The 57,671-nt window shown below is 63.1% G+C and carries 43 protein-coding genes (2 of these 43 cut by a window edge); 26 read left to right on the top strand and 17 right to left on the bottom strand.

All coding sequences use genetic code 11. The features are described 5' to 3' along the window. The 4 genes in view from ACFVVC_RS06330 to ACFVVC_RS06315 are tightly spaced (each overlapping or abutting the next) and all read right to left on the bottom strand, a layout consistent with a single transcriptional unit that may run on beyond the window. Positions 1–832, bottom strand: the 5' portion of a protein-coding gene (locus ACFVVC_RS06330; RefSeq protein ID WP_387450291.1) for an AAA family ATPase. Its footprint begins 182 nt before the window's first position; only the first 832 of its 1,014 coding nucleotides appear in the window; it begins with the start codon at positions 830–832; the stop codon falls past the left edge of the window. Next, complete coding sequence (locus ACFVVC_RS06325) at positions 829–2,043, bottom strand: DUF4350 domain-containing protein (RefSeq protein WP_387450289.1); 1,215 nt, start codon at positions 2,041–2,043, stop codon at positions 829–831. Before ACFVVC_RS06325 ends, ACFVVC_RS06330 begins: the two co-directional genes overlap by 4 nt. Beyond that, the gene (locus ACFVVC_RS06320; protein ID WP_387450287.1) at positions 2,040–2,684 is read right to left on the bottom strand and encodes a DUF4129 domain-containing protein; all 645 of its coding nucleotides are present in this window, start codon (positions 2,682–2,684) and stop codon (positions 2,040–2,042) included. The genes ACFVVC_RS06325 and ACFVVC_RS06320 overlap by 4 nt, the downstream gene beginning before the upstream one ends. Beyond that, positions 2,674–4,119 carry a hypothetical protein gene (locus tag ACFVVC_RS06315; protein ID WP_387450285.1) on the bottom strand — a complete coding sequence of 482 codons (1,446 nt, stop codon included), beginning with the start codon at positions 4,117–4,119 and terminating at the stop codon, positions 2,674–2,676. Before ACFVVC_RS06315 ends, ACFVVC_RS06320 begins: the two co-directional genes overlap by 11 nt. Positions 4,120–4,298: 179 nt before the next feature. Here ACFVVC_RS06315 and mtrA point away from each other — a divergent pair, with 179 nt between their 5' ends. The 7 genes from mtrA to secA all read left to right on the top strand — a co-directional run bounded on the left by mtrA (position 4,299) and on the right by secA (position 14,585). After that, entirely contained in the window at positions 4,299–4,973 is a 675-nt protein-coding gene (gene mtrA / locus ACFVVC_RS06310) for an MtrAB system response regulator MtrA (protein WP_387450283.1), read from the top strand. A 139-nt stretch (positions 4,974–5,112) separates the two neighbouring features. Continuing rightward, the gene (mtrB, locus tag ACFVVC_RS06305; protein WP_387450430.1) at positions 5,113–6,885 is read left to right on the top strand and encodes an MtrAB system histidine kinase MtrB; all 1,773 of its coding nucleotides are present in this window, start codon (positions 5,113–5,115) and stop codon (positions 6,883–6,885) included. Next, positions 6,882–8,597, top strand: coding sequence for an LpqB family beta-propeller domain-containing protein (locus ACFVVC_RS06300; RefSeq protein ID WP_387450281.1), 1,716 nt, complete (start codon positions 6,882–6,884; stop codon positions 8,595–8,597). The genes mtrB and ACFVVC_RS06300 overlap by 4 nt, the downstream gene beginning before the upstream one ends. Positions 8,598–8,982: 385 nt before the next feature. Then, complete coding sequence (locus ACFVVC_RS06295) at positions 8,983–9,600, top strand: ComF family protein (RefSeq protein ID WP_387450279.1); 618 nt, start codon at positions 8,983–8,985, stop codon at positions 9,598–9,600. 178 nt (positions 9,601–9,778) lie between these two features. Further along, positions 9,779–10,504 (top strand): ribosome hibernation-promoting factor, HPF/YfiA family, encoded by a 726-nt coding sequence (gene hpf, locus ACFVVC_RS06290; protein WP_387450277.1) that lies wholly within the window; start codon positions 9,779–9,781, stop codon positions 10,502–10,504. Positions 10,505–10,535: 31 nt separating this feature from the next. Then, a complete protein-coding gene (locus ACFVVC_RS06285; RefSeq protein WP_387450275.1) occupies positions 10,536–11,804 on the top strand; it encodes a winged helix-turn-helix domain-containing protein in 1,269 nt (422 codons plus the stop codon). A gap of 42 nt (positions 11,805–11,846) precedes the next feature. Further along, complete coding sequence (secA, locus tag ACFVVC_RS06280) at positions 11,847–14,585, top strand: preprotein translocase subunit SecA (RefSeq protein ID WP_387450273.1); 2,739 nt, start codon at positions 11,847–11,849, stop codon at positions 14,583–14,585. A gap of 102 nt (positions 14,586–14,687) precedes the next feature. Here the strand turns inward: secA and ACFVVC_RS06275 are convergent, their stop codons facing one another. Both ACFVVC_RS06275 and ACFVVC_RS06270 read right to left on the bottom strand, forming a co-directional pair. Further along, complete coding sequence (locus ACFVVC_RS06275) at positions 14,688–15,185, bottom strand: Rv3235 family protein (RefSeq protein WP_387450271.1); 498 nt, start codon at positions 15,183–15,185, stop codon at positions 14,688–14,690. A 64-nt stretch (positions 15,186–15,249) separates the two neighbouring features. Continuing rightward, positions 15,250–16,092, bottom strand: coding sequence for a LysM peptidoglycan-binding domain-containing protein (locus tag ACFVVC_RS06270; protein ID WP_387450269.1), 843 nt, complete (start codon positions 16,090–16,092; stop codon positions 15,250–15,252). Positions 16,093–16,211: 119 nt separating this feature from the next. Here ACFVVC_RS06270 and ACFVVC_RS06265 point away from each other — a divergent pair, with 119 nt between their 5' ends. Continuing rightward, complete coding sequence (locus ACFVVC_RS06265) at positions 16,212–16,781, top strand: hypothetical protein (RefSeq protein ID WP_387450267.1); 570 nt, start codon at positions 16,212–16,214, stop codon at positions 16,779–16,781. 47 nt (positions 16,782–16,828) lie between these two features. Here ACFVVC_RS06265 and ACFVVC_RS06260 read toward each other — a convergent pair whose 3' ends face one another. Then, positions 16,829–17,044, bottom strand: coding sequence for a helix-turn-helix domain-containing protein (locus tag ACFVVC_RS06260; RefSeq protein WP_018760220.1), 216 nt, complete (start codon positions 17,042–17,044; stop codon positions 16,829–16,831). 153 nt (positions 17,045–17,197) lie between these two features. On the opposite strand from ACFVVC_RS06260, the gene ACFVVC_RS06255 reads away from it, so the two are divergent. From ACFVVC_RS06255 to ACFVVC_RS06240, 4 genes are read left to right on the top strand one after another with little or no spacing between them, the layout of a single operon-like run. Beyond that, the gene (locus ACFVVC_RS06255; RefSeq protein WP_387450265.1) at positions 17,198–17,839 is read left to right on the top strand and encodes a hypothetical protein; all 642 of its coding nucleotides are present in this window, start codon (positions 17,198–17,200) and stop codon (positions 17,837–17,839) included. Then, the gene (locus ACFVVC_RS06250; RefSeq protein ID WP_387450263.1) at positions 17,836–19,140 is read left to right on the top strand and encodes a CpaE family protein; all 1,305 of its coding nucleotides are present in this window, start codon (positions 17,836–17,838) and stop codon (positions 19,138–19,140) included. Before ACFVVC_RS06255 ends, ACFVVC_RS06250 begins: the two co-directional genes overlap by 4 nt. A gap of 55 nt (positions 19,141–19,195) precedes the next feature. Next, on the top strand, positions 19,196–24,049 hold the full coding sequence (locus ACFVVC_RS06245; protein ID WP_387450261.1) for an NAD-glutamate dehydrogenase: 4,854 nt from the start codon (positions 19,196–19,198) through the stop codon (positions 24,047–24,049). 27 nt (positions 24,050–24,076) lie between these two features. Then, complete coding sequence (locus ACFVVC_RS06240; protein WP_018760216.1) at positions 24,077–25,543, top strand: sensor histidine kinase; 1,467 nt, start codon at positions 24,077–24,079, stop codon at positions 25,541–25,543. A 150-nt stretch (positions 25,544–25,693) separates the two neighbouring features. Here ACFVVC_RS06240 and ACFVVC_RS06235 read toward each other — a convergent pair whose 3' ends face one another. Then, positions 25,694–25,942 carry a WhiB family transcriptional regulator gene (locus ACFVVC_RS06235; RefSeq protein ID WP_003804966.1) on the bottom strand — a complete coding sequence of 83 codons (249 nt, stop codon included), beginning with the start codon at positions 25,940–25,942 and terminating at the stop codon, positions 25,694–25,696. Positions 25,943–26,286: 344 nt separating this feature from the next. Between ACFVVC_RS06235 and ACFVVC_RS06230 the strand changes: the two genes are divergently transcribed. Next, a complete protein-coding gene (locus ACFVVC_RS06230; RefSeq protein ID WP_387450428.1) occupies positions 26,287–26,661 on the top strand; it encodes a hypothetical protein in 375 nt (124 codons plus the stop codon). Positions 26,662–26,740: 79 nt separating this feature from the next. On the opposite strand, the gene ACFVVC_RS06225 is transcribed toward ACFVVC_RS06230, so the two are convergent. Continuing rightward, positions 26,741–30,820, bottom strand: coding sequence for an FtsK/SpoIIIE domain-containing protein (locus ACFVVC_RS06225; protein WP_387450258.1), 4,080 nt, complete (start codon positions 30,818–30,820; stop codon positions 26,741–26,743). A gap of 518 nt (positions 30,821–31,338) precedes the next feature. On the opposite strand from ACFVVC_RS06225, the gene glf reads away from it, so the two are divergent. The 5 genes from glf to ACFVVC_RS06200 all read left to right on the top strand — a co-directional run bounded on the left by glf (position 31,339) and on the right by ACFVVC_RS06200 (position 38,326). Next, positions 31,339–32,526 carry a UDP-galactopyranose mutase gene (gene glf / locus ACFVVC_RS06220; RefSeq protein WP_387450256.1) on the top strand — a complete coding sequence of 396 codons (1,188 nt, stop codon included), beginning with the start codon at positions 31,339–31,341 and terminating at the stop codon, positions 32,524–32,526. After that, positions 32,523–34,544 (top strand): glycosyltransferase, encoded by a 2,022-nt coding sequence (locus ACFVVC_RS06215; RefSeq protein WP_387450254.1) that lies wholly within the window; start codon positions 32,523–32,525, stop codon positions 34,542–34,544. The genes glf and ACFVVC_RS06215 overlap by 4 nt, the downstream gene beginning before the upstream one ends. Next, the gene (locus ACFVVC_RS06210; protein ID WP_387450252.1) at positions 34,541–35,422 is read left to right on the top strand and encodes an ABC transporter permease; all 882 of its coding nucleotides are present in this window, start codon (positions 34,541–34,543) and stop codon (positions 35,420–35,422) included. Before ACFVVC_RS06215 ends, ACFVVC_RS06210 begins: the two co-directional genes overlap by 4 nt. Further along, the gene (locus tag ACFVVC_RS06205; protein WP_387450250.1) at positions 35,423–36,148 is read left to right on the top strand and encodes an ABC transporter ATP-binding protein; all 726 of its coding nucleotides are present in this window, start codon (positions 35,423–35,425) and stop codon (positions 36,146–36,148) included. 171 nt (positions 36,149–36,319) lie between these two features. Then, on the top strand, positions 36,320–38,326 hold the full coding sequence (locus ACFVVC_RS06200) for an acyltransferase family protein (RefSeq protein WP_387450248.1): 2,007 nt from the start codon (positions 36,320–36,322) through the stop codon (positions 38,324–38,326). A 93-nt stretch (positions 38,327–38,419) separates the two neighbouring features. Here the strand turns inward: ACFVVC_RS06200 and ACFVVC_RS06195 are convergent, their stop codons facing one another. The 6 genes from ACFVVC_RS06195 to ACFVVC_RS06170 form a co-directional block, all read right to left on the bottom strand. Continuing rightward, positions 38,420–40,396 (bottom strand): DUF6541 family protein, encoded by a 1,977-nt coding sequence (locus tag ACFVVC_RS06195; protein ID WP_387450246.1) that lies wholly within the window; start codon positions 40,394–40,396, stop codon positions 38,420–38,422. 62 nt (positions 40,397–40,458) lie between these two features. Further along, positions 40,459–41,322 (bottom strand): glucose-1-phosphate thymidylyltransferase RfbA, encoded by an 864-nt coding sequence (gene rfbA / locus ACFVVC_RS06190; RefSeq protein ID WP_387450244.1) that lies wholly within the window; start codon positions 41,320–41,322, stop codon positions 40,459–40,461. 55 nt (positions 41,323–41,377) lie between these two features. After that, positions 41,378–42,250 carry a glycosyltransferase gene (locus tag ACFVVC_RS06185; RefSeq protein WP_387450242.1) on the bottom strand — a complete coding sequence of 291 codons (873 nt, stop codon included), beginning with the start codon at positions 42,248–42,250 and terminating at the stop codon, positions 41,378–41,380. A 38-nt stretch (positions 42,251–42,288) separates the two neighbouring features. Continuing rightward, complete coding sequence (locus ACFVVC_RS06180; RefSeq protein ID WP_387450240.1) at positions 42,289–43,185, bottom strand: glycosyltransferase family 2 protein; 897 nt, start codon at positions 43,183–43,185, stop codon at positions 42,289–42,291. Next, positions 43,185–43,574, bottom strand: a complete 390-nt coding sequence (locus ACFVVC_RS06175; protein ID WP_387450238.1) for a DUF2304 domain-containing protein — start codon at positions 43,572–43,574, stop codon at positions 43,185–43,187. Before ACFVVC_RS06175 ends, ACFVVC_RS06180 begins: the two co-directional genes overlap by 1 nt. Then, positions 43,574–44,326, bottom strand: a complete 753-nt coding sequence (locus tag ACFVVC_RS06170; RefSeq protein WP_387450236.1) for a glycosyltransferase family 2 protein — start codon at positions 44,324–44,326, stop codon at positions 43,574–43,576. The genes ACFVVC_RS06175 and ACFVVC_RS06170 overlap by 1 nt, the downstream gene beginning before the upstream one ends. 223 nt (positions 44,327–44,549) lie before the next feature. Here ACFVVC_RS06170 and ACFVVC_RS06165 point away from each other — a divergent pair, with 223 nt between their 5' ends. From ACFVVC_RS06165 to ACFVVC_RS06150, 4 genes are read left to right on the top strand one after another with little or no spacing between them, the layout of a single operon-like run. Further along, a complete protein-coding gene (locus ACFVVC_RS06165; RefSeq protein ID WP_387450234.1) occupies positions 44,550–45,302 on the top strand; it encodes a glycosyltransferase in 753 nt (250 codons plus the stop codon). Positions 45,303–45,332: 30 nt separating this feature from the next. Beyond that, positions 45,333–46,331 (top strand): dTDP-glucose 4,6-dehydratase, encoded by a 999-nt coding sequence (gene rfbB / locus ACFVVC_RS06160; RefSeq protein WP_387450232.1) that lies wholly within the window; start codon positions 45,333–45,335, stop codon positions 46,329–46,331. Between the two features lie 3 nt (positions 46,332–46,334). Beyond that, positions 46,335–47,759 carry a sugar nucleotide-binding protein gene (locus ACFVVC_RS06155; protein WP_387450230.1) on the top strand — a complete coding sequence of 475 codons (1,425 nt, stop codon included), beginning with the start codon at positions 46,335–46,337 and terminating at the stop codon, positions 47,757–47,759. A gap of 9 nt (positions 47,760–47,768) precedes the next feature. Then, positions 47,769–48,764 (top strand): glycosyltransferase, encoded by a 996-nt coding sequence (locus ACFVVC_RS06150; RefSeq protein WP_387450228.1) that lies wholly within the window; start codon positions 47,769–47,771, stop codon positions 48,762–48,764. Between the two features lie 49 nt (positions 48,765–48,813). Here ACFVVC_RS06150 and ACFVVC_RS06145 read toward each other — a convergent pair whose 3' ends face one another. Then, on the bottom strand, positions 48,814–50,118 hold the full coding sequence (locus ACFVVC_RS06145) for a lipopolysaccharide biosynthesis protein (RefSeq protein WP_387450226.1): 1,305 nt from the start codon (positions 50,116–50,118) through the stop codon (positions 48,814–48,816). Positions 50,119–50,225: 107 nt separating this feature from the next. After that, the gene (locus ACFVVC_RS06140; protein WP_387450224.1) at positions 50,226–52,415 is read right to left on the bottom strand and encodes a lysozyme; all 2,190 of its coding nucleotides are present in this window, start codon (positions 52,413–52,415) and stop codon (positions 50,226–50,228) included. Between the two features lie 600 nt (positions 52,416–53,015). Between ACFVVC_RS06140 and ACFVVC_RS06135 the strand changes: the two genes are divergently transcribed. The 4 genes from ACFVVC_RS06135 to ACFVVC_RS06120 form a co-directional block, all read left to right on the top strand. Continuing rightward, positions 53,016–54,317 (top strand): hypothetical protein, encoded by a 1,302-nt coding sequence (locus ACFVVC_RS06135; RefSeq protein ID WP_387450222.1) that lies wholly within the window; start codon positions 53,016–53,018, stop codon positions 54,315–54,317. A 364-nt stretch (positions 54,318–54,681) separates the two neighbouring features. Then, positions 54,682–55,905, top strand: coding sequence for a CpaF family protein (locus ACFVVC_RS06130; protein ID WP_387450426.1), 1,224 nt, complete (start codon positions 54,682–54,684; stop codon positions 55,903–55,905). Beyond that, positions 55,902–56,759 carry a type II secretion system F family protein gene (locus tag ACFVVC_RS06125; RefSeq protein WP_387450220.1) on the top strand — a complete coding sequence of 286 codons (858 nt, stop codon included), beginning with the start codon at positions 55,902–55,904 and terminating at the stop codon, positions 56,757–56,759. Before ACFVVC_RS06130 ends, ACFVVC_RS06125 begins: the two co-directional genes overlap by 4 nt. Further along, a protein-coding gene (locus ACFVVC_RS06120; protein WP_387450218.1) for a type II secretion system F family protein crosses the window boundary here: on the top strand, positions 56,756–57,671 show its 5' portion. The gene runs 26 nt beyond the window's last position; only the first 916 of its 942 coding nucleotides appear in the window; the start codon lies at positions 56,756–56,758; its stop codon lies beyond the right edge, outside the window. The genes ACFVVC_RS06125 and ACFVVC_RS06120 overlap by 4 nt, the downstream gene beginning before the upstream one ends.

Genomic DNA, 57,671 nt, shown 5'->3' with positions numbered 1-57,671 from the left:
TGAGCAGGGCGGTGGCACCGCGCGGGGAGACGCCAAGGTGGAATGACGGGGCGCTCCGCGTGGCCCGGACCAGGTCCACGATATAGCCAATGATTTCAGGTTCGACAGCCACCCGGGTCACTGCCTCGCGCGCCCGTTCCAGGTCCTCCGCACCGGCCACCGCCTGCACTCCCGCGGCCGCCAGGTCGCGGGGATCGAACCCCGCCGCGTGGCGCCGGATAACCTCGATTTCGTCCTGTCGCTGCGGCAGCGGCATGCTGAGCTTGAGCAGGAACCGGTCCAGCTGTGCCTCGGGCAGCGGATAGGTCCCCTCGTATTCCACCGGATTCTGGGTGGCGGCTACGAGGAACGGTGCCGGCAGCCGCCGGGCCCGGCCGTCCACGGACACTTGCCGCTCCTCCATTGCCTCCAGGAGCGAGGCCTGGGTCTTCGGCGGCGTCCGGTTGATCTCGTCCGCGAGCAGGAGATTGGTGAACACCGGGCCCTCCCGGAAGCTGAATTCGGAAGTATGGGCGTCGTAGACCAGCGAGCCGGTGACGTCGCCCGGCATCAGGTCCGGGGTGAACTGCACGCGCTTCGTGTCCAGGCTCAAGGCCGAGGACAACGCCCGGACCAGCAGGGTCTTGGCCACGCCCGGGACGCCTTCCAGCAGCACGTGCCCCTGCGCAAGCAAGGCGATCAGGAGGCCCGTGACAGTTGCGTCCTGGCCCACCACCGCTTTCGCCACTTCCTGCCGGACAGCAAGGAGGGACTGCCTGGCAGCGTCGTCGTCCATTGAATTGCCGCCGCCCACTGAGTTAAGGACCTGCGGGCCGCTGCTGTGTTCGCTCATTGGGTCATGACCTCTTTCTCGAGTTTGTCCATGGCCTGTGACCAGGCCACCAGGCGGGCTTCGGTTGCCGGGCGTTCGTTCACCAGCATGCGCACCGCGGCGGGGTCCCTGCCCAGGAGCCGGGCCGCGGCGGCAATGATGTCCTCGGCTTCTGCGCCGGGGCCAAGCCGGAGCTTCCCGGAAAGCCGTGTCAGCATCCCGGCCCGCAGGTTGTCCCGGGCCTGGTCCACGGCACGCGAGTCCTGGTAGAGCCTGGCGCGTCCTTCCGCGGTCTCAACCGCCTTGACCACCACGGGCAGGGGCTCGAATACCAATGGCCCGTGCCGGCGGCCCCGCCACACGATTACCGTCGCTGCCACCAGCAGCAGCCAGGTCCCCAGGAACCGTGCCCAACCCGGTGCCAGGTCATCGAGCGTCTTCCCATGGCCGGTCACCGTAACGTCCTCCAGCGAGGGCAGGTACCAGACGAGGTCCGGCGAGGCGCCGAGCAGCCTGACCGCCAGCGCGGCGTTTCCCAGGTTGTCGAGTTTGTCGTTCCCCAGGACGGCCGCGCTTCCCAGCACTGCGGTGCGCCGGTCGCCGCTGACGGCGAGCATCCCGGCGGTTCCCGCTGCCCGGTAGCAGGTGGTGCCGCCGTCGTACACGAATCCCCCCTGGCCGGTGACCTGGCCCGCGGCGTTGGCGTCCGCCTGGGCGCACCTTGGGTCAAGGACCGGGAAGGCATCAGGCACGACGCCGGCCTGGTGGATGCCGGCGTCCAAGGCGGCGAGGGTGTCCAGCCTGGGGGAGATAACCACCACACGGTCCGACGCCGCCACCAGGGCCGCAAGCTGGGGTTTGCCGAGGATGCCGTTCCGGTCATAGAGCAGCAGCGTGGGCGAGGAGCCGGCCCGGAGGTCGGCCAGCGCCGCATCGAAGCGGCCGGGCGTGTGGACGTCCACACCATGGCGGCCGAGAATCTGCGCGAGCGCCCGGGCGCCGTTGGGTCCGGCATTGTGGACGGACAGGGGAACGGTGTCGCCCTTGGGCGCCAATTGCGTTCCAATGACCAGTGCCAGCGCGGCGACGGCCACCACAGCCGCCGCCGCCGCCAGGCCGCGGTGGTTTCGGATCCAGGCGAAGGGCCCGCGGCGGTGCGGCGCCTGCACGGCGGACGCCCCGGACCTTGGTGTGTTCGTGTTGCCGGCGCTCGCCGTTGGAAGCCCGGTCATGGCACCGGCACCGTGCCGGCGGAACCGGCGGAGGCGGGCTTCATGGCCTCCAGCCTGGTATCGAGTCCCACCATCTCCCGGTACTGCCCGCTGCCCGCCGGCCTGCTTCCGTAGCGGATCCCGTCAAAGGTGGCCGCCGCCCACTGCAACGGCCCGGCTTCGGCAGCGAACTGGACGGACAGCGCTTGTGCCACTTCGTCCGCCGTCCGGCCGGGCTGAGGGTCCAGTACCGTGCGGTGCTCAGCGTGGCGGACCACGGCACGGAAGCGGTCGACGACGGCTTCCCCCCAGTTTCCCGCCGCGGCCGCAGCGTCCGCGCGGGCGCGGTAGTCCGCGGCCGCAAGGGAGTTTTCCAGCTCGAAGACGTCCTTGGACTGCCGGGTGCGGGCGTTCAGGCGGGGCCGCGCCAGGATGATGGCGGCCGCGATGATCGCGGCAATGACAATGGCGATGGCAATGCCGGGGATGGCCGGCGCGTCCCCCCGCGATCCGTCCAGGGATTGCAGCCAGTCCAGGAAGTTCCGCCACAGGGTGTCAAGCAAGGACGGGGCGGCCTCCCGGTATTCCGGCTTGGCCAGTTCCTCAGCCGCCCAGCGCCGTGCCTCTTCGGCGCCTGGAAGCACCGGCGGCTCAGCGGCCATAAGGCCAGGCTCCCGGCGCCGCTCCCTGCCCGGGGTACGGGGTGTTGGTGCCCGGGCGGGGCTCCCGGCCCGGGATGCCGTCCGGATCCGCCCCGGTCTCTGCCTGGCGCAGCAAGGTGATGTCAAGGCCGTCCTTGCGCATCCGCAAATCCATGTAGAGCAAGGCCATAACGGAGGTCTGGAAGGCGAAGCCCACCCCGCCGACCAAGGCGCCGACAACGGCGGTGACGATGCCCAGGACCACGGCCAGCGTCGCGTCTTGTCCGCTGCCGCCGTGCGGCGAGACGACGCCGGCCAAGACAGCGGGCAGGAAGCTCACCGGGATCAGGACCACCTGGCTGATCACGCCGACCAGGATGGACACCACCAGGGTGATGCCCAGGATCCGCCACCAGTTGGCCCGGGTCAGCTCCCAGGACCGCCGAAGCCCGGCGAAGGCGCCAAGTTCTTCAATAACGACGGCGGCTGGGGCCACCATGACCTTAATGCCCACCCAGGCGAAGAGGGCCACGATGCCCAGGACCAAAGGAAAGGCAAAGAGGGACGCGGCGCCACGAACGTTGGTGAAGAAGAGCGCCAGGATGACAGCCAGCACCGCCATGGCCGCGATTGCCGCCGCGACCAGCAGCGCAGCCAACCCGCACAGTGCTCCGATCCGGGGCCGGGCCAGAGACATCATCCGACGGAACCCGGTGGGGCGGTTCAGGACCGCCCGGGCCACGGGCACCACCATTGCACCTTGGAGGACAGCGGAGAGGAACACGGACAGGATGCTCACCACGGCGGCGCCTGCCATCAGCCCGATGGCCATGGACGCCATATCGCCGCGGGTGGCAGTGCGCGCCCACCCTGCGAGGGATACAGCCGACGACGCACTCACGGCTGTGACCACAGCGGTGATGACCGCTGCCAAGGCCTGGGTCAGGAGGCCGGCGCCCACCATTGCCTTGGCATTGCGGCGCATCGCCTGGAAAGAACCGTCCAGGACCTCGCCGAACATCAGGGGCCGCAAGGGAATGATGCCGGGCTTGGGCGGAGCGACGTAGCGCGGCTGACCGTAGGGTGGGGCGCCATAGGGGGCGCCCGGGTAGGGGGACCCATAATGCGGCTGGCCGCCATATCCGGGCGCCCCATAAGGTTGGCCGGCATAGGGTGGTTGGCCGGGGTAAGGGCTGCCCTGGTCCGGCGAACCCGGCTGCTGCCCGTGCTGTTGCTGCCACTGGGGCGGCGGCGGGGACGGCTGTTGCCACGACGGCCGGTCTCCCCAGGTAGGTGGTTGCTGCCCTGCCGGCGGCTGCCGGCCTGCAGGTGGTTCCCACGGCTGCTGCCAGCCCGGCGGCACGGGGCCGGTCCCGGAGCCTGATCCGGCGTCGTCAGATCCCTCGTCCGGCCGCCCCTGCCGGGGCCCGCCGGGTTCCGACTCCTGTGGTGACACTGATTTCCTCCCCCAATACCAGTACGCCTGATGCCCGCGCGCTGCCTCGTGGAAAGGTGCCCGCCGGCAGCGCGGGGCATGACCCCAAGACTATAGTTCCGGCGTCGGACCGCCTAGTGCCCCGCCATGCCGGAGCCGCTGAACAGGACAAAGCCATCTTGATAAGGGAATATATAACTATGAAGGCACGCATTCTGGTTGTAGATGATGACGAAGCGCTGGCCGAGATGATTGGAATTGTCCTCCGTAATGACGGCTTCGAGCCTGTCTTTTGCGCCGACGGCGCCCAGGCGCTGGACGTCTTCCGGTCTTCGCGGCCGGACCTGGTCCTGCTTGACCTCATGCTTCCCGGCATTGACGGCATTGAAGTTTGCCGCCAGGTCCGTGCCGAATCGGATGTGCCCATCGTCATGCTGACCGCAAAATCAGATACCTCCGACGTCGTCCGCGGGCTTGAGTCCGGCGCTGACGACTATGTGCCGAAGCCCTTCAAACCGGCCGAACTGGTGGCACGCGTGCGCGCCAGGCTTCGCCCCGGGGACCAGAAGGCGCCCGAAACCCTTCGGATCGCGGACATCACCATCGACGTCGCGGGCCACACCGTCAGCAGGGGCAGCGACCGGATCTCGCTGACGCCGCTGGAATTCGACCTCCTGGTGGCCCTGGCCCGCAAGCCCTGGCAGGTCTTCACGCGGGAACTGCTGCTGGAGCAGGTCTGGGGCTACCGGCATGCCGCCGACACCCGCCTGGTCAACGTCCATGTCCAGCGGCTGCGGTCCAAGATCGAGCAGGACCCGGAAGCCCCGGAAGTCGTATTGACGGTGCGTGGTGTCGGCTACAAAGCAGGGGTCTGACCCCGCCGCGCAGGACGGGGGACCTGAGCGGAGCCTCGCGACCTCCGGGGAGGCGCCGGAGCCCGGCGCCGGACAGCACGGCAGCGCCGGGCAGGGCGCCCCCGGGCTTGCCGAAGCCACACCTCCCGGCCTGCCGCACATGGTGTTCCGCGCAAGGATCTGGCAGCGGCGCGCCCTGATCGTCGCCTTGCGCGTGGTCAGGCTGGTGCGGACCGGTGTGGTGCGTTTCCTTCCCGGCGTCCGGTACCTCGGCCGGGCCCTGCAAAAGCGCTGGCGCCGCTCCTTGCAGTTCCGGACGGTCCTGACCACATTGATGCTGGTCGTGACCTCATTTGCCGTGGTTGGCGCCTACCTGTCCAACCAGATTGCCAACAACCTCTTCCAGGAGCGGCTGACCCAGGCGGAGTCGGAGACCCGCTATAACGTCAAGCAGGTGCAGGACACGTTCGACGGCGCCCAGGTCACCGACCAGTCCAGCGTGATCACCCTGGTGTCGGACACGCTCAGCGCGGTGGAGGGCAGGGGATCGGTCATCCAGCGGCGCTACGTCTTTGAAGCGATGCCCAACCAGACCAAACCCCGCAACCGGTGGGTGGAGTCGCGCGCCTCTGACCAGCTTACTGTCAGCGTCATCCCGCCCGACCTGCGCAAGGCAGTCCAGGAATCGGGCAAGGAACAGTTCTGGGCGTCCACCGTGATTCCGGTGGGCACCGAGGACCGGCCCGGAATCGCCGTGGGAAACAAAGTGACCTTCAACGGCACCGTCTATGAGCTGTACCTTATTTACGACCTGAACACCGCACAGCAGACGCTCAATGAGATCCAAAGCGTCCTGTGGGCAGGCGGCGCGGTCCTGGTGCTCCTGATCGGCGCCGTCGCCTGGTACGTCACCCGCAACGTGGTCAGCCCGGTCAGCCATGCCGCGATGGTGTCGGAGAAGCTGGCCGCCGGGCAACTGCAGGAACGCATGGTGGTCCGGGGCGAGGACGAGGTGGCCCGCCTGGGCGCCTCCTTCAACCACATGGCGGCCAGCCTGCAGGAACAAATCACCCAGCTGGCCACCCTCTCCCAGATGCAGCAGCGCTTTGTCTCCGACGTCTCGCACGAACTGAGGACACCCCTGACCACCGTGCGCATGGCGGCCGAAGTCCTGTACGACGCGCGCGACGACTTCGACCCCATCAACAAGCGCTCGGCGGAACTGCTCTACAACCAGGTGGAGCGTTTCCAGTCCCTCCTCTCGGACCTGTTGGAGATCAGCCGCTTCGATGCCGGCGTGGCGGTGCTGGACGCCGAACCCGAGGACCTGCTCCAAGTGATTGCGCACGTCATCGAAGGCGCGGCCCCGGTGGCCGCCGAATACGGCTCGGACATCATCTTCGCGGCCCCGGAAGGCTCGATGGTGGTGGAAATGGATGCCCGCCGGATCGACAGGATCTTGCGGAACCTGATCCTGAACGCCGTGGAGCATGGCGAAGGCAGGCCGGTGACGGTGACGGTTGCGGCCAACGAGACGGCTGTTGGCGTTTCCGTGCGGGACCACGGCATCGGGATGGACCCGGCAGAGGCTGCCCGCGTCTTCGACAGGTTCTGGCGGGCGGATCCGGCCCGCGCCCGGACGACGGGAGGCAGCGGACTGGGCCTTTCCATCGCCATGGAGGACACCAAGCTGCACCACGGCTGGCTGCAGGCCTGGGGCCGGAAGGGCAGCGGGGCGAACTTCCGGCTCACCCTGCCGTTGCGCCAGGACGGCGGGATCACCGAGTCACCCGTGCAGCTCGAACCCAGGGACGTCACCATCCCGGGAGCGCCAGGGAGCATCCCCGCAGAACAGGACAACAAGAACATGCTGGTGCTGCAGACAGATGCCGCCAGGCCCGCTCCGTCCCGGGGCCCCGAGGAGACACCATGACCCGGCGCGGACGGCACGCACAGTACCCCGCGGCACTCTTGGCGCTGCTGATCGTCCTCCTGTCCGGGTGTGCCCGGATCCCGACGTCCGGGCCAGTGGGAAAGAGCAGCGAAAGCAGCGCCGGCAATGTCAGTGCCCCGGTGTTCCTTCCGGCAGCGCCGCAACCGGGCGCCTCACCGGAGACGATCATCGACTACTTCTACCGGGCAGGCAGCGGCTACGAGGACGACTACGCCGTAGCCCGCCAGTACCTGACCCAGGCATCGGCGGTGTCCTGGAAACCCGACAAACGGGCACTGGTGTACCGGGAAGCGCGGGTGGTGCCGACCGGCACCGAAAACGCCTACAACTATGAGCTCGATGTCGCCTACACAGTGGACGCCGACGGCATTGCCACCCAGTCACCGCCGGGAACGGTGGAACGGATTCCCGTCACCGTGACGCAGGTGGACGGCGAATGGCGGATTTCCGCGATCCCGGATGGGACCGCCATTGCCGAGGAAACTTTCAAGGTGATCTACGGCGCCTACCCGATCTACTTCTATGACCCCACGTTCACCTACGCCGTCCCCGACGTCCGGTGGTTCCTCAAGAACAAGACGGTCAAGTCCATGACCAGCGCCCTCCTCGCCGGGCCCGCTCCCTACCTTCGCGGCGCCGTCGTGAGCGCCTTTCCATCCGGGATCAAACTGGCCCGTGAATCGGTGCCGGTGGTGTCCGGAGCAGCCCAGGTTGATTTGACGGCAAAGGAGCTGACGGAAACATCAGCCGAAGACCGGCTCCGGATGCAAATGCAGTTGACCCTGACGTTCCGCACCCAGCCTGATGTGGTCAATGTGGAGCTTCGTGCCAACCAAGACCTGGTGCGCGTGGAGGACAACGGTTCGGTTCTTCCCCCGGTGCTGGATAAGACGGTGCCGTCCCGCCAGATCGCCATCAGTGGCGGCGAACTGGTGCGGTATGAAAACAACCGGATTTCCCCGTTGCCCGACATGCAGCCTGTCTCGGCCCTCAACCCCCGGTTCCCCGCAGAATCACCGGTGTCCCAGGCTGCCGCGTTCCTCAATGAAGGGCGCACCACCCTCTACAGCATCAGCCCGGGGCAGCCCGCGCGCGCCCTGACCACCCGGAGTACCCTCAGCCGTCCGTCCTTCAGCATTTACGACTGGGTATGGACGGCGGGCCCCGGCGCCACCGGGGCAACCGAGGTGGTGGCGTTCCGCCCCGGCGGAGTGGCGGAAGGGGCCCCCGTCCCCTCCGTGACACTGGCGCCGTCGTGGCTTGCCGGCCGCACGGTGAAGGAATTCCGGATCTCGCGCGACGGCGTCCGCGCCCTGGTGATCTCGGAACAGAACGGCAAATCCAAGGTGCAGGTGGCCGGTGTGATCCGCGGCAGCGACGGCACCCCGCGAGAACTGACGGCGCCCATCACCCTGGTCACCTCTACCGATCCCGACCAGGGAGTCTGGGTCAACAGCACCACGCTCGCCGTGACGAAGGCGGCAGCAGGCTCAAACGTCACGCCGGAGCTGTTGTCCCTCACCTCCGGCCAGCCGCAAGAGCTTGCCTCCTGGCCGGGCGTGGTAACCATCAGTGCCGGCAACGGTGCGGACGACATTTACGTGCAATCCGGCGAAGGGATTTTCCAGCGCCTGGGCAATGGCTGGTCACCGCAGATCAAAGGCCCGATCGATCCCTCGTTTCCTGGCTGAAGCCGGGCGGACCGCGGCCACCTGATATCCACATAGGGCCGCCCGGGCCTTACCCGGCCGGTATCCGGGCGGAAATAGTGGAACAGTGAACGGAACGACGCGCCCCTTGGGCTCAGCCTGGTCCCCTGTCGGCCAACACGGGCGTGATCCGGACCTTCAGCCGCCACCGAGATGGGCGGGAAAACACCGGGCGGAACAACCGAGCGCCCTTCTCCGGCTTTTCGACTGGGTGGCAGGGGCCGGGGGAGAACTCCTGGCCTTGGCCGTTCCGGTGGACTGTGTGTGCTGCGGAGCAGAGGACAAGGCCCTTTGCGCAGGCTGCAGCAGGCGCATCCGGCAGCTGACCAGGCAGCCGTTCCGGGCTGAAGGCGGTGCCCCCGCGCTGATGGATGTGGCCGGGAACATCCTGCTCCCCGTGGTGGCGGCCGGTGTTTACCGGGATGAGCTGGCGCAGGGCCTGCTCTCGTTCAAACGGCACGGCCAGCACCAGCTTGTTGAAAACCTTGCCCGGGCTTTGGCCGCGGCCGTCCGGGCAGCAACAGCGGACGCGGACGGGTTCCTGCTGGTTCCGGTCCCCACCAGCACGGCGGCCTACGTCAACCGGGGCTTCAGCCCGGTCCACCTGCTCCTCAAGGGGGCGGCCGGGCACCTGTCCGGTGCCGCCGTCGTCGATGTCCTGCGAAAGGTCCGGCCGGCAGGTGCCCGGCCGCCTGCGTGGCCAGGACTGCCGGGCGGCCAGAAGGGGCTGGGCAGGGGAGCCCGGTCACAGCGGGTCAGGGGCTCCATGCGGGTCAGCGTCCGGTCCCGTCCAGCGGTTGCGGGCAGGCCCTGCATCATCGTCGACGACGTCCTGACAACGGGTGCCACGATCGGCGAAGCAGCCCGTGCGCTGCACCAGGCCGGGGCCAAGGTGAGGGGCGCCGTCGTGCTTGCCGCGACACGCCCGCCCGACGCCGCGGAACCCGCCGCCGGCTCCCGCGCGGGGCCGCCGAAGCAAGCATGACTTAGAAAAAAATAAACCGGGAAAGGATGAATAACAGGTGGCTATGAACTAACGTCGAAGGTGGGTACCAAGAACAGAATGTACCTTTCGATGGCGGCTCGGAGAGGGGCTCGACTGTCAGACAGCCCGGCCCAGGGAAGTGCCGCCGTCGTGTCACCGAAGTCATTTGGAGGGCACCATGGAGTTTATGATCAGCGGACGAAATCTGACCGTTTCAGACCGGTTCCGCGAATATGCCGGGGAAAAGATCGCAAAAATCGAATCGCTGGGTGACAAGGTCCAGCGTGTCGACGCGAAAGTCTCCAAGGAGACCAATGCCCGGCAAACCGGCGACCAGCTGACCGTAGAGGTGACAGTCCTGGGCCGCGGACCCGTGATCCGTGCCGAAGCGAGCGCCGCAGACAAATTTGCTGCCTTTGACCTCGCCTACAACAAACTGCTTGAGCGGCTCCGCCGGGCCAAGGACCGCAAGAAGGTCCACCACGGGCGCCACACCCCCAAGGCCGTTCGCGAGGCAACCGCATCGCTTGAACCCGCCAGCGCGCACGAGCCGCTGTACCTTGAGGCAAACCACCGGGATGAAACCGCGCAGGCCGCCGACAACAAGTCCCCCTACGATGTCGATAACGACATCCCGGCGGGAAACTCACCGGTGCTGATCCGGCGCAAGGTCTTTCCCGCGGCATCGCTCTCCCTCGATGATGCCGTGGACAACATGGAACTGGTCGGGCACGACTTCTACCTCTTCGTGGACAAAGCCACCAACACGCCCTCCGTCGTGTATCGCCGTCGTGGCTGGACCTACGGGGTCATCACCCTGGACCACGAATGCGAGCCCGGAGACACCATCGTGGAGGAAAAAATCCTCGCGTACCGTTCCGACGACGCACCCGCCAACGCCTAAGGTGGACTACACCACCACTTGAGAGGACTGAATGTCAGCAACGCTGAGCCTTGACCAGGCACGGCGCATCGCATTGGCAGCACAGGGACTCCACAAAGGACGGCCCACCGGCCCCGTGACAGCACGGGCGGTGGGCCGCACTTTTGCCCGTCTCCAGCTCGTCCAAATCGACTCCGTCAATGCCGTGGTCCGCAGCCACTACCTGCCCTTCTTTTCGCGCCTTGGCAACTACGACCGCGAGATCCTGCACCGCATGTCGGGGCAGCCTCCACGCCGCATGGTGGAGTATTGGGCGCACGAAGCCAGCTACATCAGGCCCGAGCACTACCGGGACCTCCTGCTGTGGCAGAAGCGGTCATGGGTGGGTGCCTCACGCATGGACCCAGAGCTCCGCACAGACATCGCCGGCAAGATCCTGTCCGTCCTCGCCGCGTCCCGGCCCATGACGGCCTCGGAGCTTACAACCAGGATCGGCCACGTCGAGGAACGGCAGACGGACAACTGGGGGTGGAACTGGAACGCCGTGAAACGGGTCCTGGAACACCTCTTCGAGGAAGGTTCAGTGTCAGCTGCCTCCAGGACCGGGCAGTTCGAACGCAAGTACACCCTGACAGCCAAGGTCCTGCCTTTGTCGTCTGACGAAGCCACGGAGTCCGACCCAGCCGCTGCACTCCACCGGCTGACCGAGGCGGCGGCCTTGGCCCACGGGATCGGAAGCGTCCGCTGTTTCGCAGACTACTTCCGGACACCTGTGAAGGCGACCGCACTGGCTGTCGAGACCCTGGTTTCGGAAGGCAGGCTGGAACGCGTCAAGGTGAACGGCTGGAACCGCGAGGTCTTCCGGCACGTGGAAGCCGTCCTGCCACGGCGTGCCACCGGGCGGGCCCTCCTGAGCCCGTTCGACTCCCTGGTATTCGAGCGGCGGCGCTTGCTGGAACTGTTCGACTTCCATTACCGGATCGAGATCTACACCCCGGAGCCTAAACGGCGTTTCGGGTACTACGTGCTGCCCTTCCTGTTGCGGGACAGGATTGTGGCCCGGGTGGACGTGAAGGCGGACCGTGCCGGGGGCCGGCTGCTGGTGAGGTCTGCCTTCGCTGAGCCGGACGCCCCGGCGGACACCGCCGTCGAACTCGCCGCAGAGCTGATGCTCATGGGTCAATGGCTTGGCCTCCCTGAGGTGGAAGCCGGCCCGGCGGGGGATCTCGCTGCAAGGTTGGCATTGGAGCTTGGGCGGCTGCAGGACTATCCGCTCTCAGGGAAAAGGGAGCAACGGCCGGGTGTCTCTCCCGTAGACTGAACACGCCAGAATTCGGCGGCATGAGACTGGGAGCATCTTCACGTGGCATCACTTATCGAAAAAATTCTCCGTACGGGTGACAAAAAGACACTCCGGCAGTTGCGGAACTATGCCGACTCCATCAACGCCCTCGAAGACTCGTTCAAGACTTTCACGGACGCGGAACTGCGGGAGGAGACCGACCGCCTCCGCGAACGACACCAGGACGGCGAGAAGCTCGACGAGCTGCTTCCGGAAGCCTTCGCCGCCGTTCGCGAAGCTTCCTCGCGGACACTCGGAATGCGCCACTTCGACGTCCAGCTAATGGGTGGCGCTGCCCTGCACCTGGGCAACATCGCGGAAATGAAGACCGGTGAAGGCAAGACCCTGGTGGCGACCGCTCCCGCCTACCTGAACGCGCTTTCCGGCAAGGGCGTCCACGTGGTCACCGTGAACGACTACCTCGCCGAATACCAGTCCGAACTCATGGGCCGCGTCTACCGCTTCCTCGGCCTGACCAGCGGCGTCATTCTGGCCAACCAGGATCCGGCCGTACGCCGCCAGCAGTACGCCGCTGACATCACCTACGGCACCAACAACGAATTCGGCTTCGACTACCTTCGTGACAACATGGCGTGGGAAAGGAACGAACTGGTCCAGCGCGGCCACAATTTCGCCATCGTTGACGAAGTGGACTCCATCCTTATCGACGAGGCCCGTACCCCGCTGATCATCTCCGGCCCGGCACAGGGTGACACCAACCGCTGGTATAGCGAATTCGCCAAGGTAGTGCTCCGCCTGCAGCCCGAGAAGGACTACGAAGTCGATGAAAAGAAGCGCACTGTGGGCGTCCTGGAAAGCGGCATCGAAAAGGTCGAGGACTACCTCGGCATCTCAAACCTGTACGAGTCCGCCAACACCCCGCTGATCGGGTTCCTGAACAACGCCATCAAAGCCAAGGAACTCTTCAAGCGGGATAAAGACTACGTCATCCTGGACGGCGAAGTGCTGATCGTGGACGAGCACACCGGGCGCATCCTTGCCGGCCGGCGCTACAACGAGGGCATGCACCAGGCGATCGAAGCCAAGGAAGGCGTCGAGATCAAGGCCGAGAACCAGACCCTCGCCACGGTCACCCTGCAGAACTACTTCCGTATGTACGACAAGCTCGCAGGCATGACCGGCACCGCCGAAACCGAAGCTGCCGAATTCATGAGCACCTACAAGCTCGGCGTCGTGGCGATTCCCACCAACCGGGACATGCAGCGGATCGACCAGCCGGACCTCGTGTTCAAGAACGAGGTCGTCAAGTTCGACGCTGTCGTGAAGGACATCGCCGAACGGCACGAAAAAGGCCAGCCCGTCCTCGTGGGCACCACCAGCGTGGAGAAGAGCGAGTACCTCTCCAAGCTGCTCGCAAAGGAAGGGATCCGCCACGAGGTCCTGAACGCCAAGAACCACGCCCGTGAAGCCGCGATCGTAGCCCAGGCCGGCCGCAAGGGCGCCGTCACGGTGGCCACCAACATGGCCGGCCGCGGTACCGACATCATGCTGGGCGGCAACGCCGAATTCACCGCAGTGGCCGAGCTCGCCAAGCGCGGCCTGGACCCCGAGGAGAACTCCGAAGAGTACGAAGCCGCCTGGCCCGCAGCTCTTGAGGCAGCCAAGCAGTCGGTGAAGGACGAACACGAGGAAGTCCTGGATCTTGGGGGCCTGTACGTACTGGGCACAGAACGCCACGAATCCCGGCGCATCGACAACCAGCTTCGCGGCCGGTCCGGCCGCCAGGGTGACCCCGGCGAATCCCGCTTCTACCTGTCCCTGACGGACGACCTGATGCGGCTTTTCAACTCGGGGGCCGCCGAACGCCTGATGAACAGCTCCGTCCCGGACGACGTCGCGCTGGAATCCAAGCTTGTGTCGCGGGCCATCGCCTCGGCCCAGGGGCAGGTGGAAGGCCGCAACGCCGAACAGCGCAAGAACGTCCTTAAGTACGACGACGTCCTGAACCGCCAGCGCGAAGCCATCTACAGCGACCGCCGCCGCATCCTTGAGGGCGACGACCTGCACGAGAAGGTGCAGTTCTTCGTCGAGGACACGATCGTGGCCCTGATTGATGCCGCCACGGCGGAGGGCAACGGTGACGACTGGGACTTCCACCAGCTGTGGACCAACCTCAAGACGCTCTACCCCGTCAGCGTCACGGCGGAAGACATCATTGAAGAAGCCGGTGGCAAGCCACGGGTTACCGTGGAACTGCTGAAGGAGGAAATCCTCTCGGACGCCCGCCTTGTGTATCAGGCGCGGGAGGAGGCAATTGGCTCCGAAAGCATGCGCGAACTTGAGCGCCGTGTGGTCCTGTCGGTCATCGGACGCAAGTGGCAGGAACACCTCTACGAGATGGACTATCTCAAGGAAGGCATCGGCCTGCGAGCCATGGCCCAGCGCGATCCTCTGGTGGAATACCAGCGTGAAGGCTTCGCCATGTTCCAGACCATGATGGAAGCCATCCGGGAGGAAAGCGTCGGCTTCCTCTTCAACCTTGAGGTGGAAGTCACTCCCGCCCAGGACGTCGTGGTCCAGGATGCTTCCGGCGGCCACACCGAACACGTGGACCCGCAACTGCGGGCCGCCGGCCTCGAAGCACCCGAGAAGCCTGCCCAACTCCAGTACACCGCCCCCAGCGAAGGCGGTGGAACCGAGACCCGGGTGGAAACCCGCTCAGGCGGACGTTCCGGCAACCCGGCCAAGGCAGCGGCGCAGGACGCAGCAAAGCGCCCCGCCAAGAAGAAGAAGCGCTAGGCCGCCAGGATTACCAAGTGCACTCGCATCGGCCGACAGGGCAGGGGAGAACTCGCTCCCTGCCCTGTCGGCCTATCCGGGTGCTGTAATCTTCACACTCCTTCACCCGATGACAAGCTCGACCACCCGCCACACTTGTTTGCTGCGTTCAAGCCGGACGGCAACGGCGCGGGCGCGCACGTCATCCACCACGACGGCGCTGGCCTCATAGATTCCGTCGGCCACCTCACAGACGCGCACCGAGCGGACCACTGAATTCCGGTGAAGTCGGGCCAGCGCCGGATTTCCGGTCCGGGTAAGTTCACGCCTGATCAGGGCCGCCCGGTGTTGAAGGGCCGACAGGCACCGTGGGTCCAGCCGGCGCGCAAGCTGGTGGACGGGCCGGATTCCGGCCAGGACCTCCATTGACGCCTGGACCGTCCCGCGGATGATGGCCCGGACTTCCGCAGCCTCATCGACAGGCTGCAGCGGTGACGGATGTGCTCCCCGGGAAATCCCAGCAGACGTAGTCCCGCTGGCGGCCACGCCCGCCTCCCGGGTCTGGTTGCTGGCATTGGCTGCCCGGTCCTGCTCGGCGCGTATTGGTGTCACTGCGATCATTGGGTTCCCCTTAGATTTGTCGGCTGGTTCGACTGCCCGGCAGCAAAGCGCGCAGTCACGACGCCTATGGCGCCTGGAGGATTTGGCCCGGCAGCAGGACATCAGGATTTCCCCCGATTTGCCCGCGGTTCGCTGAGTACCAGCGCGGCCATTCGAGGGCTATGTCCACATCCGAGGCTCCGGGGCCAAGTTGGCTGGCCACGATGTCCCACAATGTGTCCCCGGCCAGCACGGTCACGGCTGCAGCGTCGGTCCCGGACGCCCCACCTGCGGCCCTGCTGTCCGGTGTGGTGAGCAGGCTTGGTTGCACCGCCTGGGGATCGGGACGCCATCCGGGTGACAGCGTGGCGACGGGCGGTTGGGTCCTGGGTTGCCCCGCCGTTGCGGGGATGCTCCCTAATGGTTCCACTGCGGGCTCGGCTTCTCCGCCGGTCTCTGGAATGCTGCCCGTGGGCGCGGAGGTGGAGGGGGCCGATGACGAATGGCTGGGTGTCGGGCCCCATGCGGGTCCCGGATTGGTCCCGGCCGCTTGCGCGGCTACTCCTGTCAGGAGCTGGATCGAAAGGGCTGCAACCACGGCCCGTTGCATGAAAGCGGGAGAGAACCGGCGCACGGCTGCCGCGGCCCGACGTCGGCCGAGGCGCTCCAGCAGGATTCCGGAACCGGCGCACACGACCGCAAAAGCCCACCACAGCAGAATGCCGATGCCGGCTGCCGCTGCGGCCGCCGCCACCAGGACTTCCACGGATATTTCCTGGTTGCGCGCGGCGGAAGCCTGCCACTGAGCGAGAAGCCCGGAACCCAGGAAACAGAGAACGATGCCGAGCACGAGCAAAGCAAACGCCGACGCGACGTCTGACCACCGTGCTTCTTTCGTGTAGTTCATCATCAACCCTTTTGATGTCATTTGATGTTGTTTGATATTCCATGACCTAGTTTGGACCGGTCGAGAACTATTTGTCCATACGTTGGAGAGAAAAACCTGGCTGCGTTGACCGGGAAGAAAAGGCAACTTACGCTGGCGGAATGCGCTGGGATGCACTCTTCAATGACATCGAAAGCCAACTTGCGGAAGTTGATCGGCTGTCGCTGGACGCCGAAATCAATGAGCGGACCCGCGCCGAGTTGGTAAGCCTGACCGTCGAGGACAGGCTGCGGGCATCGGTGGGCTACCGGATTGGCGTCCACCTTCTCTGCGGGGAATCCGCGCACGGCGAACTCACCCATGCCGGAGCCGACGCGCTGGTCCTGGACGAAGACCAGCACCAGGTACTTGTTCCGTATGCTGGCGTGGCGCGTTACGTCGGACTGGGACGGCATGCGCAAGCAGAAAGTTCCCCGGTCCGCAGGTCGATTGGGCTCGCCCATTCCTTGCGTGGCCTTGCGCGCGACCGGGTGGAGTTGGCGGTGACGGTTGGCAGTGTGGCAGGATCCGTCCGCCTGGCCGGAGTGATCGACCGTGTGGGAAGGGATTATATCGACTTGGCGGTGGTCACGCCCGGCGAGGTCCGCAGGAGCCAGGGCGTAAGCCACGTTTCTGCCATACCCTTTGCCGGGCTTGCCATGATCCGGTCACGCAAGGTGGGCGGGCTGTAGCGGCGGCACAATCCTGGTACCTGCGCCCGGAATGTGCGCGAAACCCGTCACATCGACTTTGCGCGGGACTCCTGGATCATGCGGCTGGCCTCGGCGTAGCGTTCCTGGATGTACTGCTCCAGCATTTTCTCCTCAACCCGCCACTGGCCCCGGCCACCCACCTGGATGGCTTTCAGCTCGCCGCTGCGCACCAAGGCATACGCGGCGGGAGAATTGATCTGAAGCTGCTCGGCGACGTCTGCAAGCGTGAGAAACCTGGGCATGGACTCATTTTGCCATCAAGTGGCGCAGTTTGTGCCCGTTATCCACATATTGGCGGGTTTTAGCCAAATGACTTTTGTTCCATCGGCCTGGCGGTAACAATGAGGAGTCCGGCCACCGTGGGGAGGGTCCGGGATACCAAGGGGGAGAACGGTATGGTTCCTGATTCAAGCGTCCGTGCTGCGCGGCTCAAGCGTCCATCGTGGAGAGACCCCCGGCTGTTGGTTGGAGTACTCCTGGTCCTGGTTTCCATTGCCGGGGTCGTCCTTCTTGTGGGCAGCGCAGACCGGACAACCGAGGTATACGCCGCCAGGGACGGCATTGCGGTCGGCGAACGCCTTACGCCTGAGAACGTGGTGCGCGCCAAGGTTCGGCTGGGAGATACCGAGCAGCACTACATCACCGTGGAGGACGGGCTGCCACAGGGCGTGGTCGCCATGCAGCGGATCGCGAAGGACCAGCTCGTTCCGCGCGCCAGCCTTGGCGAAGTGGACCGGCTGGATCGGAAGCCCGTAGCGCTCACCGTTGACCAGACGTTGCCGTCACAGGCCGTTGCCGGCGCCCGCGTCGATGTATGGGTGGCGCAGCCGGATGCCAAGAACGGCTTCAGTGAGCCGAAGCTCCTCCTGCCCGGCGCCGAGATCACCGAGGTGGCGACAGGGTCCACAGCCCTTGGATCATCGAAGACGACAGTGCTGATGGTCTTGGTGGAGGACAAGCAGATGCCGGCATTGCTGGGCGCCCAGGCCAATGAAGCGAAGATCTCGGTCGTGTGGAACCCTGGTGGCGCCCGATGAGCATTCCCGTGGTCACTGTGGGCCAAAGCCGGGAGGATGTGGTGGGCGGCCTGGAACGGCTGCACGGACCCGTCACGGTGGTTCGACGATGCGCGGAACTTCCGGAACTTCTGGCCGCCTGCCAGAGCGGCCTTGCCAGGGCTGCGGTCGTGGCTGAAGGTTCAGAGGCGCTGACTGCCTCCCTGGTTGACCGCCTTGGCGCTGTGGGTGTGGCAATCATTGCCCTGACGGACAATGCTGATGAAGCGGCCAGGCTCCGCAAGATCGGGGTGGCCTCGGCGCTGACAGGGGTTCAGTCCGCGGAGCTTTCGGACCGGATAGCGGACGCAGTCGCCCGCTTGACCGGTATGGACCGTCCCCTGACGCTAAGCGCGGAAGCTGATACTGGAGCCGCGCTCGCCACCGATCCGGTCGAACCCAAGCCTGGCTTGGAGGATGCCGGAACCGGGAAGATCATCGCCGTCTGGGGTCCGGCGGGGTCGCCGGGAAGGACTACGGTCGCTGCCAACATCGCCGGAGAAATGGCGGCTGATGGCCGGGAGGTCCTCCTTGTCGACGCCGACACCTACGGTGCAAGCGTCGCAGCCGTCCTGGGATTGCTGGATGAGTCGGCCGGCCTGGCCCAGGCGTGCAGGCTCGCTGACCAGGGGACGTTGGACACTGATGCGCTGCGAAAGGTGGCCTCAACCGTTGCCACCGCGTCCGGGACGTTCAAAGTGCTGACCGGGATAACCCGCCCCGACCGGTGGACCGAACTCCGGGCGACCGCTCTGTTCGTGGTCCTCGAGCGGGCCAGGCATATGGCGGACGTGGTGGTGGTCGATACCGGCTTCTGTCTTGAGGCTGATGAAGAGCTCAGCTTCGACACGATGGCGCCGCGGCGGAATGCGGCGACGCTTTGCCCGCTCGAGGTGGCTGACACGGTCTACGCAATCGGGGCGGCCGATCCGGTGGGTGTGCCGAGGCTGGTGCGGGCGATCGCCGAACTGGAAACAGCTGTTCCACACGCCGCACCCACCGTCGTCATGAACAAGGTGCGGGCCTCCTCCGTTGGCAGAAGCCCCGAGCGCCAACTGCGGGATGCGTGGGAGAGATACGGCCCGGCGTCCGCGCTCACCGCCTTTCTGCCGTACGACCCCGCCGCAGCGGACGCTGCGCTGCTGGCAGGATCCCTGCTGCACGAAGCTGCGCCGGAGTCGACACTCCGCAGGGCGATCAGGGAATTGGTTTGTGCACCCGTCCAGCGAAAACCGAAATCCTCTGTGTTTTCTTCCACACCACGGCGCAGGGCAAAGGACTAGGCTCGCCATAAGAGCTGCAAAGGTGCGGCGAATTTCTCTAGTGGAGGCGTTGTCGATGTCGTCTGGATCCGGTGTGGAGGATCAGCCCCTCTCCATGGAAGGCCTTGAAGGTTTCATGGGGGACTACTACCAGCACTTGGCCGAGGAGGATGCCCGGAGCTACCCTCGCGAGGTACTGGAGGCCCGGGCCGGGGAGCATCACAAGGCGGCATCGGTCCGGCAGCCCGGACAGGCAAAGATCTCAATTGCCGACGAAGAGGACAGTACCGTCATCTTCGTCGTCACCGACGACATGCCCTTCCTTGTCGATTCAGTGAACGCGGAACTGGTCCGGCAGCACGCCGCCATCAAACTGGTGGTTCACCCGCTTTTTGTCGCCACCAGGAACCGGGAAACCGGAGAGCTGGTCAAGGTCAACCGGGTCCCGGCGCACCTGGGCATTTCCAGCGGAGACACGGCCGCCATGCCCAATCTCTCCCACCTCATCGCCCAAGGTGAAGACGCCTCCCACATGGAGTCGTGGATCGCCGTCGAAATCCAGCGTATTTCGGACGACGCGAAGTCGTCCCTGCTCGCTGGCCTGACCCGGGTACTCAAGGACGTCCGGGCCGCCGTCGAGGACTGGCCAAAGATGCGCCAGAAGGCGCTGGAGATCGCCCGAAGCCTGGACCAGGTGGCCCACCCCGGACAGATCGCCGAGTTGCGCCAGGCCAAGGATCTGCTCCGCTGGCTGGACGACGGGAACTTCACGTTCCTCGGCTACCGCGAATACGACCTCTTGAACGTTGACGGCGAAGATGTCCTCGAGCTTCGGGAAGACAGCGGGCTGGGACTGTTGCGGGCAGCCGCAGATTCCCCCCACATCCAGCACCTCACCGATACCGGCCGGAAGAAGGCACGGGAAAAGCGTGCCCTGGTCATTACCAAGGCCAATTCCCGCTCGACCGTGCACCGCTCGGCCTACCTCGACTACATCGGAATCAAGAGTTTCGATGCCGCAGGCAACGTCAACGGCGAGCGCCGGTTCATCGGACTCTTCGCCACCAGCGCTTACGCCGGGTCCGTCCGGGATATTCCGATCGTCCGCGAAAAGGTCGACGCCGTGCTGCAAACCGCGGGCTTCCCGCCGGACTCGCACTCCGGCAAGGACCTGCTGGGGATCCTTGAGACCTATCCGCGCGATGAACTGTTCCAGATCGAAATCCCCGACCTCGCCGCCACGGCCCTGGGTATCCAGAAGCTTCAGGAACGGCGGCGCACGCGGTTGTTTCTCAGGCCCGACATCTACGGCCGGTTCATGTCCGCCGTCGTCTACCTGCCCCGTGACCGCTACACCACCAACGTCAGGCTGCGCATCGAGCAGGAACTGCGGGAAACATTCCAGGCCGTCTCGATCGACTACGAAGCGCGCATGACGGAGTCGGCCCTTGCCCGCCTGTTCTTCCGCATCCGCTTGCCCAAGAATGCCGACGTCAGCCACGTCAACAGCGACGAGCTGGAAACGCGGCTGGTCCGGGCGGCGAGGTCCTGGAGTGAGGGCATCACCGAGGTCCTGCGTGAAGGGCGGGACGCGGCCGAGGCCAAGGAACTTGCGGCTATCTGGGCCGAGGCTTTTCCCGCCAGCTACCGGGTGGACTATGAGGTAGAGGACGCGCTTGAGGATATTGCGCGCTTCGAGAAATACGGGGCCGCCGCCGAGCGGAGCACCGGCGCCCGGCAGGACCGTCCCGGAGTCCACGTCTACCTGCCCGAAGGGGCAGGCGCCACCTTGGAAGAGGACGCCCGGGTCAAGCTCTACATGCTGGAGCCCAAGAGCCTGAGCCAGATTCTTCCCTACTTCCACAACCTGGGACTGGAAGTCCTGGACGAACGCCCGTTCGAGATCGAAACCGCCGACCACAGGGACTTCTTCCTGTACGACCTGGGGTTGAAATACCCAGCCGGGGTGGATCCGGTCACCACTGGGGAACTCCTTGCCGATTCCTTTGGCGCGGCCGTCACCGGAGCGGCAGAGTCTGACAGCTTCGACCGTCTGGTGCTGCGGGAGGGCCTGCATTGGCGCCAGATCACGGTGCTGCGTGCTTACGCCCGCTACATGCGCCAGATGGGCAGCAGCAGTTCCTTCGGGTTCATGGCGGACACGCTCCTGGCGAACGCCGACGTGACGAAAGGCCTGATCGCTCTTTTTGCCGCCCGCTTTGACCCGTCCCTGGGCGACGACGGCCGTGCCGGCGCGCAGGCATCCGTGCGCCAGGACCTGGCAGCTGCCATCGAGAAGGTTGCCACGCTGGACGCCGACCGCGTGCTGCGCACCTTTGGCAACCTCATTGAAGCCACCCTTCGCACCAACTTCTTCCAGGACAAGCCGCACCTGAGCTTCAAGCTGGATCCGGCGCAGATCGAGGGGCTTCCGTTCCCGCGGCCCATGTTCGAAATCTGGGTCTACTCGCCCCGGGTCGAAGGTGTGCACCTGCGGTTCGGCAAGGTCGCCCGCGGTGGCCTTCGCTGGTCTGACAGGCGGGAGGATTTCCGTACCGAGGTCCTGGGCCTGGTGAAAGCACAGACGGTCAAGAACGCCGTCATCGTTCCCACCGGAGCCAAAGGCGGCTTCTTCGCCAAGCAGCTTCCAGATCCGGCAGCCGACCGCGCGGCCTGGATGGCGGAAGGCGTCGAAAGCTACAAGACGTTTATCCGTGGCCTGCTGGACCTCACCGACAATCTGCTCACTGAAGGTGACGGGGAGCGGCTCGTGCCGCCGTCGAACGTTGTCAGGCATGACGACGACGACTCCTACCTTGTCGTTGCGGCGGACAAGGGAACGGCTACTTTCTCGGACATCGCCAACGGCTTGTCGGCAGAATACGGATTCTGGCTGGGGGACGCGTTCGCTTCCGGCGGCTCCGTGGGGTACGACCACAAGGCCATGGGCATCACCGCCAGGGGTGCGTGGGAGTCGGTTAAGCGGCACTTCAGCGAGCTCGACCTCGACACCCAGACCGAGCCGTTCACTGTGGTGGGCGTGGGGGACATGTCCGGTGACGTGTTCGGGAACGGGATGCTGCTGTCCCGCCACATCAGGCTGCTTGCGGCATTCGACCACCGGCACATCTTCCTGGATCCCACGCCGGACGAGGGTTCCTCGTTCGCTGAGCGGCAGAGGTTGTTTGAGCTGCCCAGGTCCTCTTGGGACGACTACGACAAGTCGCTGATCAGTGAAGGTGGTGGCGTTTTCGCCCGGCAGGCCAAGTCCATTCCCGTGTCCCCGCAGGTACGGGCTGCGCTGGGGCTGGCGGCGGAAACCACCGAACTCAGCCCACCGGAGCTGCTCAGGGCCATCCTGCTGGCACCGGCCGACCTGCTCTACAACGGCGGCATCGGCACCTACGTCAAGGCCAGTTCCGAATCCAACGCAACGGTGGGCGACAAGGCCAACGACGCCATCCGCGTCAACGGCCGGGACCTGCGCGTGAAGGTGGTCGGCGAAGGCGGAAACCTTGGCATGACCCAGCGCGGCCGTATCGAGGCGGCGTTGCAGGGGGTCATCCTCAACACGGATGCGATCGACAACTCTGCCGGTGTGGATTGCTCCGACCACGAAGTCAACATCAAGATCTTCGTTGACCGGATGGTCGCCGCGGGCAAGCTGCCGGCGGCCGAACGCGCAGACTTCCTCGCCTCCATGACCGACGAGGTGGGCAGGCTGGTGCTGGAAGACAACATCGACCAGAACATCCTGCTCCTGAACGACCGCAGCCGGGTGGCCGAGTGGAGCCCGAGCTACGAGCGGCTCATGGACTGGCTCGAGAAGAGCGCCGACCTGAAGCGCGACCTCGAGGCACTGCCGACGACCGAAACCCTGCGGGACCGGCTCCAGCAGGGGCAGGGTCTGACATCCCCTGAACTGTCTGTACTGGCCGCCTATGCCAAGATCGAGCTTGCATCGGCGCTTCGGGACAGCGACCTTGCCGACGACCCCTGGTTCCGGGACACGCTGCGCTCCTATTTCCCGCACCAGCTGCGCGAACGCTTCGACGCGGAGTTGGACACGCATCCGCTGCGACGCGAAATCATCGCCACCGTGGTGGCCAACGACATGATCAACCTTGGTGGCATCACTTTCGCCTTCCGGGTCATGGAGGAAACGTCGGCCAGCGAAGTCGCCGTCGCCAAGGCGTTCGTGGCGCTGCGGGAGGTGTACGAACTGGATGCGATGGTGGCCGAGCTGAACAGCCTGCCCGCATCGTTCCCGACGGAGCACTGGAGCACAGTCCACCTTGATATCCGCCGGCTCCTGGACCGTGCGGTCCGGTGGCTGCTGGGCCAGGAAAGCGTTTCGCGCCCTATCGCTGACGTAGTAGCCGAGTTCAAGCCGCTCATGGATCCGATGCGGGCCCGCCTGCTGGACTACCTGCGCGGCGATGACCACGAACGGGTGGCCGAGTGGCTGGCGAAGGGCCGCGAATGGGAACTCCCGGAAGGCCTGGCACTGCGTTGGGCCGAGCTGTTCGAAAGCTTCGTGCTGCTCGATATCGCCAAGATCGCGCGGTCCCGCAAGGACCCGGTGGAGGAGATCGCAGCCACGTACTACACCGTGTTCAACCGGTTCCACGCGGATTCGTTGCTGGAACGGATCAGCAGCCTGCCCCGGCAGGACCGGTGGCAGGCGCTGGCGCGGGCCGCCTTGCGCGACGACCTGTACTCGACGGTGTCGGACATGACGACGGCGGTGCTGGACGCAACGGCCGCGGCCGACTCGCCGGAGGCGCGGCTCAAGGACTGGGAGGCACAGAATGCCGAACAGCTGGGCAGGGCAAAGAGTATGTTCGACGAAGTGAACGCACTCGAGGCCGACGACATGGCCTCACTGTCGGTAGCATTGAGGCTCTTGAGGTCAATCGTCCGACGCTAGCCTTGCGGCGTCGAAACTGGAGGTGCAGTGGCAATCTTTACGGACCCCATCAGGGAACACGCTGATTTCGGGCCGGGCGATGCCGAATGGCTGCACCTCCTGGTGGGGGACTGGCAGATGGTCGCGGACCTGGCGTTCGCCGACCTGGCACTGTGGTTCCCCCACCCGGAGCTTGGCTATGTCGCGCTCGCCCACGTGCGCCCTTCCACCACGCATACCGCGTTCCACAGCGACTTCGTGGGGGAAGGGATCCGCTCGGACCTGCAGCCTCTGGTGGACAAGGCCTGGAACAGCCGCTCCATTGAGAGGTCCAGCGAAACCAACTGGAACAGCGAGATGGCGCTTCGGGTGGAGGCGGTCCCGATGGTCCGGAACGGGCGGACGCTTGCGGTGGTCACCACGCATATGGACCTGTCCAGTTCGCGGATGCCGTCCCGGCTGGAGCTGACCTATCGCCAGTGCGCCTATGACCTGCTGCGAATGGGTACCCTCGGATTATGGCCGGACTTTGCTTCGCCTACGGGGTCTCGTCGGGGCGCCCCCCGCGTGGGGGACGGCCTGATCAGGCTTGATGCCGATGGTGTGGTGCAGTATGCCAGCCCCAACGGCGTCTCCGCGTTCCGCCGTCTTGGCGACGGGGAATCCCTGGAAGGACGTTCCCTCGCCGAGGTCACGGCCGGCCTCCTCAAGGACCGGCGGATGGTTGATGAGACGCTGCCGCTCGTGGTGACCGGGCGCATGCCGTGGCGCAGCGAGATCGAATCGCGGGGCGTCAGCTTGTCCCTTCGCGCCATCCCCTTGCGCGATGAACAGCAGCGCTTCGGTGCGCTGGTGCTCTGCCGGGACGTCTCGGAACTGCGGCGGCGGGAAATGGAGTTGGTGACCAAAGACGCCACCATCCGCGAGATCCACCACCGGGTCAAGAACAATCTCCAGACCGTCGCTGCGCTGCTGCGGATGCAATCCAGGCGGATGGTGAGCGACGAGGCCAAGCAGGGACTGGAGCAAGCAATGCGCCGTGTGGCCACCATCGCCCTTGTGCACGAGACCCTGTCGCAGGGCCTGACCCAGAGCGTTGATTTCGACGAGCTGATCGGCCGCCAGTTCAGGCTGTCCGCCGAGGTTGCGTCCCCGTCGCAGCAGGTACGGACCGAGCGCTCCGGCACGTTCGGTGAGCTGCCCAGCGACTTGGCCACACCGCTGGCCCTGGTGATCAACGAACTGGTGACCAATGCCGTTGAGCACGGTCTTGAGGGACGGGCCGGGACAGTTTGGCTCCTGGCCGACAGGTCCGAGGGGGAGGACGGCGAAGAACTGACGGTAACCATTGCCGACGACGGTGTGGGGCTCCCGGAAACCCCCCACGTCGAAGGGCTTGGATTGCAGATCGTGCGGACTTTGGTCACCAGTGAACTGGGCGGCACCATCACCTGGGAGCGCCGGGAGGGCGGCGGAACCGAGGTCAAGATCAGGCTCAGCCTGCACGGAAAGTAGGCAACGGGCCGCGCCGGGACCCCATGGGCTGACAAAGCGGACAGGCATGGAGTGGAACGAAAACAACAAGAGGCCCCGGGCCGATCCTTGCGGATCGACCCGGGGCCTCTTGTTGTAACGGTCCGTTTGACCAGGCCGGCTGCTGGCCTTCTAGGAGGCCCGGCGTGCTCGCGCGGCACGCCGCTTCAGGGCACGGCGCTCATCTTCGCTCATGCCGCCCCAGACACCGGCATCCTGGCCGGATTCCAAGGCCCACTGGAGGCACGTGTCCACGACAGGGCAGCGGCGGCAGACGCTCTTGGCTTCCTCGATCTGCAGGAGGGCCGGGCCTGTGTTTCCGACGGGAAAGAACAGTTCCGGGTCCTTGTCGAGGCACGCTGCGCGGTTACGCCAATCCATGCTGATCAGTTGCTCCATTTCTGGGAAGTGCCCTTTGTGAAATTATTCACTAGTGGCTACAAAGGAAAGGGGCCCTCTGGGCCCCCTTGGTCATCTGCATCAAGCCTGTCATGTTAACGCTGTGTAAACAAGGGGTAATAACGCCTGATATCAGTGGAAACCTGAGCGATGCATCACAGTGGCGGCTCCTGCCCTCACCAGTGTCCGACTATGTCCGGTAGGGTGCCAGTGTGTCAAGACCCCCGGTAAACCCAGCAGGTGTCCCCGCGACCCCGGACGAACCCGGCAACGGAGCCGGCCGTCCGGCCGATGAGCCTTCCACTGCCGCACCAGTTGCTGCCACCGTGGTGGCGCTGGTTGCCGGTGCCGAAGCCCTTGCCCTGCTGGCTGCTGCAGCCTGGTACGGCTATGAGCTGTTCACCGGCAGCCCCGTGCTCTCCTTCTGGGGAGCTGTCTTCACCCTGGGACTCCTGCTGGCCTTTTCCGCTTGGCTCTTTGCCGTATCCGTCTTCCTCTACCGCGGGTACCGGTGGACCCGGGCAGCGGCGCTGGTCGCCCAACTGTTCGTCCTGACGATTGGTGCCCCGACCATGACCAGCGGCCTGGTCTTTGCGGGTGTGGCAATGGTGGTGCCAGCGGCTGTCGCCATAGTCCTCCTGTTCTCCAACAAGGTGGTCAATTACGCGTCCCGAACCGGCAGTCCGCCTCCTGCTCTCTGACCGTATTGGTACATTCCCTGCGACGCCGGATTGGGTATCGAATGCCCGGATTGGCCAGCGGAGGGGAACATCCGTCGGTTCAGGCCGCGGCACCTGCCCATCCCACCTGAAGGGCACACGACCGCCCCGCGGAAACCAGGATGCCACGTCCCGGCGGTGGATTCGTTTCCACCTCAAACCGGACCCCGAACAGGTCGCCGTCAGCTATCGATCGCGGGCACAACAGAAGGCCGAGGCCGGCCGCACGGGCGTTCATGATCAAAGGAACGCGTTGTGGCAGCACGGGGCTGAAACTTGCGGTGACCACCAACGAATAGCCCAAGGCGTTCAGGTGGCCCAGGTCCTTCACTGCCGGCGCGTCCAGAAGGTCTACATCGTCAACGAGCAGCAGTGTGTCGGGCGACAGCTCACCAGCCTCGGCCTGCTGCAGCACGCCCCGCCAAAAGTCTCCGGCCCTTTTGTGCGGCACAGGACTTGAGCACCACTCTCTACTGGAATTGAGCCTTTTCATCGCGTGCAGTACGTTGCTTTTCCCGCTTTCTGGGCCGCCGAGGACTGCCATCACGCCGCCGGCTGGAATCCGGACGGCCATCGCATCCAGCTCGTCGCCCGCCACCCCCAGCAGCACGGACCGGGCCTGCCCGGTCCGTGGGGACGCCTTTGCAGCGCCTGCTTGCCCGTTCCGGGAACCCGTCCGGAACGCTGCCTTGCGCGACATCGTGGGCTCTGCAATTGCCGTGACCTCGCCGGTGGTGATCATAGCCGGGAGGGGTTCCACCCGGAAGGGCGGCGATGCAGCCGGCAGGCCGCTCTCGCCGGGGGAGGACTGCCCTGGGGCAGCGGGGGATTGCCGGTAGAACTGGCACACCGCCGGGCCGCCAGTGGCTGCCGGACCGAATGCCACAGCCCTTCCCGCCACCGGGGGAATGGAGGGCATCCGGGGCCATGCCGCGCGGCTCTCTTCGGTGGAGCCGAACGGAAAATAGAAGCGGTTGGGGATGGATCCGTAAAACCTGGCTGCGACCAGTTCCCGTTCACCGGAAAGCAAAAGCGTTATGCCAGCCCTGGCTCCGTCGCGGGCGAGGTCCTGGGCAAGGTCTTCGGCCCAGGCCAACGGCCCGGACCGGAACGCTGAAACCCAAGAGCCCCAGCCAGACACAACGAGCACAAGGGGTACGTCCCTGGCAGCCGGCCGGCTTAGGCGCCTCCCAAGTTCGCGGGTAAGACGCTCCAGGATCCGGACCCCCCGGCGCAGCTCGTGGACACCGGCGTAGGCCCCGGTGCGGCCGGCGTGCGCGAAGGGCAAAAGGCTCCCCGTACTGTCCAGGAAATAGAAGTGCGCCTCGTGCGGGCGGGCCATCAATCTTCCGGCCGTCAGTTCAAGGGCTTCAAGCGCGCCGGAGGTGGAACTGCCCAGGAAGGCGGCATGGCCATCGCTGGCGCGGTCCCAGGCTAGTGTCACAACCTCCTGCTTCTGGGGCAGATCCATCAGTCCCAGGTGGACACTGCCTTCGACGTCGCCAGGTGTAACGGACATGGACCTGGCCGCCGAGGCTTCAGGGGCTGACGACTTCGGGTCCGGTTCTTCCAGGTATTCCGGCAGTGGAGGGGCTACCGGTCTCCTGGGGACCCGTTTGCCCTGCGCCACGCAAAGGGACTCCACGAGTGCCACCAGAGGAGCCGCCGCCTTGGCGGGGGTCGGCGCAGCGCCCGGCGCGGTGGGGTCCGCGCCTTCCCGGGAAGCCAAGTACGCCGTTGTCGGCTGGATGACGACCGCATCGTGCAGCTGGTCTTCGGAAACGGCAGACAGGGACGCGGCCTGAAACTCTTCGGCAGGTTCCGCACCACGTGCCAGGAAGGCGCGGCCCGGAGCGTCCACACCGACGGCCGCCGCGGCCTTTGAATTGATGATGTCCATGGACTCCATGTCGGACTGCACGCGGAGGGCAATGCTGGACGTGACGTTCGCCCGGATATCGGCTGTCAGTGCACCTTGTGGCCTTTGCGTGGCCATCACCAGATGGATACCCAGCGACCGCCCTATGGAGGCGATCCGCAGCAGCTCACGGAGCACTTCCGGAGCGTCGTCAACGAGCATCCTGAACTCGTCGATGATGATGACAAGGTGGGGGAGGTCGAAATCCTTGGCCGCCGGTGAGGATCGGTAGGCTGCCAGGTCCGGTACAGCGGCTGCGGAGAGGTGCTCCTCACGGAGCCTGACTTCTGCCCGCAGCGACACCAGGGTACGTTCCATTTCGGCGGTGGACAGGTCGGTTTGGAGTCCGACACAGTGGACCAAGCCGCGGAGCGGACCCAAGCCGGAGCCACCTTTGAAATCGATGAAGAAGAAGTTGATGCGCTCTGGAGGGTAGCTCAGGGCGAGGGCCAGGGTAAGGGTCCTGAGCAGTTCCGATTTTCCCGATCCTGTGGTGCCTGCAACGAGCACATGGGGACCGTCGCTCTGGAGGTCCAGGGTTCTCGGGCCGGCCGCACCCAGGCCCAGCGGCGCCGAGAGTCCCTGCCTTTGCGCATTTGCTTCCCAGCGTCGCGCGGTCTCCGCCACCGTTACGGGCAGGATCTCGCCGAGACCGACGGTGGCCGGAATCGACCGCACGTGCCCGTCCTCCCGCGTCGGCGCCTTCGCCAGGCGTCGGCACAGCGTAGTGAACACTGCCTCCGGGACAAGGTCCGGTACAAAAACCGGCTTGCCGTGGTCATGGAGCATGACCGACCGGCGCTCGGACAAGAACACGTCCGCTGACGGGGAATCGGTGTCACCCGGAAGAAAATGAAGAACCTGCCACCCCCTTTCCACAGCGGCGTCACGAACCTCGATGTCACCCGCCTCCGCCGGGCCTGCACTCCGAATCAACAGGACGGTCCGCTCTGAATCGGCAGGACCACCTCCACGGATGACCCGGAGGCCGGCGTCAGTTGTTCCGGTGAGGGTTACCCCGGGAAGATACCGGGCCGCCAAGGGCAGATTCTCCGGCCGCCCGTGGACTACCACCCCCGTCCTTCCGGCGAGGGGGTAGCCCGCAAGTTGCATGATGAGGGACCGGATCGCGCCGTCTACCCCTGCCGAGGAGCCCGCCACAATGGTGAGCGGACGGCGCGGGTCAAGGACGACAGGTACTTGCCCAACCGGCTGAATCGTCCGGACGGCGCCTGCCGGCTCAACCCGGACGTTGGCGGCCTGTTCCATCTCGCCCAACCTCAGCCACACGCCGTCGGACGCCGAATCTGGGGCGGGCGCCTGAGTGCCCCGGTGCGCTGCCAGGGCAACGACGGCAAGGGACGGGGCGCACCGTCGCCGGCGCTCCCTGTCTTCCTGCACCGCCGCCTTTACGGCAGCCGCCAATTCCTGCCTTTGCCGCCTGCCGCCGATGACAGGCACGAGAACGGAAAACGCGGATGCCGCCGAGAAGGCAAGAAACATCCACATCCCGGTGAAGACTGCCAGCCCCACGCCAATAGCCAGCGGGAGAACTGCGGCCAGCAGGAACTGCGCGCGGTTGCCGGCCTCAGCCCTGCCGGAGACCACGATGGGTTCGGCCACGGATCCTCCGGCATCCGCCAGGACCCTTTCCGGCAGGTCCGAAAACACCAGCGACATGGTGGACTGCCCGCACCGAATGCCGGAATCCGTGGAGATGACAGTGCTCCGGATCCTCTCGCCATCGACGTACGTGCCATTAGCACTGTCCAGGTCGATCAGGATGATATCCGTGTCCGTGACAACAAGGCGTGCGTGCTCGCGGGACAATTCCGGATCCGGGATGACAACGCGCGTGCCGCTCCGGCCTATGGTGTAGCTGCCTCGCCGGATCGGTACGACTGTCCCCGCGGCAGCCCCGCTGTGAATGGCGAGTGCCAGTGGGGCGGCGGTATCTGCGGCCGGGGGACGCCGCCGCCGTTGATCCGAGGGCGCGCCGCCGCCGTCGACAAGAATTGCCGCGCCCACCAGCGGCGGAACACCGGAAACCAACGAATAGAGATCCTGTCCGTCCACCGTGACCGGCCCGGTGCCGAAGCTCTTCGACAACTGTTCGTTGATGACAGCTCCCGAGGTGCCGGGCGGAGCCTCGATCGACAGTTCGAGAGGGGACCGCAGACGTGGGGATCCCGGACCACCTACCAAGGTGCAATGCAGGGTCATGGGCGCCAATCCTTCGTGTTATGCGGTCACGCTATCCACGAACGGAGAGCATATGGAGCCGTTTCGGGCTCTATGTGGAAAACCCCTTCAGGGAGAGCTGCCTGCTGGGGCAGGTCGGACGGGATCGCCACACCCGGCCCCCTCAAAAAGCGGCCATGAGCAGCAACGGAGCCTCCTTTTGGGCACAACCGCCGACAGTGCAGACGTTGATGCAGCTGCGCGTATCGGGGCAGGCACCAAAGCGGGCCATCTCCCTCGAACCCGGGAGACGGCGCGCCCGGGGGGGGAGAACTGCGGTGTGGTCCGTGGCGCCTTTAAACTAAGGCGGCCAATGGAATCGCCCCGGCACGCGGGATGCGTAAGTTGACCAGGATACGGTTCTGCGGTGCGCTTGAAACCTGTTGTGCGACGGATCACAGGGGCTGCGCGGATTCGACGGACGTTGCGGTCCCTCGGGTAGGCTAGAGCAGCAGACGATGCACTCCATTGTGCTGCCCGTATTCAAACCAGGAGATTTTGTGACCGCTGACCTCGTCATTGTAGGGTCCGGCTTTTTTGGCCTGACAATCGCAGAACAGGCCGCTAGCGAGCTCGGCCTGAAGGTTGTCGTCCTCGACCGCCGCCACCATATTGGCGGCAACGCCTACAGCGAAAAGGAAGAGCAGACCGGTATTGAAATCCACCGGTATGGCGCCCACCTCTTCCACACGTCCAACGAGCGCGTGTGGGAATACGTCAACAGGTTCACGACCTTCACGAACTACGTGCACAAGGTTTACGGCGTCCACAAGGGGGAGGTGTACTCCCTGCCCATCAACCTGGCCACCATCAACCAGTTCTTCCGGGCAAACCTCACCCCCGGGCAAGCGCGGGACCTCATTCAAGAACAGGCCGGGGAACTGGCAGGAACCGATCCCCAGAACCTCAACGACAAGGGCATCCAACTGATTGGCCGCCCACTGTACGAGGCCTTCATCAAGCACTACACGGGAAAGCAATGGCAGACGGATCCCAAGGATCTGCCGGCGGGCATCATCTCCCGGCTGCCCGTGCGCTACAACTACGACAACCGGTACTTCAACGACAAGTACGAAGGCCTGCCCACCAACGGTTACACCGCGTGGATCGAGAAAATGGCCGAACACCCGAACATCGAAGTGCGCCTGAACACCGATTTCTTCGACGAATCGCACGAATACAGCAAGAACAAGGTTGTCGGCAAGATTCCCGTGGTCTACACCGGCCCGGTGGACCGCTACTTCGACTACGCCGAGGGCGACCTCTCCTGGCGCACCATCGACTTCGAAGAAGAAGTACTTGATGTCGGCGACTTCCAAGGCACCTCCGTCGTCAATTACAACGACGACGACGTCTCCTACACCCGCGTCATCGAACCCCGCCATTTCCACCCCGAACGCGACTACCAGACCGAAAAAACGGTCATCATGCGGGAGTTCTCGCGATTCGCCGAAAAGGGCGACGAACCGTACTACCCCGTCAACACGTCCGCCGACAGGGAGCGACTGCTTAAGTACCGCGATCTCGCAGCTTCCGAAACGGACGTCTTGTTTGGCGGCCGGCTGGGCACCTACAAATACCTGGACATGCACATGGCTATTGGTTCCGCGCTGAACATGTTCGATAACAAAATCCGGCCGCATTTCGAAAGCGGCGCGAAGCTGGAAAGTGGAGGCGTGGACGCATGAGCGTGTCAACTGCGAACCAGAAGAAATCTGCCGGTGCGGCGAATGACGGGTCTTCCGGGAACTGGAACACCCTTCAGCGCGTCATTTTGCCCAGCGCAAGCCAGATGGACACGGCGCCTCTTTACATGGATATGGGCACGGCCACTGGGATCCAACTCCCGACGATCGGTGACGGAGACGCGAAGGACGCGAAGCCCCGGACCATCAGCAGCCCGACCAAAGAGGCGCACGTAGAGGACTTCCTCTCGCGGCACTCCACCTCAGTGCGCTCGGGGGAGCGCGTTTCCTTCGGCACCTACTTCAACGCCTTCCCGGCCAGCTACTGGCGTCGGTGGACTACGGTGAACAAAGTCCGGTTGCAGGTCCGGACCCAAGGTGCCGGTTCTGTCATTGTCTACAAGTCCAATGCCCGGGGTTCACTGCAGCGGGTAGATACCCGCCGTGTTGAAGGTATCTCGGAAAGCCACTTTGAACTGTCGCTGGCTCCCTTCGGAGACGGTGGATGGTACTGGTTCGACCTGCTGGCAGGCACCGAGCCCCTGATTATGCTCGACGCCGAATGGCAAGGGCCCGCAGTCGAGACCGCCCCTGGATCGGTAACCCTCCAGATCACCACACTCAACAAGACGGACTTCTGCCTCAACAACCTGCGTCTCCTGGCCGACAGCGCCGAGGCCCTTGCCCACGTGCAAGAGATCCTCATCGTTGACCAAGGGACACAGAAGCTTTCGGATGCTCCCGGCTTCGACGACGTGAAAGAGTCCCTTGCCGGCAAGCTCCGCATCATCAACCAGTCCAACCTGGGCGGGTCTGGCGGATTCGCCCGCGGGATGTTCGAGGCCGTCGAAAACGGCAGTGACTATGTGCTGCTCATGGACGACGATATCGTCGTCGAACCTGAAAGCATCATCCGGCTCCTCACTTTTGCCGACCGGTGCAAGACGCCGACCCTAGTCGGCGGACACATGTTCGACCTGTATAACCGGACTGTCCTGCACACGTTTGGCGAAGTGGTTAATCCGTACCGCTTCCAGCCGGCCCTCCCCAGCGAAGATATGATCCTCGGGCACGACTTCCTGTCGTCCAACCTGAGGCAGACTTCGTGGCTGCACCGGCGCTGCGACGTCGACTACAACGGCTGGTGGATGTGCTTGATCCCCACCAAAGTAATCCGCGATATTGGGCTTTCGCTCCCGTTGTTCATCAAGTGGGACGACGCTGAATACGGTCTGCGCGCAAAGGAACACGGCTACCCCACGGTCTCGCTGCCCGGATCAGCGGTGTGGCACGTTTCGTGGATCGATAAGGATGACTTGGTCGGTTGGCAGGCATACTTCCACTCCCGGAACCGGGTCGTGGCCGCACTGCTCCACAGCCCGTACGAATTCGGCGGTGAAGTTGTCAAGGCTTCCCAGTACGGCGACATCAAGCACATGGTGTCCATGCAGTATGCCACTGCGCAAGGCCGGCAATGGGCACTGGAAGATGTGTTGAAGGGGCCGGAGGCCCTGCCCGACCTGTTGTCGACCAAGCTGCCGGAAATCCGGGAGATGATGTCGGCGCACTCCGACGCCGTGTTCCGGCCCGATCCGGAGGACTTTCCTGCCCCGAAGATGGACAAGCCGCCCCGCCGCGGCCACGGCCCGTCCCAGCCTTCGAGAATCACCCTCCTCCCGTGGGCTGCCAAGACCATTGCCCGGCAGTTGGTCAAGCCCGTCACGGGGACCAGTGCCGAACGCCCGCAGACGACAGTGGCACATCAGGACAATCGCTGGTGGAGGATGGCGCAGTACGACAGCGCGGTGGTCTCAAATGCTGAAGGAACCGGCGCTTCATGGTACCGGCGTGATCCCAAGCGGCTGAGGAAAATGCTGGCCGAAAGCGGCCGCCTCCACGCGGCCCTGCTCAAGGAATGGCCTGCGCTCAGCAAGAAGTACAAATCAGCCATGAACGATCTGACATCGATCGAGTCGTGGAGGAAGACGTTCGAGCAGCATACGCAGAATGAGATCAAGTGAGCGTAATTTCGACCGGTGATCTGACCACGCCCGGACTGGGCGGGGGACTGCGGGACATCAAACAATCAAGCTTCCTGCTTAAGCTGCTGGTGCGGAAAGAACTGAAGGTTCGTTACCGGGGCTCTGTCCTCGGACTCCTCTGGTCCTATGTCAAACCGGGCGTCCAATTCATCGTCTTTTATGTAGCTTTGGGAATCTTCCTTGGATTGGAGCGGAGCGCCAGGAATCCGGACGGATTGGCAAATTATGCCGTTTACCTGTTTTCCGGCATTGTCCTGATCAATTTCTTTTCCGAGGCGTTGGGCAACGCGGCACGGTCCATCGTGATGAACGGAAACCTGATCAAGAAGATCTACCTTCCGCGCGAATTGTTCCCCGTGGCCTCCGTCTGGGTGTCTGCGGTGCACTTCTTCCCCCAACTTGTGGTTCTCGTCGTCGGCTGTGTCTTCGCCGGATGGCATCCGAACCTGGTACAACTGTTGGCTGCCGTTGCCGGCTTTGTCATCGTGGGACTTCTTGCGACCGGCTTGGGCCTGCTATTCGGTGCAGCCAACGTGTACTTTCGCGATTCGGAAAACCTCGTGGACATGCTTTTGATGGTTGCCACCTGGGCTTCCCCCGTCATGTATGCATGGTCCATGGTTGAGCAGAAGCTTGGGAGCACCGCGTTTGCCATCTATCAGGCAAACCCGATCACCATCGGGGTGGAGTTGTTCCACTACGCGTTCTGGTTTCCGACGACTGACGGTTCGGCAGCCATGCCGCCGAACCTCTTCGGTTTGTGGCTGCCTGTTGGGCTCGTAGTTGCGGTGGTCATTGTTGTTTTGGGTCAGTACACCTTTCGGCGCCTCGAGGGCCGTTTCGCACAGGAGCTGTAAGTGGTCACGGCGATAGAAGTTTCTAATATCAGCAAGCAATTCGTCTTGCGCCACACCAGGTCCCTGAAAGAGGCTGTGGTTTGGTTGGCCAAGGGGCGAAAAGGTGATCTGTCCGAAAAGTTCCATGCCTTGAAGAACGTTTCTGTTGAGGTCCAAGCGGGCGAAACAGTAGCGCTGCTGGGGTTGAACGGCTCGGGAAAATCCACTCTGCTGAAACACATTTCGGGCGTGATGCTGCCCGATACCGGCACGGTCAAAACGAGGGGACGGGTAGCCGGGCTGATCGAGGTGGGTGCCGGTTTCCATCCTGACCTGTCAGGAAGGGACAACGTCTTCCTCAACGGGGCTATCCTCGGCATGACTGAACAGCAGGTAATTGACCGGTTCGACGAGATAGTGGAATTCTCGGAGATCGGCCAGTTCATCGATACTGAGGTCAAGTTCTACTCCTCCGGGATGTATTTACGGCTCGCTTTCTCCGTGGCGGTCCACACAGACCCTGAAGTATTCCTCATTGACGAGATCCTCGCCGTTGGCGACGAGCCCTTCCAGCGAAAGTGCATCGACAAGATTCAGGAACTCGCTCGCGACGGAAAGACACTGGTGGTGGTGAGCCATGACCTCGACCTTGTGTCCAGGATTTGCGAACGGGGCATCCTGCTTGAACACGGCAACGTGAAGTTCGACGGCTCGATTCATGACGCAGTTGCCTTACTTCGGTCCTGATCCGTTCCGTAACGGCCTGTTCGCGTGGAAAAGTGCCGAACGTAAGTTGTTGTCCTAATGGCCCGCGTATCTGGCGACTTTGTCGGCCGGCACGTTCGAGCAAGGCCCGACATCGGGGTAGTCACAGGACCGCGTCGTGACATTCAAGGACTCAGGGCAGTTGCCGTCGGTTTGGTCATTGTCTACCACGTCTGGCCGACAGTGCTCCCCGGAGGTTTCGTCGGCGTAGATGTGTTCTTTGTAATCTCAGGGTTCCTGATTGTGGGATCACTCGTTCGAGAAATAGGGAACTCAAAAAGCCTGAATCTCCTGTCCTTCTACGAACGAAGGATTGTGCGGTTACTTCCCGCCGCGACTCTCGTACTTCTGGTCATCGTTCTGGGCACCGTGGTTCTGCTTCCGCAAAGCAGATGGCAGTCGATCAGCTTGGACGTGATTGCGTCAGGGCTTCAAATCCAGAACTGGAATCAGGCGTTCAGTGCGAATAGCTATGCGCAGGCTACGGCCCTGGTCTCTCCGGTCCAGCACTATTGGTCCCTCGCCGTCGAGGAGCAGTTCTACATCTTCATACCAATTGTGCTTCTTGCCGGGGCGTTTCTCGCCCGGAGGTTCGGCAGAGACGCAAAATCCGTTTCCGTTGCTGTTATCGCCACGATTACGGCCGGTTCCCTTGTCCACAGTATTTTCCTGTCCGCTTCCCACCATGAAATTGCCTACTTTGCCACCAGCACGCGCATCTGGGAGCTCGGCGCCGGCGGGTTGACTGCTCTCTTCCTCCGGAAGGGCTGGCCGGGCGGAAAGGTTGGGATTCTCGCTGGGTGGGGCGGCTTGGCAGGCATCGTATGCGCCGCCTTCACGTTCTCAACGTCACTTTCCTTCCCTGGCTACGTGGCCCTGCTACCCGTTGTTGCCACGATCCTGATCCTGTCCGTGGGAGGCGGCCAAGACAGGGCGGAAGGTGGTCCCTCGGTATCTTCCCTGTTGAGTCTGCGCCCGGTCACGTTCGTGGGTGACACCTCATACTCCTTGTACCTGTGGCACTGGCCGATAGTAGTTTTCTATGTCTTCTTCCTGGGCCGTCAACCAGGGGTGGTCCATGGTGCCGTCATCGTGTCACTTAGCATCTTTATAGCAATACCCTCCTATTATTTTGTCGAGCAGCGGTTCAGGCATGTTAGTCGTCTGCCTAAGGCTGCTTCAGAGCGCGCCAAGAAGGAACGTTTCCGCCCTGCCGCAACGTTCCTGGTGGCAGTGGGCGTGGTGCTGGCAACGTCCGGGTCTGCTCTGGTTCCGTGGGGTATCGTCGAAGCCAAATCCCAGGAACTTCAGGGCCTGCTCAATATCCGTGAATACCCGGGTGCCATGGCGTTTGACCCCGGGCGTGAAGTTCCCGTACCGGCTGGTCTGCCGCTGCGGCCGGCAGCATCGCTGGCGTTGAAGGACGTGCCCATCACGGCCGGAGATGATTGCGGAGTCTACGATCCTGCAGTCATGGGCACCGAGCGATGCATCTACGGCGCGACTGATCCTTCGAAAAGCATGGTGATCGTGGGTGATTCCCACGCGGCTCAGTTTGTAGACCCCTTGGTGCTCGCAGGAAAACCGACGGGGTGGCAGGTACATGCGATGGTCCGCAACGGTTGTCCGTTCAGCGCCGTGCCACCCGCAGATGAGACCACTGTCTACAACAACTGTTCGGCGCAGAACCAAGTCTCCTTGCAGAGGATTTTGGCTCTTCGGCCAAATCTGGTGGTTATTTCAGGGATGGTGCCCCAAGGATATGAGCAGGCCCTTCACTGGCGGTGGGACTCGACTGATTCCCTGGTGAAAGGCTACGTTGATCTCATAAGGCCACTTAGGAACGAGGGGCTGAGGGTTGCCGTTGTCCTCGACAATCCCTATCCAGCCTTTTCTGTTCCCGATTGTGTCGAACGCAAGAGCCCTGACGCACCGCAATGCCAGGTGGACCGGCCCAGGAAGGACTGGGGTGACGATCCATTGAAACGGGCTGCAGACCAGATTGCGGGTGTTGAGGTCGTGGAGCTCGCTGACTACATGTGCCGGGCGGATACTTGTCCGGCCGTCATAGGAAACGTACTTGTGTACCGGGATAATCACCTCACAAACACATTTGCCAAGTCTTTGGCCCCCATCCTTTCAAGGAAACTAAGCCTCTAAGCTTCGTGACGTTATAGCATTCGGCATTTCGAGGGGACGACCCAGCGTGCGAATTGCGTTGAGCTTGGATGGAGTGACTGCCGCGGACGGCAATCACTGGCAGGCGGTGACTTGAAAGAGCTTTGCTTCACCATGTTGGGCCAGAAGCTTGAATCCCGGGGTCGAATCGGGGATTTGCAGTCCCTGGAACCCGTGGTTCCCACCATGAACCTCGCGTGTGCCGAAGTCGAGGACATACCTGACATTGCCGGCCCGTGCAGCGGGGCATACTGACGGGTCTGTGGCTGCTTCACGGAATTTGTCGTTCAGGAGCTCGGTGGCTTTTGTATAGGTCGTGAGGGTGTGCTTCGACGTTGTGTTGCGATCGGCAATCGCAAAAGCCATCGCGCCACCGGTCCACGGATTCACAGCGACTGTTGCATCAGCCGGGACATAGTTATCAAGTTCCTGGATGATCGCCATCTCATCCGAACTGACCAAGGGAGAGTCGGGTGTAGTCGAGTAGTTGGCTTGAGCCGACAGAACCGGAGTAACCATCGGTGGTGCCTGGAGAATGCCGACGACGACCAACGCAATGATGGGGCCCGCTGTGTGCAGGGCGCCAGCCGGAGCCACAGCGGAAACCTGGTAGCGCACCCGGCTGAAGATCCGGACCTGCAGCAGTTGAAGCAGCCACGCGACGCCGACGGCCGCCAGCGGTGCCGCAACGACGGGCAGGAGAGCCGCAAGACGGTAGCTGTCGTTGTACCAGACCCCTGTCAGGAAATCCCTGAGCCGACCTGCCGGACCGGCCGACACAACTACAAAGAGTGCGGAGATAATGACAAACGACCCTGCGAACCATGCCGTGGCAGGACGCCTGGTGACGACCACCAGACCCATAATGACCAGGACGCTCACTGCCCATGCAACCGGCCGTTGCATGGCTGAGTTAGTCAATATCTCACCCAGCGCCTGGCCCTGGGTCTGGACTGGTAACCAGAACGCCGCTACTGCCGGTGGCCTGATGATCTTCCACAGGCCAGCCATGACCCCCAGGGTGGCCAGCAGGCCAAGTCCGGCGACGAGCGTATGCTTGGCGGATTTACCGGACCTGCGCCGTTTGATGGCAAGTGAGACCCAGGCCGCAACCAGAATCGGCACGGAAAGTGCAAACAGGGACATGACACCGTTAGGGTGCGCAATGGCGACGCCAAGAGCGGCCATTGGGGCCAGCAAGTACCTGGCGACAGGACCGACATGCGGAAGGTGCCGGTTCCCGAAAAAGAGACTCACGCAGCCCAAGGCCGCCGGAAGCATGCTGACCGAAAGGAAGTTGGGGTAGAGGACACCAAAGTCCAACAGCAGGATCGGGAAGGAACCGAACCCCGCTGCCAGGGCACCTGCTGCACCCACTGCGTAGGGGTTCGACCCAACCAAGATCCGCACCAGAAACATGCACCCCAAGGTCCAGACGCCTGCGGCGATACAAAGATTCAGCACATTGACAGCGGCCGGCAGAGGGGCGCCAGTGAGTTGAATGAGGAGTGACGCCAACCCATGCCATGCAGCTGGGTAGAAGTATGGCGGATTGTCTCCATTGGTCATGGCTGTGAGCGTCATGGACGACGCATTTCCGGTATCCAGAACGTACCGGATTGCGTTGAGGTGAAACACGTTGTCAAACGTTTGCGAAATGTTGTCCGGTCTGCCGAAGGCGGTGCGGAGTTGCACAGCTATCGACAGTGCGCCGATGCCAAAGCCAACCCCTGCCAGGAGGGGCATTCGCTTTGTTGCGGTCAGTGCAGCACGCCAGGGCCGGACAGGCTGGCGCAGCGCAGGAATCCTTTGGACAAGGAAGAGGGCCACGGCAAGGAGGAACGTTGCGGCGGCAACAGGAAGGATTGACCATCCGAGGCCGAGGTACGGGGCAACGATGGCGCTGACTGAGACGACGCTTACCGTAAGCAGCGGTGCAACTGCCAGGAAAGCCGGATTTCGCAAGCCCAGAGCCAAGATCAGGAGCGTGCCGGGAACAAATAACAGCAGCAGGCACGCTATGGCCGTTGGCAGGATGGAAAACCAGCTCATTAATACTCCAGGAACGACGACGAGAACAGGGCTGGGCGCGGCGCGATGGCCATCACCATGTGCTAGTCCTCCAGAAGTCCAAGAAGGTAGCTACCGTAGCCGCTCTTTACCAGGGGCTCTGCACGCTGGCGCAAATCGTCGTTGGTCAGGAACCCCTGACGCCAAGCGATTTCTTCCGGTGCCCCGATCTTCAGCCCTTGGCGGTTCTCCACCGTGCGTATGAAGTTCGACGCATCGCTGAGATCGTTGAACGTTCCGGTGTCCAGCCAGGCAGTACCACGGGGGAGTATTTCGACTTGGAGCTTTCCCCGCTCAAGGTAGGTCTTGTTGACGTCGGTAATTTCAAGTTCCCCGCGAGGAGAAGGCTTGAGGTTCCGCGCAATGTCGACGACATCATTGTCATAGAAATACAGCCCGGGAACGGCATAGTGGCTCCGGGGCTTCTCCGGCTTTTCCTCCAGCGATAGAGCCTTGCCGTCGTTATCGAACTCAACGACTCCATAAGCCTTGGGATCCTTGACCCAATAGCCAAATACTGCACCGCCGTCGATATCTGCATGCTTTCGAAGCTGCGTGCCCATGCCTTGGCCGTAAAAGATGTTGTCACCCAAAACAAGCGCGACCGTCTCGTCACCGATGTGATCAGCACCAAGGATGAATGCCTGGGCCAGTCCATCAGGAGAAGGCTGCTGGACGTAGGTGAGGCTGATTCCAAATTGCGAACCGTCTCCAAGCAGACGTTGGAACTGCTCAGCATCGTGCGGAGTGGTGATGATCAGGATGTCCCTGATTCCCGCAAGGATCAGCGTGGAAAGAGGGTAATAAATCATCGGCTTGTCATATACCGGGACGAGCTGCTTGCTAATGCCAAGAGTGATGGGGTGCAGCCGCGATCCAGTTCCGCCGGCCAGAATAATTCCACGCATGGGACCAATCATTCCCCACGACGCAGCCACGGCCAAAACGGCGTCAGCTGCCGGGCTAGCGTGCGGGCCCCGGACCCGACTGCCTCCGCAGGCCGTCCGTGAGGCCTTTTCCAACCGCGATGAGACGCTCGCGCCTGCCTGGCGCAAGAAGACTGACTATCGTCAGGTGCCGAAGATCTGTCAGCAGCCCCCGCAGAGTCCAGTACGGTTCTTTGCGCGCAAACTTGGCCGCGAGCAGGATCCGGTTGCGGAAGATGAAGTAGTAGCGCCAGGTCGCGGCTGTTCTCACCATCAGCGGCCGTCCCCGCCAAGTGATCGGCCATGGTCCGAAGCTCGCCGGAACCATGGCGCCCAGCGAGTGGTTCAGCGCACAATCGGGGGCGATGATGCAGTGCAGATTCCTGGCCTTGGCGCGCAGGTAGAACTCACTGTCGACGCCGTCAATGAAGAGCTCTTCGTTAAACGGCCCCACTGCGTCTATGCAGGAGATTGGAATCAGCAGTCCTGACTGGACTGGTTCGTCCCCGATAGTCACGCCGTTGTGCGTTTTCACCGCCCTGCTTGGCAGCCCGCTGACTTTCCCCGGCGCCACCATTCCGACTCGAAGGCCAGCTTCGGCGGCCGCCGAAGCAGCTTCTTCGAGGCCTTTGACGAACCCGGGCTGGACCAGCGAGTCCTGGTCCATGGTGAGAATGTAGCCAAGGGCTTGGTTGCGGGACCTTGCAAGGCTTACGCCACGGTTCAGGGCAGCCGCAATTCCAGAATTTTGCTGGAGGCGCAGAATGGTGCAGCCGCGCGCCTCCAGTTCAGCGTAGACGTCCTCGTCGGCGGAGGTGCTGCCATCATCAACAACAATGACGTCCGCGCACTGGTCAAGCAGCGCGGAGCAATTCTCCACAACGTTGGGGTGCGGATTGAATGTGCTCACAACAGCGGCAGTAGGAGTGGGTGGGGGACTGTGCGTCATCACGCACCCAGCCCATGCTTCACCATTGTGCGGAGCGCCGTGAGGTTACGCGATTTGAGCAGCCCTGGCATGAGGGAGAGCGCGTGAAGCCGAGACGTCAGACGGAGCCGGGCAGCTCGCTCAGCCCGGCGCCAGCCCCGGGCCCGGGTGAGGGTTGCTGCCAGGTTGAAGTACTCTCGTTCGCCTTCGAAACGGGATCCGTCGTGCAGGAGGAGGGACGAAGCACTTTCGGTGTGCCTGCGGTAGCCGAAGGCCACGGTTGGTACCACGAGCAGGGAGCGGTCCTGCAAGATCATGTCGATTATGAGGGCCAGGTCCTGGATGATCCGGAATTCATTGCGGAAGTCAACGGTGCGGACGGACGACGTCTTGAACGTTAGCGACGGCCAGTACAACCAGTCGCCGTGCAAAAGGCTCGTTGCGAGCTTTTCTCCTGACAGCAGCAGGGGAGCTCCTGCAGAGGGCCTGAGGAGCCGTTGCTTGACGGTGTCAACCAGGGTGCTCGTCGGCTCACCTGCCGCATCGACGACCTGCACGCCGGGCTGGATGATGTCTGCCTCCGGGTGGTCGCGATGGGCACCCAGGATGGTTTCCACGTAGTTGGGAAGGAGGATGTCGTCGCAGCCAACGACGGCGACCAGCTCCTGCCGGGCCATCCGGATAGACGTTCTGAAGCTCTCGGTTATGCCTTCGTTCTTGGTTTTCTTGACGTATGTGATCCTCGGGTCGTCGATGGTCCGTACGTAGTCCTCGATGGTGGGATCAGGATAGGCATCATCCACTACCGTCAGGAACCAACGGGGATTGGTCTGCGCAAGAACGCTGTCGACAGTGATCTTCATATAGTCGGGATCGCCCCAGTAGGGAACGAAGATGTCCAGCGAAGTATCCGCCACTAGGGCTCAACCTCCGGGTCACGACTGCCCGTTTTCGGCCCGGCAACCATCACCTCATTGATTCGTTCAATTTGGATCCGAAGAATGGCTACTTCCTCGGCGAGGGCGCGGGTTTCCTCTTCAACGACCGATATTTCCCAGGAAAGATGAAGGCAGACGCCCAGGAGCATGAGGATGCTTAGGATGAACAACAGGTTGGAGGGGAGCTGCACTCCCACCGCTTGGGCGACGTACCCCAGAAGCTGGGGGAACGCAGCAAGAATCAGGGTGGCAATTCCGACGACGAGCCACCAGATGGCGTACTTTTCCCGCAATTTCTTGCGGCGGAGCATCTCCGCCACGAGCCCGACGATGGCCAGCGCCAGGAAGAATGCGGCAATATTCGGCATCAGTTCTTTCCTGCCATCAGGGGAAGGGGCAAGGCAACGTTGGATCGCTTGCGTGTGAGGGCGAAAGCGAGTGCAAAGAAGGAACGCCCCAGATATACGGCTGCTTTGATCGGATGGTGACTTGGCGTACCACCCTGTCGGGGACGCATCTCCACGGGGACTTGCGTCACCTTCAGCCCGGACCGAATGGCCACCACCAGTGAATCGATCGTGTCTCCGAGGTATTCCGCCGGGTAATGATCCAAGTACTGCGCAATGGCCCGGCTGTTACCCGCGCGGAATCCGGAAGTGACATCCGTGAGCGGCGTCTTGGCGAGTTTGGACAGCACGCTCGCCAGTAGTTTCATCGCCCACTTTCTGGGTCCCTTCACGGTGTAATCCCCGCGGTCGGCGAAGCGGGCACCAATCGAAATATCGGCCGACTCCAGGCCATTGAGCACCTCACGAATATTTCGAGGGTCATGCTGTCCGTCGGCGTCAACCTGGATGACTTGCCGGTAGCCCAGTCGCTGCGCGTACTTGAAGCCGGCCCGCATCGCGCCTCCAACTCCCAGGTTGAAAGGCAAATTGAGGACTGTCGCGCCCGCTGCCGCCGCGAGGACGGGTGTGCCGTCGGTCGAGCCATCGTTCACGACCAAGACATCGTAGGGCTCGTCGAGGCTCAGCACTTCGGCCACAGTTGCCCCCACGCAATCAGCCTCATTCCACGCCGGCATGATGACCAACACACGGTTGTTTTCCAAATTGCGCATAATGTCCCAACTATATCAACGCGGCGATTGCGAACCGTCCAGAGCGTGTGCAGGCAGCGGCATGGCCGCGGCTGATCCTGCGGACCAGTTGGCCAGTGGTTCGCATCCTAGCGCGTGCCGGTCATGGCAGCCGACTCCGGCGGGGACCGGTTCCCTGAGAGCGGCGCTACCCGCGCACAGGCCGGGCACCACCGGAATGCGGGAATCGGTTAGTGTCGGTTGCATGACCAGCGTCCCGCCCCACCTTCCCTCCGCCACCCGTGTCAGCGTCTGCATGGCGAGTTACCGGGGTGCGTCATTCATCGCAGAACAGATCCGCTCGATACTGGACGAGCTGGGTGCTGCGGATGAACTCGTCATCTATGACGACGCATCACCTGACGACACCGTCGACGTCATCAAAGGATTCAACGACCCAAGAATCCGTTTGATTCAGGGAACCACCAACGTGGGATACGTTCGCGCCTTCGAAGCAGCTATCGGTGCGAGCAGGGGCACCTATATCTTTCTGTCCGACCAGGACGATGTCTGGGTGTCCGGCCGGGTTGGCCGCATGCTTGAAGGGCTCAACGATTCCGCCGTGGTTGCCACGAACTTCGCGATGCTTGGAGGGGGGCCGCGCCCGTGGATCCCGCCCCTGACGGCGAAGATGAATTCGCGGCCCCTTGCGAATCTCTTCGGAATCATGGTGGGTTACCGGGCCTACTACGGTTGCGGCATGGCGTTCAGGCGCGACTTCGTACCTATTGTCACGCCCATTCCGTCGTACGTTCGCGAGTCCCATGACCTCTGGATTGCCATCTGCGGCAACCTGGCACAGTCGATAGCGCACCTGGAAGTCCCCTCCTTGCTGCGCCGCCTCCACGAACAGAACGAGACGCCGTCGGGTTTCCGTTCACTCCGACGCATCATCGCGGCGAGGATCATGTTGGTCCGGCTCGTGCTCGAGGCGTCGCGGAGACTCCGGGAGCGGTGATGGGGATTGTCGAGAGGCTAAGCTGGGCTAATGCAGAATCTCCTTGTCACCGGCGGTGCCGGCTTCATTGGTTCCAATTTTGTCCACTACGTTCTTGAGAACACTGATGACAATGTCACCGTTCTGGACAAGCTGACCTACGCCGGCAATGTGGAATCTTTGAAGGGACTACCCGAAGACCGGTTTGAATTTGTCCAGGGTGACATTGCCGATGCTGGGCTGGTAGATCGACTGGTGGCCAAGTCTGACGTCGTTGTGCATTATGCAGCCGAGTCGCACAACGACAACTCGCTGCATGACCCGCGGCCATTCCTCGACACCAACATCATCGGCACCTACACCCTGATCGAAGCGGCCCGGAAGCACAACAAGCGCTTCCACCACATCTCCACCGACGAAGTTTACGGCGACCTCGAGCTGGACGACCCTGAGCGCTTCACAGAGCAGACCCCGTACAACCCTTCCAGCCCATACTCGTCCACGAAGGCAGGATCTGACCTGTTGGTCCGGGCGTGGGTACGGTCCTTCGGCCTTCAGGCGACCATCAGCAACTGCTCGAACAACTACGGGCCGTACCAGCACGTGGAGAAATTCATTCCGCGCCAGATCACGAACGTCATTGACGGTATTCGGCCCAAGCTCTACGGCAAGGGCGAGAACGTCCGTGACTGGATCCACGCCAACGACCACTCCTCTGCCGTCCTGGCGATCATCGCCAAGGGAAAGATCGGTGAGACGTACCTCATTGGCGCTGACGGCGAGAAGAACAACAAAGACGTCGTTGAGCTCATCCTCAAGCACATGGGTGAGTCGCCCGACGCGTATGACCACGTCGTCGACCGTCCGGGGCATGACCTGCGCTATGCCATCGACTCCACCAAACTCCGCAACGAGCTGGGCTGGTCGCCACAGTTCTCGAACTTCGACGCCGGCATCGAAGACACGATTGCGTGGTACCGGGCCAACGAAGACTGGTGGCGTCCACAGAAGGCCCTGACGGAAGCGAAATACAAGGAACAGGGCCAGTAAGAGATGTCCATCGAGTTCTCCAAAAAACTTGCAGCGCACGAAACCCCTATTCCTGGCGTCGTCGTATACGACCTGCCGGTACATGGGGACAACCGGGGCTGGTTCAAGGAAAACTGGCAGCGTGAAAAGATGGTCGCCCTCGGCCTGCCTGACTTCCGGCCCGTGCAGAACAACATTTCCTTCAACGAAAAAGCCGGCACCACGCGGGGCATCCATGCAGAGCCTTGGGACAAATTCATCTCAGTTGCCACCGGCCGGATCTTCGGGGCCTGGGTCGATCTCCGTGAAGGCCCCTCGTTTGGCAGCGTCTATACGGCTGAGCTCAATCCGAGCCAGGCGATATTCATTCCCCGGGGCGTCGGCAACGCATTTCAAACCCTCGAAGACAACACCGCGTACACCTACCTGGTGAATGACCACTGGTCGGCGGATGCCCAGGGACAGTACACCTTCCTGAACCTGGCCGATGAGTCCGCAGCCGTTCAATGGCCCATCCCGCTGGAGCAGGCAGAACTCTCCGATAAGGACAAGTCCCATCCACGGCTGGCAGATGTTGTGCCCATGCCGCCGAAGAAGACATTGGTCGTGGGAGCCAACGGCCAGCTTGGGAAGGCATTGCGCGAGCGTTACGCCGACGATGCGTCCGTAGAGTTCGTCGGGCGCGGGGAGTTCGACATCACTCGTCCCGAAGCATTTGCCGACCGGAACTGGAAGAATTACTCGACCATCGTCAACGCAGCTGCGTATACGGCCGTGGATGCGGCGGAAACACCCGAAGGCCGCGCAGCTGCCTGGTCCAACAACGTGACCGCGGTATCGCACTTGGCGAAGACCGCCGTCGAGCACGATCTCACCCTCGTCCACGTCTCCTCCGACTACGTCTTCGACGGTTCCCGAACCATCTATTCGGAGAATGAGCCTGTCTGCCCGCTGGGGGTCTATGGCCAAACAAAGGCTGCCGGCGACGCAATTGTCAGCACCGTTCCCCGTCACTACATTCTCCGAACGAGCTGGGTTATCGGGGAAGGCAACAACTTCGTCAGGACCATGGCATCCCTCGCCGCCCGCGGGATCGAGCCATCGGTGGTTAGCGACCAGATCGGCCGCCTGACATTCACCACCGATATCGCAGCAGGGATCCAACACCTCCTTGAAACGGCAGCCGAATACGGAACCTACAACCTGACAAATGACGGTGAGCCGCAGTCATGGGCAGATATCGCGAAGGACGTCTACGCGTTCTCCGGGGTTTCCCGTGACGCGGTCACCGGCGTGAGCACGGCTGAGTACTTCAAAGGCAAGGAGGCCGCCCCGCGGCCGCTCAACAGCGTGCTCGATCTTTCCAAGATCAAAAAATCCGGCTTTGCCCCGCGGCCGGCACGTGAGGTTCTTGACGCCTACCTTGCGCAGCAATCGGCGACTGTTTAGCGGTCCACCATGCCTTTTGACTCCCTGTCTTTTGGAATAATCGCGCTGGCGGCGTACAAACCCGACTGGGACCTTTTCCGGGCTCAGCTGCTTTCGATCCAGGCGCAAACTCACACCAACTTCGAGTGCCTGATCTCTGCCGACGGCGGCCACGAAGAGGTCCAGGAATTTGTCACCCGGGAGATGGGCGGGGACCAGCGCTTCAAGGTCCTCGGTTTTCGGGACCGCCTGGGATTCTACGGAAATTTCGAGCGGGTTCTCCAGCATGTCCCGGGGAACGCCGAGTGGGTTGCATTGTCTGACCAAGACGATTCGTGGTACCCAACGAAGATCGAAACGCTTCTTCCACACCTGAATGACGTCAGCCTTGTTGCAGCGCAAGCCCGCGTAGTGAGGCGTCCCGGGAATGACGTAGTAGCGGAATCAACCCATCGCAAGGATGTCAGCCTGGGATCGTTGATAGCACAAAACCAGGTGACGGGCAGCCTCTGCATCTTCCGCCGTGACCTTCTGGACCTGGCACTTCCGTTCCCGCGCTTTCCTGCGATTACCCAGGTTCACGACCACTGGCTCGCCGTGTGTGCAAAAGCCACAGGGGGAGCGCTCATCGTGGACGATATCGTCCAGGACTACGTACAGCATGCCGCCAACGTTCTGGGCGAGGTCGAAGGCCGGAAGAGCCTGGCGAAGTCCCTGGAGAATGTCACGGCCATGTCCCGCAAGTACCATGGCGGCGGCAACCCTCTTGCCCTGCTTCGCACGGCGAACGACCTAAGTTTCGGTTGGCGCCGGACGATGGCGGATGAGCTTTCCCGTCGTTGCGGGGAACCAGCCCAAGGCGCAGGTACGGAATTGACTGCCTTTGCATCGGGGCATTCGTGGGTCTCGACCATGCGTACGCTTGTTGCTGGGCTCCGCCGTGGCGAGATCGCCAGGTCTTGCTTTCTGGAATTCGTGGCCGGTAGTCCCGTTGAGATTATTGGCCGGCGGCGTCGAAGGGATTAGTTCCACGTTCCCTCCGGCCCAAGCCTCGGCCGGAGGGAGCTTCACGGGTTCAATGTCCGTTGCCTGCGTTGTGAGCAGTGAGGGCAGGGCTACGCAGACTGTCACGGACGACTTTGAGTTGGTATGCGGCCACTATCAGTTCGGCAACGCCCACTGCCCACGCAACCCCCGGTGCACCCCAGACGATTCCCAACACGAACATGAGCGGAACGTTGAAGCCGGCTCCTATGGCTGTTGATTTGGCCAGGGCGGCGCCTTTTCCGAGCGGAATGAGGCACGCGAGGCCCACGACCTGCGCGACGATCACACCCGCCAGTATCAGCCCGAACGGTACGCTGAGGCCGTAGCCGATGAGTATCTCCCCGCCGGAAAATAGTGCACTGGCCCACGGCGTGAGCACTGCGAGTAGTATCCCGGCGCCCAGGCCGGCGGCCGGAGCCAGTTTGGCAACGGTACGGATTCGGTGGAATCGCTGGTCCGGGCCCGCCTCCGGGATCCATCCTTGGATGACTTGCAGAACCGGGCCGAATCCCGCTACTGCGAATCGGAAGAGTTTGTCTGCCAGTGCGTATTGCGGGAGTGCGGCCGTCACGACTTGGTTCACAGCAAGCATGGGGAGATTGCTGTTGAGGCTGCCCGTCCCGGCAGCGATGACCCCATATTTTTGATTTTTGAGTCGCGCCATAGCGGCCGCAAAACGGAAATCAATTTTCAGCGGGTGCCCGGTCTTTGCTGTAGCGCCGACTGCGCCCAGCAGCACTGCAAGGAAGTTGAAGAAGAGCAGGCAACCGACAAACACGATCGGCTCAGGGAAGAACTGGATCAGCAGCACGCCGGAAACGATGCCAAGCCCTTGGGGCAGGACGTCCAACAAAAAGAGTCTCCAGGGCTTGGCCTGGCCGATGAAGAACCATGAGGCTCCCACGAACGGCAGGATGTAACTGACGGATGCCAGTGCGGCCACCTGCGGGCTGTTTTGCGTGATCAGAAGCATGACGACGTACATCACCGGAGCCGCCATCAGGAAGAGATAGATCCTGCTGACCAATGAGTCAACGTACATCTGCGGTCGCTCATGCGGCGACAGCGACGCCACGAGCGCTGCGCCCACGGTGCCCCACCCGAAGGCAACGATTATCCCGAAGATGGCTGCGGTGGCCTGGGCGAGTGCAAGCTCCCCCCAGGTGTCTTTGCCCAGAGTGACAATCACGAACGGGATCGCGAGAAGATTGATGGCCGTCGAGAAGACGAGAGACGCCGCGAATCCGCCAAAGCGGCTCAGCAGGGCGGGGAAGGCCTTCAAAGCCAACTTGCAGTCTCCGATCATGGGATGGACATTGCCGTTGGTAAGCACCAATGGACAAAGTACAGTCCTGAATCCTACCGTGTGCGGCGGTGGACCCGGCTTCCATCCCCGGCCTGCCGGTATTCTGGTTCCCGTTGACCGTGCTGGCCTCGTAGCTAGTACACCAAACCGCGGCACCCAAGTTGCGTATTCACGGTACTAAACACTGAAACCGCCACACCATAGGTGCACACGCTGTACTGGCCCCGGGCCGTAATGGGGACGGTCGTCGAGTATCCGTGGTCTCCAATGGTCTGAAGAGCGGCGTTGACGTCCGGCCTCTTGAGATTGGCGGTAAACGGGTATCCCTTCCTTGTCCCGTCGGGATAAGTGATGTAGACGTGAACGGGGTTGGAGATGCCAGGCATGGCCGGGTCAAGCGTCCATCCCTGGGTAATCAACGACGCCTGCCCGTTAGTGACTTGGATACTTGCAGTATCAAGGCTTCCCATAGTGGGAGGGGTCGCCTTAACCGTGATGTCCCTGCAGCCCAGGGGCGTGGGGCCGGTAGACAAAGGAGCAACGCCGACGGCCTTGGCGCAGACTGTGTAGATGCCCGGGAGATTGATCGCGAGCTGGGCTTGAAAACCGTGGTTGCCGATGGTGTTGAGCGCTGAATTTACGTCAGGCCGCACAACGTTCGCCGTTGCCGTTGCCGTTGCCGAGGCGGAATTTGCTATCGGCGTGCCATCCTTGGCCGACACGTAGACGTTCACCGTGTTGTTCTTCCCCGGGTAACTCGGATCTAAAGTCCAGCCGCTTAGTTGGAGGTTGGCGGTGTTGGGCGCCTGAACGAGGGAAAGCGCATCGTAGGAACCCAGAGGTGCGGGGCTGGCGGCAATATCGATGCTTTTGCAGCCAAGCGGGAGATTCGAGTTTTGGCCTATTGCATATGTGCACGCCTGGTAGCTCCCCGGCGCCGACAAAGTCACTTGGTAGTCGTAGCCGTGGTTGGAACCAAGGCCGGTAACTGTCTGGACATCGGGCCGGGAAGTGTTCGCGGTCATGCGGTAGCCGGTAGTGACCCCGTCCGGGCCGGTAATGTAGGTATCCGCGTATGTGCTGGCGGCCGGGTTAGCCAGATCAACTGCCCATCCGCGCAGCTGGACTGCGACCTTGTCAGCAGTCCTGACCTCACTGAGGCTGTCGAAGTTTCCGATCGGTGCTTCGACGCCAGTGGCCGTGATGCTCTTGCAGCCGAGAGCGGTATTGCCGAAAGTACCTATGGAGTATGCGCAGGCCTCGTACGTTCCAGACTTGTTGATGGGAACGGTGCCGTCAAAGCCATGGGACGAACCATAGCCAAAGACATTGTTGACGTCGGGACGGGCAGCATCGGCCGTCCAGGGATAGCCGGTTGTCGTGCCGTCAGGGCCGGTGATGTAAACGTGTGTCTGATTTGAAGCCGGGATATTGGCCAGATCGACCGACCATCCCCGGGCCCGAACGCCGACGTCGTTCCCGTTCCTGACAACGGAAAGTTCGTCAAAGCTTCCGGTCGGCAATGCGACCCCGGCAAATCGTTGCAGCGACGCGTAGTCGCCATTCCATACATTCGAGTCGCCGGCCATTGGGCCCGTACTGCTGTATTGCCAGACACTGTACGTTGACCAACTCGCTGGAACGGCGCCGGCGTCGTTGCTGGGCGAACCGGGGTACGCAGCTACCCAAAGCGGGTAATCGCCGAAACCGGTCTGGTGGCCGAGGCACTGATTCCACCAGCTCGTGTTGGTGTAGATCATGGGTAACCTGCCAGTCATTGACCTGACCGTGTTTCCGAAGTCCTGGACCCAGGCTGCCAGCTGGCCGGGCGACATGTTGTAGCAGGTGTTACCGAAGTAGAAACCGTTGATGGTCTTACCCTCGTAGGGATTGAATTCAAAGTCGAGCACCGGCGGCAAAGTATATCCGTCGGGGGACCACCCTCCACCGTTGTTGACAAAATAAGTGGCTTGGTCGGCTCCGGAAGACCAGTTCGGAATCGCGAAATGGTAGGCGCCCCGGATCATCCCTACGTTTCGGGATCCTTGGTACTGGGAACTGTAGGCGGGATTCGTGTAGTAGTTGCCCTCGGAAGCTTTTACATAGGCAAAGCGGGCTCCCATGTTCCACTGTTGCTGCCAGTCGACTGCGGACTGGTAGTAGCTGACATCCAGTCCCTGGACTCCGAAAGTTGGCATCCAAGTGCCCTGGGCGGTGAGGGCTTCAATGCCGTTTGGCTTGGCGCCGGTCGGGGCCGCGGAGGAAGTCACCCTGGCTGAACGCTGCCCCATTTGCGCTCCCCCTGGTCCGATGGCATCGGCCATGGATTGAGGTTGCGGCGACGGGGCAGCCACTGCGCTCTGCGTGGGAAGCGGCGAGGGCTTGGCCGTGCTGCTTGCTGGGGACGGCATCGCGCCAAGGGGCGCAGCAGCCGGGGAGGCCGTGGCAGTTTGTGGAGCCGAGGGAGTGGGCGCCGGGCTCGGTTCAAGAGCGAAGGTGGGTCCGGTGAGGCCCGGGCCCGCTACAAGAGCAAGCGCAAGCGGAACCACCCCTAGGTACTTCAGGAATGGGGTACGGGACTGAGACAGGTTCCGCTTCATATTGGCTCCGGAAGACAATGTGCGCTCCCCCGAACGCCCATCTGGTTTGCTGCACCGGTGGTCCCCCCAGGGACCTGCCGAACAGGGTTATTGACACTTAACGCGCTCACCATAGCATCGTGTTGCGTGGGGGACTAGTGGTATTCGTGTTTCTGCTGGGGCTCGTGTGGGGTATTGAAGGTCGGTGCTCCGCCTGTGGGGCTTTGATTGACTCGCCGGCGAATCCGGTAGCATTCATGGGGCGCGTCCGCAGAGAGAATTCGTTGACCGCGCATCCAGATCTAGCTGGCTTCGTGCGCTTAACGCCGCGGGTCATGAGGGACGATGAATAGCAATCAAGGCTCTAAAGCCTTCACGACACTGGGCTGGAGGATCACAGCAGCTCCCGTCGCAGTTTTGGGGGCCAGCCTTATCGCCTTCGCCCGGCTAAGCCCCACAGCCCAAGGGACCATCTGGGCAGAAGATGGAGCTGTTTTTGTCCAGGATGCGCTGGCGCGTCCAGGAATTCTCGGAGTCTTTGCCCCGTACCAGGGTTACCTGCACGTGGTGCCGCGACTTGCGGCCGCAATCGTTGTCCGCCTTTTCCCCGTGGACGCGTTTGCCGTGGCTATCTCACTTCTGAGCAGCCTGATCGTTGGACTCGTTGCCTTCATGGTCTTCCACTGTGCCAGCGCCATCTCGACACGCCTTGTACCGCGGCTGGCCTGGGCATCGATCACAGTCCTCGTGGCACCTGCAGCGCTGGAGACCCAGGGCAATTTTGCCAACATCCACTGGTATTTGCTGTGGCTGGCTCCCTGGCTTCTCATCAGGCCGGCGCGGAACAGGCTTGAAGGAATTGCCCTGTTCGTTGTGGCCGCGCTCGCGTCCCTGACCGAGATCCTCACGCTGATGTTTGTACCGGTCTTCCTTTACCGGTACCGGGAGCGAGGGCTTTGGCCCGCGAGGGCGGGCTTGTTGCTGGGAATTGTTTGCCAGGTGCTTACGACCACCGCCTATCCCCGCTCTGCTCCTTTCGAGCCGGCAAACCTTTTGTCTGTCATGGCCGGATGGTTCCTCAACAGCAGTTCGGCTCTGGTATTTGGCACCTCCAGCCAGATTGCACTTCTTGTGCTGAACTTCGGGGCGATGCCGATCGTGCTGGCGGCGCTTCCCTTCTTTGCGGCATTCATTTTCCTCATCTTTCGAAGCACGATGACGAACCGTATCCTCGCGCTCTGTGCTGTTGTGGCATCCGGGGGCGCATGGGCCGCCGCCGTACTGTTTAATTTTTCGAAGGATTTCAACTATGCGGACTTTCAGGCCCCGCAGTGGCATGAATTCCTGTTGGGCAGATACAGTGTGGTGCCGTCCATGTTCCTGCTTGCCCTCCTTCCACTGCTGGCAGTGGCCCTGGAAAAAACGTCAGTAAAGGGCGCAACGGCGGTGCTGGCCACCTTCACCCTGCTGCAATTCCTGTATTTCTTCCCGTCATTCTCGTTCCGTCAAGACGGACCCATCTGGGCTGAAGGTGTAGCCGGAGCCCGGGCAGCCTGTTCTGCTGATCCTGCAATGGTCGAATATGCGGTCGGAACGGCGCCGGGGAACTGGAAGGTAGACGTTCCTTGCACCGTTTTGCGACGGTAAAGCCCCCCGGTCCTGCTGCCGCCCCGCATGAAAGGAAAGACCTGGGACAGTATCGCCGCGTCGGTCCCTTGCTGGTAGCGACGGCTCGCCGGCGTCAAGCACCTCGGGGCCGCCGCGGGCGCTCGATTGCCTTCCGATCTGTGCCTCCTTGGTGTTGAAGAAGCGGCCCGTGAAGGGATCTCAGACCGGGCCGAAAGATCGAATGCCGATCGCTGTCAGGCCGACGGCGGCGTCTTCCAACGGCTGGCGGGACCGGCTTGTCCACAGGTCCGACCCATATGACTTGGCAGCGTGGTGTAGTCTCCCTAGGCTGTAACCCAGTCGCAGTGCCTCCGACGGAGGCGGCATTTGTATGGGGGAACATATGGACGCGCTGGGAATAGTCGAGGACGAGGTCCGCGAACTTATCCGCCGCCGCGGATTGGATCCGCTCAAGCAAGCCGGTGAAGTCCGGCGCCTGGTGGAGGCTGCGGTCACCGATTACGACGAACGGGCATTGATGGGCCCGCTTCCGCCCATCGGACCGCTGGATGCGGCCCGCAGATTCCTGTTCGACGCGGTGGCAGGGTTCGGTGTGCTCCAGCCGCTGCTCGACGATCCTTCGATAGAAGAGATTTGGCTCAACGCGCCAAACGAGATCTTTGTTGCGCGCAATGGCGAGTCCGAACTGACCTCACTGAGCCTGACGGAGCAGCAGGTCCGTGACCTCGTGGAGCGCATGCTGAAAAGTTCCGGCAGGCGGCTGGACATGTCCTCGCCCTTCGTGGATGCTGCCCTGCCTGACGGGTCCAGGCTTCACGTGGTCATCCCGGATGTCACCCGCCGCCACTGGGCCGTCAACATTCGAAAATTCGTGGTGAAGGCGAGCCGGCTCGAACACCTTGTTGAGCTCGGAACGCTGACACACCAATCTGCGCGGTTCCTCGGGGCGGCAGTATCCAGTGGCCTGAACATCCTGGTCTCCGGTGCAACACAGGCCGGCAAGACCACCATGCTCAACTGCTTGGCGGCCAGTATCGGAAGCCGGGAACGCGTGATCACTGTTGAAGAAATCTTCGAACTCCAGTTCCCGTTGCGCGATGTCGTGGGCCTCCAGTGCCGGCAACCCAACCTGGAGGGCGAAGGCGAGATCCCGCTCCGGCGCCTGGTCAAGGAAGCGCTGCGGATGCGGCCCGACCGGCTGGTGGTGGGGGAGGTCCGGGAAGCCGAGAGCCTGGACATGCTGATTGCACTCAATAGTGGCCTTCCCGGGATGTGTACCGTCCATGCAAACTCCGCCCATGATGCCGTCACCAAAATTTGCACGCTGCCGTTGCTGGCCGGGGAGAACATCTCGAGCGCCTTCGTGGTACCCACAGTCGCATCCTGCATCGACCTCGTCGTGCACTGCAGCCGGCAGGCAGACGGGCGGCGGCAGGTGACACAGATCCTCTCGCTCGGGCGCCGGGTGGAGAACGGCATCATCGAATCCTCGCTCGTTTTTGCCCTGGAAAGCGGCGTCCTGCAGGCCAGGCCAAATGCAATGCCGGCCGCGGAAAAATTCTCCCGGGCGGGATACGACGTCGCCGCACTATTGGACGCACGATGATTTCCGCGATGTTGGGAGCTGCGGCTGGGGTGGGCTTCTTCCTCATCTGGTGGTCCTGCTGGGAGACTCCTAATACCGGACCCAGGGAGCGGAAGCCCGGACGCCTCAGCGATCTGCTCGTTGCCGCCGGCGTAGAGAAAGTATCGGCCCGGGGGCTGGCCGGGACCTGCCTGGGTCTGGGACTGTTTGTTGCCCTCGTCTTCTTCGCGCTCAGCCGTTCATGGCCAATCGCCGGCTGCTTCGGCCTTTTCGGAGCGTGGCTGCCTCTCACGATGCTCCGCTGGCGGGCGCGAAAAAGGACAGCGCTGCTCCGCCAGCTCTGGCCCGACGTCGTTGATCACCTTCGCTCGGCAATCCGTGCTGGCCTCCCGTTGCCTGAGGCCCTTATCCAACTCGGCGACAAAGGGCCTGAGGAACTCCGGCCTCTGTTCCGCGAGTTCGGGGCCGATTACCGGGCCGGCGGCCAATTCGACGGCTCGCTGAACAAACTGAAGCACCGGCTTGCCGATCCCGTCGCCGACCGCATCGTGGAAGCATTGCGCCTCACCCGTGAAGTGGGCGGCTCCGATCTGGGGCGGCTGCTCGGGACTTTGGGAGAATTCCTCCGTGAAAGCGCCCGGACGCGCAGTGAGCTGGAAGCGCGGCAGTCCTGGACGATCAACGCGGCCCGGCTTGCTGTTGCTGCACCGTGGATCGTGATGGTCCTGCTGGCAACCAGGCCGGAAGCAATCCAGGCGTACAACACTCCCATGGGTGCGGCAGTCCTGCTTGGGGGCCTGGTTGTCTCGCTCATGTGCTACACCGTCATGTTGAGGATCGGTGCGCTGCCCCAGGATGAAAGGGTGCTCCGATGATGGCCGTCACGCCCGCCGCCGTTGTCTGCGGAATCGGCCTTGGCCTCGGATTGTGGCTGGCGATCTTCAGGTCCCCGCCGATGCGCGCCCTGACGCTCGCTGAGCGGATCGAGCCCCAACTTAAGTCGCAGAACCTTGAGTCGCGGCTCTTGAACGCGGGCGAACAGAACCTGACACCGTTCGGCCCGCTGGAACGGATCCTCCGTCCCGTCTTCCGCGACTGGCTTTCGGCTCTTGCCCGGCTTAACCCCTCTCCGGGGGCAACTGAGCGGCGGCTCGCCCAAGCGGGGATCAGCAAGTCACCCATTGACTTCCGTGCGGAGCAGCTGCTCTGGGCAGCAGCCGGTTTTGCCATCGCCATGACGGTCGTAGTCATGGGAGCCGCCGCAGGACGGTTCAGCCCAATCTTTGCGTCGGCCCTAATCATAGGCAGCGCGGCGGCGGGTTTTGTTTTGCGGGACTACTGGCTGGGCGCCCAGGTCCGACGCCGGGAGGCGCGGATGATGGCCGAATTCCCCAGCCTGGCGGAGCTGATGGCCTTGGCCGTCAGCGCGGGGGAAAGCGCGACGGGGGCACTGGACCGGGTCTGCAGGAGCGCCCAAGGTGAACTGTCAAAGGAATTTGCGAAGATCCTCGCGGAGACCCGGGCAGGCAAGCCGCTCATCCTTGCCTTGGAGGAATTTTCTGGACGTACTGACCTTGCGCCGCTGGTCAGGTTCGTTGACGGCATCATCGTTGCGGTGGACCGGGGAACCCCTCTTGCGGAAGTGCTCCGTGCCCAAGCCCAGGATGTCCGTGATTCGGCCAAGCGGGACCTGATGGAAGCGGCGGGCAAGAAAGAAATAGCGATGATGGTGCCGTTGGTCTTCGGGGTACTCCCGCTGACGGTGCTATTCGCCGTATTCCCAGGCA

Origin of the sequence: Pseudarthrobacter sp. NPDC058196, assembly GCF_042882685.1 — a bacterium.
GTDB lineage: Bacteria > Actinomycetota > Actinomycetes > Actinomycetales > Micrococcaceae > Arthrobacter.
This window is presented reverse-complemented; position numbering and strand designations above follow the sequence as displayed.

What these genes read in the sequence shown, in the direction of transcription:
- ACFVVC_RS06325 (WP_387450289.1), bottom strand. Translation starts at nt 2,043, where the DNA reads ATGACCGGGCTTCCAACGGCGAGCGCCGGCAACACGAACACACCAAGG.
- ACFVVC_RS06320 (WP_387450287.1), bottom strand. Translation starts at nt 2,684, where the DNA reads ATGGCCGCTGAGCCGCCGGTGCTTCCAGGCGCCGAAGAGGCACGGCGC.
- mtrA (WP_387450283.1), top strand. Translation starts at nt 4,299, where the DNA reads ATGAAGGCACGCATTCTGGTTGTAGATGATGACGAAGCGCTGGCCGAG.
- mtrB (WP_387450430.1), top strand. Translation starts at nt 5,113, where the DNA reads ATGGTGTTCCGCGCAAGGATCTGGCAGCGGCGCGCCCTGATCGTCGCC.
- ACFVVC_RS06300 (WP_387450281.1), top strand. Translation starts at nt 6,882, where the DNA reads ATGACCCGGCGCGGACGGCACGCACAGTACCCCGCGGCACTCTTGGCG.
- ACFVVC_RS06295 (WP_387450279.1), top strand. Translation starts at nt 8,983, where the DNA reads ATGGATGTGGCCGGGAACATCCTGCTCCCCGTGGTGGCGGCCGGTGTT.
- hpf (WP_387450277.1), top strand. Translation starts at nt 9,779, where the DNA reads ATGGAGTTTATGATCAGCGGACGAAATCTGACCGTTTCAGACCGGTTC.
- ACFVVC_RS06285 (WP_387450275.1), top strand. Translation starts at nt 10,536, where the DNA reads ATGTCAGCAACGCTGAGCCTTGACCAGGCACGGCGCATCGCATTGGCA.
- ACFVVC_RS06275 (WP_387450271.1), bottom strand. Translation starts at nt 15,185, where the DNA reads ATGATCGCAGTGACACCAATACGCGCCGAGCAGGACCGGGCAGCCAAT.
- ACFVVC_RS06270 (WP_387450269.1), bottom strand. Translation starts at nt 16,092, where the DNA reads ATGACATCAAAAGGGTTGATGATGAACTACACGAAAGAAGCACGGTGG.
- ACFVVC_RS06265 (WP_387450267.1), top strand. Translation starts at nt 16,212, where the DNA reads ATGCGCTGGGATGCACTCTTCAATGACATCGAAAGCCAACTTGCGGAA.
- ACFVVC_RS06260 (WP_018760220.1), bottom strand. Translation starts at nt 17,044, where the DNA reads ATGCCCAGGTTTCTCACGCTTGCAGACGTCGCCGAGCAGCTTCAGATC.
- ACFVVC_RS06255 (WP_387450265.1), top strand. Translation starts at nt 17,198, where the DNA reads ATGGTTCCTGATTCAAGCGTCCGTGCTGCGCGGCTCAAGCGTCCATCG.
- ACFVVC_RS06250 (WP_387450263.1), top strand. Translation starts at nt 17,836, where the DNA reads ATGAGCATTCCCGTGGTCACTGTGGGCCAAAGCCGGGAGGATGTGGTG.
- ACFVVC_RS06245 (WP_387450261.1), top strand. Translation starts at nt 19,196, where the DNA reads ATGTCGTCTGGATCCGGTGTGGAGGATCAGCCCCTCTCCATGGAAGGC.
- ACFVVC_RS06235 (WP_003804966.1), bottom strand. Translation starts at nt 25,942, where the DNA reads ATGGATTGGCGTAACCGCGCAGCGTGCCTCGACAAGGACCCGGAACTG.
- ACFVVC_RS06225 (WP_387450258.1), bottom strand. Translation starts at nt 30,820, where the DNA reads ATGACCCTGCATTGCACCTTGGTAGGTGGTCCGGGATCCCCACGTCTG.
- ACFVVC_RS06215 (WP_387450254.1), top strand. Translation starts at nt 32,523, where the DNA reads ATGAGCGTGTCAACTGCGAACCAGAAGAAATCTGCCGGTGCGGCGAAT.
- ACFVVC_RS06195 (WP_387450246.1), bottom strand. Translation starts at nt 40,396, where the DNA reads ATGAGCTGGTTTTCCATCCTGCCAACGGCCATAGCGTGCCTGCTGCTG.
- rfbA (WP_387450244.1), bottom strand. Translation starts at nt 41,322, where the DNA reads ATGCGTGGAATTATTCTGGCCGGCGGAACTGGATCGCGGCTGCACCCC.
- ACFVVC_RS06175 (WP_387450238.1), bottom strand. Translation starts at nt 43,574, where the DNA reads ATGCCGAATATTGCCGCATTCTTCCTGGCGCTGGCCATCGTCGGGCTC.
- ACFVVC_RS06170 (WP_387450236.1), bottom strand. Translation starts at nt 44,326, where the DNA reads ATGCGCAATTTGGAAAACAACCGTGTGTTGGTCATCATGCCGGCGTGG.
- ACFVVC_RS06165 (WP_387450234.1), top strand. Translation starts at nt 44,550, where the DNA reads ATGACCAGCGTCCCGCCCCACCTTCCCTCCGCCACCCGTGTCAGCGTC.
- rfbB (WP_387450232.1), top strand. Translation starts at nt 45,333, where the DNA reads ATGCAGAATCTCCTTGTCACCGGCGGTGCCGGCTTCATTGGTTCCAAT.
- ACFVVC_RS06155 (WP_387450230.1), top strand. Translation starts at nt 46,335, where the DNA reads ATGTCCATCGAGTTCTCCAAAAAACTTGCAGCGCACGAAACCCCTATT.
- ACFVVC_RS06150 (WP_387450228.1), top strand. Translation starts at nt 47,769, where the DNA reads ATGCCTTTTGACTCCCTGTCTTTTGGAATAATCGCGCTGGCGGCGTAC.
- ACFVVC_RS06140 (WP_387450224.1), bottom strand. Translation starts at nt 52,415, where the DNA reads ATGGCCGATGCCATCGGACCAGGGGGAGCGCAAATGGGGCAGCGTTCA.
- ACFVVC_RS06135 (WP_387450222.1), top strand. Translation starts at nt 53,016, where the DNA reads ATGAATAGCAATCAAGGCTCTAAAGCCTTCACGACACTGGGCTGGAGG.
- ACFVVC_RS06130 (WP_387450426.1), top strand. Translation starts at nt 54,682, where the DNA reads ATGGACGCGCTGGGAATAGTCGAGGACGAGGTCCGCGAACTTATCCGC.
- ACFVVC_RS06125 (WP_387450220.1), top strand. Translation starts at nt 55,902, where the DNA reads ATGATTTCCGCGATGTTGGGAGCTGCGGCTGGGGTGGGCTTCTTCCTC.